This is a genomic window from Collinsella aerofaciens (assembly GCF_039752775.1).
Lineage (GTDB): Bacteria > Actinomycetota > Coriobacteriia > Coriobacteriales > Coriobacteriaceae > Collinsella > Collinsella aerofaciens_R.
On sequence record NZ_JBDMGT010000007.1, the window covers coordinates 1 to 57671 of the forward strand.

The following is a 57671-nucleotide window of genomic DNA, read 5'->3' on the forward strand; positions in this document are numbered from 1 at the left end:
CCTCTGGTGCGCCGAGCAGGGAGGCCGCTGGCGGCGCGCGGCGGCATGCGTCCCGATGCGCGAGCACGAGGCGGCGTGCTCGGCGAACACCAGGCCGCTCGAGGTCACGGCCGAGGTCGAGCGGTACCTGTGCCCGCGCCGGAAGATCTCCTTCGACGGCTTCGTGAGCTTCGAGGGGCACCGCTACGGCGTGCCCTACTGGTACGTCCGCCGCGAGTGCAGGGTGAGCCGGGAGGGGCGCGTGGTGCACATATACAGCGACGACCTCTCCCGCGAGCTCGTCGCCCACGCCGTCGGCACCGGCGCCGACAGCTGGTGCGAGGGGCAGTGGGAGACATCGCCGGCGCAGCCCGAGGAGCTGCCGACCCAGCCGGTGGGGACCGTGGTCGAGCAAATCGCCCCGCCCAGGACGAAACCCGGTTTCGAGAGGTTCGACTTCGGGAGGGCCGAATGATGGCGGGCGCGGGGGCGAGCCCCTACGAGCTCGCGAGCGACGCCGCGTCGAGGCTCGGGATCGCCGTCGGGGCGGAGGAGCTCGCGACCCTCGCCTCGGACCTCGACCTCGGCGACGGGGAGATGGCCGCCGTGGCAGCCACCTTCTCCTACCTTGCGGAGAAGAGGAGGCTCGCCTCCATCGAGACGCTGCTGAGGCTGAGCAGGCTGCCCAGGCGCGAGCCCAAGACCTTCGAGGGCTTCGACTTCTCCAGGATCCAGGGCCGGGACGCGGCCGCGCTGGGCAAGCTCCCGTCGCTGGCCGACCTCTACGCGCACCGCAACGTCGCCTTCGTCGGGCCCGGCGGCATAGGGAAGACGCACCTCGCGCAGGCCTACGGGCGCGAGTGCTGCATGCGGGGGCTCAAGACCTACTACATAAAGGCGACCGAGCTCAGGGACAGGTTCCAGAAGGCCGTCCAGCGGGGAAACACCTCGCGGGTCGTCTCCTCGCTCGTCAAGCCGTCGTGCCTCATCGTTGACGAGGTGGGGAGATGCGTCTACGACAGGCCGTGCACCGACCTGTTCTTCGATGTCGTCGACAGGCGCTACGAGAAGGAGGGGCCGAACGCGATGGTCCTCACGAGCAACATCGCCCCGAGCGGGTGGGATGAGTTCTTCACGGGCGACGACACGCTCCTCTGCGCCCTCGGCAGGCTGTTCGACAAGGCGTCGGTGTTCGTGATGCGGGGCCCGAGCTACCGCGGCAGGGAGCTTGACACCTACTCGGTGGAGGCCGTCCCCCAGGCGGTGAAGGTGAGGGGGGTCCAGCCCGAGGGGATGTAGGAATGCGATAGGAAAGTCATAGATGCGGGCGTGTTGGCTAAAATGGGTCGGCCGGGATTGGTCAATCTCGGCCGACTATATTTGGCTAAATTATTCCGGCGCTAACACTTAAAAATTAAACGGGTTAAAGGACTAGCAAAAACCGATATATCATCTGCATTATGTATTACAAAATGATGCGCAAATACACACCACATTGAGATTAACCAAAAAAGCTCGACAATGGAATTACGTTCTTTTGCCATGGAGTTCTCCGGCTGGCTTAAGTTGACTCTATGCATCGATACAAGCCAATTGGCGTACAGTAGTGGTGAATTATAACGGCTGAGACGATTTAACAATCGGACCAAGGACCTCGTCACCGCTGTCCATCCAGATGACGATTTACAGCGAAACACCCCAGTCAAATTATGCTTCGGAAAGAATATTGCTCAGGCAGTTCGATAATGAAAGGACTTTTGACTCAAGAGCGAGCCCCCACCACCGGGACCACTCGAGCATAACGGTCCCTGGGCTCCGGCGCTAGATTGACAACCACCCTGGGAGACTTAATGAGGAATAGCCGAAGGAACTGAATCAAACCATCGTATTGAGCTCATTCATGATTAGACCATTTCTCAAGTTCCTTTTCGAGTAGGGCAATCCTATGAGTAAGGTTTTTAATCGCCAAAACATGACGACTCACGGCAACGCTAAGAGACAGAGAGATTGCAAGCAACAGCACGATTGCACCCAAAAAAAGGAAATTGGCTGGGTTGACAAACCCAATAGCTGTTGAACAACTATAAATAATTTGAGGACATATATCACAAATCAAGGCCGCCATACACATCAAAATCCACAACAGAGAGTACTTAAGAAGCATCTTTCCGTTGGACACGAGCCGCAAAACATAGACGAGAAAGCCGCCGAAAAAGAGGGCCGCACCAATCCTCAAAATTAGATTCATTATTTATCTCCCCTATGAACCCAGCACACAAGAACAATGGCTAACGTGACCTTGATCATGTAGTAGACGGAAGAGAAGCCCCCGATGGACGAACGTCCGCCTTGGCGTTCATTCATCTTTACAGGCGCCTCCATAACGGGAAGACCAAGCTTCATAGCCAAAGCAATCGACTCTGGCTCCGGGTAGTCATCAGGATAACTCTTGCAGAACAGGTCGATAGCATCTTTATTGCATGCCCTAAAACCAGAAGTGGGATCGGTGACCACCTTACCCGTAAGCAGCTCGAGCAAAAATGAAAGCCACCTGATTCCAACGCGACGCATAAAAGTTGACTGAAAACCATCAGTCTCAACCAGAAATCGAGAGCCTATCGCCAGGCTCGCCCCACCCTCAATCAGCTTTACAAGCTCAGGAACATAAGAAGGATCATGCTGGCCATCGCCGTCAACCTGAATGTCAATATCATAGCCAAATCTCTGAGCATACTTATGGCCCGCTTGGACCGCTCCACCGATACCAAGGTTCTGTGGCAGGTCCAATATGTTGACACCATGCTCTCGACAAAGCTCAAGCGTTCCATCTTGTGACCCGTCGTTGATTACAACATAGTCATATCCCGCAGCTTTTATAGACGCAACGGTATCGAGAATGCACTCCTGTTCGTTATAGGCAGGGATTATTACGAGAACACGCGGATATCCTTTTGAACATGTTGTTGCAGCAAGAGACAATCGAGATTCATCCATTCCAAAAAAGTTGGCTCTTAGCGACGCTTGAAGAAATTGCGACTCTTACAGCCCAACGCACAGTTTAACTCAAACTTAAGTTTACAGTATCCTGACTAGCCATCGCGAAGTTACATCTCAAGCTTAGATATTTAGCTTGCTTAACTGGGGCCCACACGGAGTCCCCACCCATCATAGCAGGGTAAGGGCCCCGTGCACCTCTGTCTCAAATGCGGAACGCATGTCCTGAGTCCTCAACGCCGTCCCATTCGAACCAATCTAATCCAACTATTATCCCCTCTTACTATAGCCATGACTTATAGCGCTAGTTTAGAAAAATCGGATATACAAAAGCTCGAAAAACACAAAATACAGCAGCCCAAATGGAATCCCGAGCATAAAGGCTGTACATTTAGTCTTCTCTTCCTCGTCGCAGTAAATAGGAAACCTGAGCAAAAGACAGGCGAAAGGTATTAACAAAGGTATGAGGTATCGCGCCTGAACACCCGCAACTGTCTGGCTTCCAACTCCTGTAAAGGCGATGTATAGAGCCAAAGCAACTAAATAGCAAGTAGCAAGAACCAGGAATAGAGTCCAAACAATCCCGAAACGGCTAAACTTAAATTTAGTAACTTTTTCATTATCAATAATGCATATAGCCTCAAACAACACGATGGGAAGATATGAAAGCCATGGGAACAGATTGGACACGTCCCCAAGATAAGCCATATTCGTTGATATTGAATTGAGAAACGCCGGGGTCAGCATCGATCCAAAAACGAAATTCGAGATTACAACTATAGTTCCAACTGGATTTGCAAGCACTCCCGTCGTTTGACCAGCCGTAGAGACTTCGGAGCCACCACGTGCATCAGAAATGTTATTTACGACAGAAGAGAAATATGGCGTCAAGAAAGATAAAATCATTATGGCGCAAACGAATAGTGCAGCTCCAATCAAGATACGTCTTTGCTTGCTCGAAGTATATTTATCTGCAGGAATTAAAAGCGCAAGTCCGAATAAGGGAAAATAAATCGCTTTAGCTGCAAATCCGATTGCAAAAGATAATAGAAATCCGAAGAATGTTTTTGCAGAAATATCCTCTTCAGAAACAAGCATCTTCAACAAAAGAGCTGTTCCTAGCAAACTGAACGATATCACACAGGGATCATACGAGTAACTGGCTGCCATTAACACGGCAGACGGGAACAACGCAATACAAGTGAAAAGACATTTTCTGCAAGGGGCTATACGAATTGCGATTCCGCAGATAACTGCATACGCAAGTAAATTAAATAATTTTCCCAATGCAAATTTGATAGAAAATGGGAGATGAAGCAAGCGACCCAAACAAAGGCCGATAGATGAAGGAATATAGGCAATTTTAGAAAGAGCCACACTATCAAAACAATTAACACGTTCGATACCTTCAGCTATATTATTTTTATCGGCCTCTCTGACTAATTGCTCAACAGAGCCACGGTTAAACTCTCTTGTTTCATCTATTGGGTACTTACCCAAAGATGCATCCAAACTAAAGCCGTCCCCCCTATAAAACTGTTCGACTATCATTCGGTCAGAATTTGTTATTTCAGCATTTGTGAGGTAGGAAACACTATTTGCATTTCCATAGTGGACCTCATCATCCCATGTCAGAAAATTTGTAACGGGGAAGCAAATAATTACGGATAGACCGACCGAGACAATGCATGCGAAAGCGAACAGTTCGGGCTTCAGATAAGAAGTGCCCCCATTAATAGCAATCAACCCGATCAAAACAGTAATGGGCAAAGCAGACGCGAACAACACCGTCTTTGACTTATCGAGCGGAATGCCAATAAAAGCGATTAAAACAGCAAAGCCAACAGAAACCGTCAAAAAAAAGAAACACTTCTTAGTATCAGTTTTCTTAACCGAGGCTACAAAGCTCTTCACCAGGCCATAGCAAAGCTCAATGCCTTGAAACGCTAAAACTAAATGAAAGCATATAACAAGACTTGCGATATTCCATGCGTCAAGATCGAAGGGGCCAAACGTCTTCGCACCAGTCAATATGATTAAAACTAGCAGAAAGCTGCTGAGAATGCTGGACGCGACGAGGACGGTTATCTGACGAATAGCGTCACCACCCGACTGTGATTTCGGTTGCAAATATAAGCACGCAACAGCAACGACATCGCAAAAGAGTTCAAGAATGAATAGATTTAAATTCTTATAGTGCAATGATGTCGCAACAGCTAATAAAAGAAGTCCCAGCCAAAAGATGGCAAGCGCGTACTCGCTTTTCTTAATTGCAGGATTATTCAAAACGTGCATCTCCAACTAAAGACAAAATCGAATAGGGTAAGTCGACAATAACAAATTCGTATCTCAAATCCAACTTCACTCAAAAGCTAAGCAAAAGCCAGCCAAGTATCACTTAGCAAATACAAAACGCCTTCTCGACATCCATAGCAGTGGCATCCCAGTTATATCGATTTTCAACAAGCGCCCTAGAGTTTCGAGACTGAAGAGAAAGCAGCTTTCGATCATCAAAAAGCCTGCATAATGCCGAAACCACCTCATCAGATGCCATGGACCGAATTATTGTGCCGAAGCTATCATCTAAGATAAGCTCGCGTGCCCCGCCCACGTCTGTTACCACTGCAGGCGTTCCGCAGGCTGAAGCTTCAAGAAGTACCGTTGAAAAGCCTTCGGAACGAGTTGGAAGACAAAGCACATCTGCTTGCTGAAGTAAGGAGGAAATATCCTCTGTGTTACATCTCCCAAGCCAAAACAAGTTAGACGAACAAGCTTCCTTGACCTCATTAGCCAGCGGACCATCCCCTGCAAGAACAAAACAAATATCACGCTTGGTAATATCTTTTGTGCGAGCCGCCTCAATAATTGAATATATTCCCTTTTCAGGAATAAGCCGCCCGACAAAAGCTACAACCAAAGATGACTGAGGGATACCTAATTCAGATCGGAAATCTCTCCCCGAAGAAATACTCCTATAGAATGAGGCATTGATTGAGTTTGAAATTACGCCTTTTGCAGTGATATTAAAGTGCTGAAGCCATTCAACACTTTTAGAAGAAATCCCATAGAAATCAGGTTCAAACGACTTTACGCGATCAGTAATCCAATCTTCATATCGGCGAACAAAATAATCAAGAAATAGCTGATTGAAAGAGAGATACGCTGAGCCGTGGTCGAGAACAACAGCCTTAGCACTATGATCCGCAGCAAACTTCAGCCCTTCGAGCGAGAGAGGGAAAAGTCTCGTGTTTATCAGAACACCATTCCACTCATAATCATCAAGGGTTTGCAGGAGTCGGTAATAATCACTGGTTTTTTTGGGAAGAGGAAGTCTTCCATCAAGTAACGGAATGCAAGGAAGACGAATTACCTCCAGGCCGTTTTCGACTGAATGACCGACTCCCACGCGCATCGAATCATTAGTAACGATAACCACCCTATCGCCGCGTGCAGTCAAGGCGTGAGCGAGACCATCGACAAAATTACCAATTCCACTAAGTTGCGGGTGATAATGGTGAGTGAAAATACAAATAGAGGAGCTCATCACATAACCTCATCTGATATAGATGTCATATCCTTAATTCTGTGCCGTCCAGACTTCCCCATCTCCAAAGTCGAGCAAGAGCGGAAGATGGGTATGTCGATTATCCGGTGACGGTATTTTTTTCCAATCGCCATACATCGTTGTAAGATATTTATCCGTCATACGAGGAACAGGGAATTCACTGCCTTCGAAAACCGCACTGCTCAGAGGGAAAATCTCTGAAATAGGCACTGGCGCCATATTCGGCCAGCTTAACGTCAGACAGTAATCAGAGACCTCACCCGTATTTGAGTCGGCAATACAGGAATCGAACAAATCCTGGTAAGAGCATGCGCCTCGAGAAACCAGTTGTTCCACCACGTGCATAGCAGAACAACCAATTTGCTCGAGTTGACCAAGGAACCCTTTATGAGGGACAACAATGGAAGAAGAATGATATAAATAGGCTCTTTTCTGCGCAATTGATGCAGTTCGGACTTGCTTTGCACGAAGGCGTTTATCTGTATAGAGCTGGTCATATGGAAAGATGTCGACAAAAATGCCCATCGAACTGGAAGCCTCTCGAGCCTCTTGATTCTCGAAGCGAGTTCCATCGCGATACACCTTAGCAAACATCGCAGCATAGCCAGTAGTATTCCGCGATGTATGGAGCGAATATCCTTCCGGTAACCCACCCTCGGCTAAAGAGCAAAAGCGGTCATAATCTGAACGCATCATTCCGATATCTATATCATCATCCCAAGGGATAAACCCCCTATGACGCATTGCTCCTAAACATGTTCCACCGTCAAGCCACCACCTGATGCCGCGCTTAGAGCAGAATGCGGCGACAACCTGAAGGATATCCAATTCAGTGTTTTGAAGCTTTAATAGCGCGTGAGCTTTAGACATCATCGGCCTATCTCTTTTCCCCGAACCATTGTTGCGTCTGTTTCCCCAAAACAGAAGACTGATAAATAAGGCAAATGGCATTGGATATAAGCGCCGATACAGTAGGGCCATTTAAGCCAAACAGCATTTGCGCAGGAGCCATAACAGCGACAGCACTAATTAAGGACAGCATGCTGCCAACAAATACCCCTCGGTAATTATCAAGAGAAACCAACAAATCGTTGACAAACCAAGCGATGCCAGTCAAAAAGGCACAAGCCAACATAGGCTGAAGGAGATCGGTATGTTTAGCTATTCCAGCGCCATAAAACAGTGACAGCAATAATTTACCGAAAAAGAAAAGGGCAACTGAAGATATGACACCGACAAAAAAGATGCCAGCAAGTATTTTACCTATGAGCGAAAAAAAGGACTTTTCTCTAGAATGGTAACGCTCTACTAGATAACCTAATAAAGGATTATAAATATAGGTCGCACCCATTTGGATAATTGCCACAGGTGCAGCAACTGATGCATAAATACCCAGAGCAGAATCTCCGAATGAATAAGATAAATACTGCCTGGGAATATTCGGCGCCGCAGAAGCAGCAATGCCGCCCAGAACGATGGGCAAACAGCTACATAGGAAGGCTCTGACCTTCGCTCGGCTAATTCCAAGCTTGATTGCAGAAATCCGATTTGATCTTGGATAATCGTAAATAACTCCGATGCCTATTGTCACTACCGTCATAAGCAACAGTGCACCTTCGAGGCTATTAAAAAATCCAAAGACAAGAATGAATGAAAGGAGAGAGCCGATGCCCTGCATTATGAGGGATTTCCCAATATAGTCCATCCTATGACCAACCTGATCATTAGCATGCATGACATCAATGACTAAGCCAGCGGTTTTATAGAGAGCATACAGAAGAATAGCGGGCACCGTACCAATACGACACGTTGCAATGGAATAGACGGCTAACATTGCAAACGCTATAAAAGTAGTAAAGAAACGAAAAGTCAGGTATTCACCAGCAAAGTTTTTCCTTTCAACATCTGCAATTTGCACCGTGTACATCCTGTATTGGGCTAATTGAGAAAACATGTTGAAAATAGACATAGCCAGCGAATAAATGCCTGCAGCACTATATCCATCAGACAGCCGAACGACCAAAATGGTGATAAGCCACTGACAGCCTAAATTAGTCAACGAACCGACGGTATTCCAGAACATATTATGTTTAATCGAAAGAGTCTTCTCTGTGGCCTTCACAAATATAAGCGCCCTTCTAAACCTGTCGAAATGAGGATACGGAGCTATCTCGCAGCTTTAAGTTCTTTTAAAATCAAAATAAACAGCCAATTCGGCATAAGACGTATAATGATATCTGCTTTAGCGATAGACGGGCAAGCTCGTCGGTATTTAAGTAAACCAATTATGGAGCGCCGCTCCCTTGCTTCAGCGAACCCCAATATTTCCTTTAGATGCGGTGAATCGGGAAATCTATCGGCAAATCGCCTAGCAGTATCAACCCTGTTTTTAACTCTTGTCGAATACCAATCATCTTTTGAAGAAACACCTGCAAGGAATCCAGTTTCGTTACCACCATGTCGACGATACTTAACCAAAGGAGTCATAGTAAAGCTGCACTTCCCCAGTTCACTGCAACCCAATGTCAACCACAAGTCATGTGCAGTCGATTCCGGAAAGGGAATCATCGACTTCGCCGCACTCGCATCTAACATGAGAGCCATACCAATGCCGTAACATACGCTTGCGGCCTGTACAGTAATATCCTCTCCAGAGCACCAATTTACTTCCGGCGAATTAGGATGAGCTTTCCTATAACTCTTTACCAGAATATTTCCGTTTTCGTCAATTACCGATCTATCACAAACATCTAGAATTGAGCCTTCTTCTAGCATATGGTTGAGCGAAACTTCAACTCTATTAGGCTCCCAAATATCATCCTGATCGCAAAGTACTACGTAATCCCCTTCCGCCAAGGAGAGCAGCGCCTCGAACGATTTGACATAACCGAGATTATTATCACCGTGATAATACCGATAGGCGTTTTTCGTTATATGCGCTTGGATAAACCGCTCTAATGAATCCGATTCAGGGCAGTCATTTCTAACTAGAAGCGTAAGCGGAAAAGTTTGTTTATCTATCGAATCAAGTTGTTCCGCGAAAAACTTAAGATCGGGTTTATAAGCTGAGAGAAGTACGCATACGCCAATATCATTTCCCATTTCTATTTCCAAAAATCCTCCCAAATTCATTGCTTAAAGATTATCAAAGCACCGTCTGTGGGTCAAAATAATAGCGAGCCCCACCTATCGTTTGCCATGACGAAGCAAGGGCACCCGATGAATAAGCCCAGTACCAATTCCCGTCAACGAGAATCCAGCCGGTTTTCATAGCACCAGTGGCATCTAAATAGTATTTCCCGCTCCCGAGGTCGACAAAACCAACCTGCATTATATGGGTGGCAGGATCCAGGTAATACCATGTGCCGTCTTGATAAAACCAATCAGCAGCTAAATCGCCTCCAGCATTGGCATAAAACCAATTTCCATCTGAGTTACGTAGCCAGCAGTTCTGATATAGCGCGCCAAAAGGCGTTGCGGCATTGCCGTCATTCGCATAAAACGAAGCAGTCGATCCGCCAGCATCGGTCACATTGAAATAACCTGTCTGCATTGCACCATCATTGGCCGGATCAAGCCAATACCAATAGCCCCCGCTTTGCAGCCAGCCAGTTTGGTGTTTACCGTTTTTTCCGTAATACCAAACTCCAGACGACTCGTCTCGTTGCCAGCCATCTTTTATGACGGAAGAATTATCAGGTTGCAAATCATCGGAAACCACAGAAGAAAAATCCGCTTTTGACTCAATACTCTGAGCCTCAACGGAATCCTGTGCAAACGCGACATTCGCACTCAGGGGCAAGCAGCAAGCAGTGATTAATGACGCAGCAGCACAAACAAGCGTGGCCTTCTTTTCGAATCGATACATAAGCGACCCTCCCAGATATCCTATTTAGTTATTTTAATCCACCTTTCGAGATTGATTTTCGCTACTTTCTGTTCAGTCTATGTAGCTAAATACAATTGATTGAACATATCGTTCAATCATTCTATTCTTTTCCTAAGCAATGAACATCTTAATTGGAGGCCTGCAGTGGAACTGACCAAGCGTAACTTTACAGTTCTGTACGAATACCTAAAGAACCCATATGCCAGCCAGCGAGAAGTTGCCGAGCGCACCGGCCTTTCACTTGGATCAGTAAACGCAGCGAATAAAGAGCTCACGAATGAGGGGCTTCTCGAATCGGACAGCCTAACCGACGGCGGTTACGAAGCGCTTCATCCCTATAAGGTTGAAAACGCAGTGATATTGGCTGCGGGGCTTTCGAGCCGCTTTGCTCCCATTTCGTATGAAAAGCCCAAAGGCCTTTTAAAAGTACGTGGTGAGATCCTCATTGAGCGACAGATTAGGCAGCTGCAAGACGCAGGTATCAGCAATATCACCGTCGTTGTCGGCTATAAAAAAGAATATTTCTTCTATCTCGAAAGCAAGTTCGGCGTCTCGATTGTCGTCAACAACGAATATGCATCCAAAAATAACCACGCATCGCTTATGTGCGTAAAAGAGCGGCTTGGCAACACCTATATTTGCTCAAGCGATGATTACCTTCTAAACAATCCGTTCGAAGCATACGTTTGGAAAGCGTTTTATTCTGCTCAATATGCTGAAGGCGCCACCAAAGAATGGTGCATTCAAACCGGAGCAATGGACAGAATTACCAATGTTACGATTGGCGGTTCCGATGCTTGGTATATGCTCGGACATGTCTACTTTGATAAAGCCTTCTCGCTTGCATTTAAGCAGATTCTCGAAACGGAATATAACAAGCCCGAAACAACGGACAAGCTTTGGGAAGATCTATATATCGAGCACATCAAGGAGCTCGATATGGTTATCAAGAAGTATCCTGAGGGCGAGATCAACGAATTCGATTCTCTTGATGAGCTGCGTGCCTTTGATCCGCATTTTATCGAAAACGTTGACTCCGATATTTTCGATAACATCGAGCAAGTGCTCGGCTGCTCCAAATCAGAGATTCACGACGTTTATCCCCTTAAACAAGGTCTTACGAATCTATCGTGCCACTTTAGAACCAATGACGGAGAGTACGTTTACCGCCATCCGGGAGTCGGGACCGAACTGCTTATTAACAGAAATGGAGAAGTAGCCGCACTTAAAAAGGCCAAGGAACTCGGCCTTGACGACACGTTCATTCATGAGGACCCAAAGCGTGGTTGGAAAATTTCGAAGTTTGTACCCAACGCAAAGCAGCCTGATCCGCATGATCCTGCCCAAATGAATCGAATGATGCAGATGTGTCGTTCGCTTCACGAGAGTGGTGCAAATGTCGAAACCGAATTTGACTTCTACCTCGAAGCGAAGCGCTACGAATCACTTCTTCTGGAAAAAGGTCCCATCGACATTCCAGGCTACAGGGAAATGTCCGCCGAAATCGATGAATTGGAGCACTTTGTACAGGCCGATAATGCACCAAAATGCCTTTGCCACAATGACTTCTTTTACCTCAATTTCCTTATCGATGAGAACGACAAGTACTATCTCATTGACTGGGAATATGCTGGCATGAGCGATTACGCAAACGATTTTGGAACATGCAGTGTCTGCTGCGAGCTTTCCGAAGATGAAGTCGACCGCGCGCTTGATGCATATATTGGGCGCAAGGCAACAAACAACGAAATTGCGCATAACTATGCGCACATTGCCCTTGCAGGATGGTGCTGGTACCTCTGGTCTCTTCTGAAAGAAGCCGAAGGCGACTTCGTGGGCGAATGGCTCTATATCTACTTCAATTACGGTGCCAAATACCTCAAAAAGGCACTGGAGATCTATCGGAAAGGTGAGTAACGATGCAATTCGGCTTTTTTAGCGGTCTTCTTTGGGGCCTTGATACAGTAATTCTTGGAATCGGCTTGGCGCTTGCGCCCTATATTGGATCGGCGGAAGCGCTTGCATGCGCCTCCATTGCGGGATCCTTTCTCCATGATGCCTTCTGTGCAATTTGGCTCTTTGGCTACATGGGAGTCCGAGGCAGACTAAAAGACACGCTCGCTGCACTTAAAACTCGTTCGGGCAAGGTCGTCATCGCCGGCGCCCTACTCGGTGGACCTATCGGAATGACCGGCTACGTATTGGCAATTAATAACATCGGAGCTGCCTACACGGCAATCATCTCCGCCTTCTATCCCGCAGTCGGAGCATTCCTTTCCTTCGTACTGCTGAAGGAGAAAATGGGCAAAGGCCAGATTCTTTCCCTTCTCGTTGCTCTTTGCGGTGTAATGACGATGGGCTATCTATCGGCCGGATCGAGCGAGATTGCAAATGCCCCCCTCGGCTTACTCGGCGCAGTGCTTGCCGTTATTGGATGGGGATCCGAAGCGGTGCTGTGCGCATGGGGAATGAAAGATGATGCCGTTGATGACGAAACAGCTTTGCAAATCCGCGAAACTACAAGTGCGCTTGTTTATGGAGCGCTCGTACTCCCCCTCTTCGGAGCATGGCATTTCACGTTGGGCGCTATCCCAAGCATGCCCACATTGATTATTGCACTCGCCGGACTCGCAGGAACTGCATCCTATCTGTTCTATTACAAGGGCATTGCGGCAATCGGAGCAGCGCGTGCGATGGCTCTGAATATCTCCTATTCGGCATGGTCAGTGGTCTTTGGCCTGATCTTGCTTGGAACAATTCCCGACATGGCATCCGTAATCTGCTGCGTTGTAATTGTATGCGGAACAGTTTTGGCAGCCAGTAACTGGGACGAACTATTTGGACGAAATAAGACAGTGTAGCTTGATTAACAATGCGGTAAAAAGGGAGAGCTCGTCGAGCTCTCCCTTTTTTAGCATTATGTCTATTCAATTACCACGGCCTGGCTATCCATCTGTTGCCACGTGCCGAAGAAGACCTGGGCATTTCGCGTAACATTGCCGTTAATCGAATCCGAAAGATAGACAATTCCCCGCTCGTCATCATAGCCTTTAAGGACTACGGCATGATTACCGCCCCACAGACCATAGGAATGCCCGTTATACCAACGAGCAGCATAACGGCCTCCTGGCCAACTTCCCCACTCGGTATTCCACATCTCAACAGGTTGACCACAGGTCAGCTTGTTCTTAATGGAAGAAATTGACGAGAAAGAAACGTCTTTTGCCTGCTTGCCACTTCCAGCAGCACGCAGAAAGTTATTTCCAGCAATAGTAATCGCAGGGGCGACGCATCCCATGAGACCCCCGCTGCTACGCCTTGGGTTGCCATCAAAAGCGGTAACAAAGTTGCCGTTGCTTCCCTTGGGCAAGTAATAATCCGCAATAATCGTCTTACCTAAACCGAAACCATAGTAGTTAAGCAAGTTTGTAAGGGCAACCGACTCACAGCCAGTAGGAAGTTCCGGGTACTGCGAACAGCAAGGGACATCGACCCAAGCGCCAACCATTGCGCCGGATGAGCTGAACTTGTAGTCAGTAGAGCCGATCCAATACCAACCGTTGCTCAGCATTACTCCCCCACGTGCGGCATCAAGGTAATACCATGTGCCCCCAAGGGAAAGCCATCCCGTTTTCATTGTGCCAGAAGCGGAATCTAGCCAGTACCAGTTACCGCCATCGTTAAGCCAGCCGGTCGCCATTCGACCATCCGAGTTAAAGTAATACCAAGACCCAGCAATTTGCTGCCATCCAGTCAGAATTACCCCATTAGCAGAACAATAATATCGAGAACCCTGACTCTCAATCCAGCCCGTTCTGGCATTACCGTCATCGTCAATCAGCTGGATTCCCGAATCGGTCATTATGCCTTTAAGGTCAATTGCGCCGCTGGATGACGAATGATACATCCAAGACCCATCACCGTTTGACCAGCAATTAGCCATCATCTTGCCGGTACTATTAAATATGTATTCACATGATCCGATAGTTTGAACGCCCGTGGTCATGGCATGCGTCGAGGGGTCGAGCCAGTACCATGCACCGCTTAGGCTGAGCCATCCGGAGGCGAGGGCACCGGAGCCCGTCGCGTAGTACCAGGTCCCGCCGTCGAGCACCCATCCGGTCGCCATCGCGCCGGAGGCGCTGAACCAGTACGCTGAGTCGTTGCACGCGTGAAGGCCCGTCACCATGGCGCCGCCCGCGTCGGGGTCGAGCCAGTACCAGGAACCGCCGGTGTAAAGCCAGCCGGTCGAGGCGATGCCGTTCGCAAACCAGTACCAGGAGCCGTCGACGAGGCCCCATCCGTTAAGGGGGCCGCAGCTGCCGAAGTAGCGGCGGACGCCCTGCGCGTCCGTCTGGTAGCCCGTCAGCATGGCCCCCGTCCGGGCGTCGAAGCAGTAGGGCACGCCGCCGACGGATACGGGGCCGCGCGCCAGCGCGCCGGATCCCGTCGCGTAGTACCAGGTACCGCCGTCGAGGAGCCATCCGGTAGCCATCGCGCCGGACGCATTAAACCAGTACAGTGAGCCGTTGCACTCGTGAAAGCCGGTAGCCATGGCGTGCGTCGAGGGGTCAAGCCAGTACCACGTACCGTTTAGGTTGAGCCAGCCGGAGGCGAGGGCGCCGGAGCCCGTCGCGTAGTACCAGGTGCCGCCGTCGAGCACCCACCCGGTCGCCATCGCGCCGGAGGCGTCAAACCAGTACGCGGAGCCATTGCACTCATGGAGCCCGATGGCCATGGCATGCGTCGAGGGGTCGAGCCAGTACCAGGCCCCATTGGTATAGAGCCAGCCAGAATGCAGCGAGACCGGATTAACTGAATCCACATAGAACCAGTTACCGTCAAACGAATTCCAACCCTGATTCCATTTAACGGATTCTTGAGCAGACCCATCATTGATTGAATCGGAAGAATTAAGAGTCGAGGAGACGGATTGCTGCTCAAAATCAGTAGGGATGGAGGAGCTTATGGATTCTGCGTTCGCGATATCAACCACACCGGGCCCAGCGAGCAGTAGAGTTGAAAGAATGATTAGGATTAATGTTATTCGCTTTTTCCTTGCCATGTCAGCCCCCAGTAGTAACCAATTTTTACATAAACATAGTCTACAAATGGATAGCTAAGAGCAATATGTAATTAGAAAAAAGCAATTAAAGAAGAGTTGCTAGCCGAGCCAAGCACCATTACTAGCAAAAGAGTATTGTGCCCCGTCGATCTGCTGAACACCAGTAACCATAGCGTGCGTCGAGGGATCGAGCCAGTACCAGGCGCCGCCGACATATGCCCAGCCGGAGGCCAGCGCGCCGGAGCCCGTCGCGTAGTACCAGGTTCCGCCGTCGAGGACCCATCCGGTCGCCATCGAGCCGGAGCCGTTGAACCAGTACATGGAGCCGTTGCACCCATGGAGCCCGGTGGCCATGACGTGCGTCGAGGGATCGAGCCAGTACCACGTACCGTTTAGGTTGAGCCAGCCGGAGGCGAGGGCACCGGAGCCAGTCGCGTAGTACCAGGTCCCGCCGTCGAGGACCCACCCGGTCGCCATGGCGCCGGAGGAGTTGAACCAGTATGCGGAGCCGTTGCATGCGTGAAGGCCCGTCACCATGGCGCCGCCCGCGTCGGGGTCGAGCCAGTACCAGGAGCCGCCGGTGTAAAGCCAGCCGATCGAGGCGATACCGTCAGCGAACCAGTACCAGGAGCCGTCGACGAAGCCCCAGCCGTTAAGGGGGCCGCAGCTGCCGAAGTAGCGGCGGACGCCCTGCGCGTCCGTCTGGTAGCCCGTCAGCATGGCCCCCGTCCGGGCGTCGAAGCAGTAGGGCACGCCGCCGACGGATACGGGGCCGCGCGCCAGCGCGCCGGAGCCAGTCGCGTAGTACCAGGTCCCGCCGTCGAGGACCCACCCGGTCGCCATGGCGCCGGACGAATTAAACCAGTACAGGGAGCCGTTGCACTCGTGAAGGCCGGTTGCCATGGCACCGCCCGCGTCGGGCTCGAGCCAGTACCACGCGCCACTCTGAAACAACCATCCGGCATACGCCTTGCCGTTGGAGGCTGCATAATACCAGGTGCTGTCAATTAGTTGCCAATGATAAAGGGAGACATCAACATACGCGTAGTTCATATCAACGTTGCCGTTGATTCCAGGGACTTTTCCGTTGCTCTTATACTGCCAAAAACTGTAATTGCCGGTATAGTCACATTGCGAGTTATATTGAGCAATCCAATGATCCCAAGAGCTACTCTTAAATACAGAGTCAGTCAAAATGTTGTTAAACCAATTTAAATTTGCATAAATACCAGGCTCATATCCTGCGGCAGAAATCCTATTACAAAAAACCTGCGCCCTCGATGCAATTCCGGTTTGACGTCCATTTGCAATTATCGAGTTATCCTCAAGATCGTAATACACCGGCAATCTTGGATTATGTCCAGAAAGGCAATTGATCACCATTGATGCCTCATCGGCTGCCTGTTGATTATCAAAAGCATATGAATAGATATAGACGCCGTAGGGAATTCCGAGTCGCTCGCACTCAGAAATATTTCGATTAAATTGATAGTCAACTCGACCGCCGAAAGACGGAGCGCCAAACCCAACGCGCAGAATAGCGAAATCGATGCCAGAAGCTTTAACTGCGTCCCAATCAATACGCCCTTGGTGCTCGCTGACGTCAATGCCCTGAGCTGTAACCCCATCGGGAAGAGCGTCCATAGACAATAAAGCTATTCCGTCTTCTTCGGAAGAAGCATCATCTGAAACTAATTGTCCACCCTCATAACGCCAAGAATTCTCAACCAGAGTCTGAGCAGCCTCTGCATCCGCAGGGCATACAAACATAGAAACGGGCGCAAAGAGCATCAGCACCAACAATGCCGAAAACAACTTAAGATGTTTGTTCATGTAAACCTCGTCATTCGCTCTTGATTGCGTCTAGCTTACAGCATAGCTATGAAAGATTCCCGAACATCTAACAGGACAAGATGCCATCTAGGACAATAAATAGTTGGGCGCAATGCTGCAAAGAAAAGAAGAACTTACCGGCAGGGTTGAACCCGCAGGCTCATTGCCCCCTCCTCTTGCCCCCAAGAATACCGACTTCAAATAAACTTTCAAACCAGATGTCAAAAAGGTAGGGGGCCCAGAGAGTCCCCTACAACTCGGAATTCTAACGAATCAGTATTACTTTCGATGGGCCCAAAGCGGTCAAACCGGAGATGCGATTTCCATAACCATCACTATGCCAGAACAAATTTTCGCTCGGCGAATTGCCCCAGAAAAAGCCAATGTGGCTATCGTCCGCATATGGGTTGTAAGGATTGAAGAACACAATGTCCCCCTTACGAGCCAAACCACTACGTAACAACTCATCAATAGAGTTGAAATAAGTCACGTTCGCACACGTATCGATAGCGTAGCCGTACCAACGATAAGCGTTTACGCAGCCGCCCCTTCCGGGACCTCCACTCCAAGGGGAATGGCTCTGCTCGGCGGCAATGGGAGCTAAATTCCCGCCCGCCTTCATATATGCATGCGATACAAATCCACCACAATTCATGCCCGTATAACCGTCCCAACGCGGATCACCCTTTGGGTACATGCACGTTTCCTGGCTGAGATGCGTGTCGTAGCGTGTTCCACGGTAATAGCCGTCGTTTTCGTGGCTCATAAGCCAATTGACCAAGCTGGACCTATTGACCCCCAAAACAGAACCAGACGTATTCAACCATGCACCACTTGCATTGAAGTAATAGTCAACGCCATCGATTTTCAGCCACCCGTTAGCAAACATGGCACCCGAAGGCTGGAGCCAGTACCACGTACCGCCGTCATTAAGCCATCCAGTTTTCATCTTGAATGTGGAAGGGTCCATCCAATACCACGCACCGTTGACATATTGCCAACCAGACTTAAGGACACCATTGGAAGATGCGTAGTACCAAGTATTGCCACTTTCGTCAGAAGCGTCTTTCGACATAATCCAACCAGACGCCACGTTAACGACACCATTCGCATCCGCATAGAAAACCGCATCTCCAATATGAATCACACCTGGCAATGAAGACGAGTCAGTACGATCAGCGACTACAGGAGATCCATCAGATGAAGTAGGCAACGGCTCGCTCAGTGCTCCAGACGAATTCGCCCATACCATACCATCGTTCAAGTTGATCCAGCACGAAGATGCCATTGCACCGGAATCATAAGAAAAATAGCGCTTGCTTCCTACCGCAAATTCACCAGTACGCATTGCGCCGGATACATCATCAAGGTAATACCAGGCGCTTCCGGACTTTATCCATCGCCCTCGTTGAATAGCTCCGTTTGATGCGGCGTAATACCAAGTACCATCAGCAAGTGCCCAGCCTGTTGCCATGGCACCTGAGCTCGTAAGGAAATAGGTGGACGAGCCCACTTGCACAAAGCCCGTGAGCATAATATGGCTTCCTGGATCCAGGTAATACCAAGAATTCCCTAGAAGTAACCAACCTCCATGCAGTAAGCCGTTGGAGTCAGCGTAATACCAGTTGTTGTCAATAAGTGCCCACTGGGAGGATAGCATGGCCCCTGAACTGTTAAAGATATAAGAGGTGCCATTGCATTCATTCAGCCCGGTGGCCATAGAACCGTCTGCAGGATCAAGCCAGTACCAACGACCCCCATCCGAGAGCCAGCCCTTTACCAGAGCGCCAGAGCCGGAAAAATAATGCCAGACAGAAGCATCAAGATGCCATCCGATAAGCATTGCACCAGAAGAAGAGAATCCATACGTGGCTCCCCCAATCTGCAGCATCGCATCGTGGACCATCTTGCCCTCATCATCCAGCCAATACCAGTTGCTGCCGTCTGAAAGCCAGCCTTTTACCATGGCGCCAGAACCGGAGAAATAACGCCAAGCAGAAGTGGAGCCCGTAGAATCTAGGTACCAGCCGACACGCATTGCGCCCGAAGAGGAGAAGGCATACGTCGCACCCCCGACTTGAACCAACCCATCCTGAGCCATTCGACCTTCGTCGTCGAACCAGTACCAGCTACCGTCTATATGTCTCCAAGAAGAAACAGCGATTGTTCCGTCGGACAAGCCCCAACGCCAAAAACCAGCCCCTTCTTCGGGTGATATCCACCCCTGATGCCAAATAATTTGATTCGAAACCTCGGAAGGGGTCTCATTATCCACCTGAGAGTTCTGCTCGACAGCGAAGGTCGATTCGCGCTGAGCATCAACGCCTGACTCGACAGAAGCAATAGCAACGTTAGATGCGGGACCTTCGTCAGTGTTATTCGAATCAAGGGCGTATAACATCGAGGGCGAACCCAAAAGGAGCCCAAAAGAAATGAGGCCCGAAAAAGCCAGCACTCCGAATGACCATTTCTTCATAACAGCACGGTATCCAATCACGCAGCGGCCCCGTCGCTTCAGGGCAACGGGGCCTCAATCAAAACTAGCTCAGTAATGTGCTAGCCAATTTGCTGGCAGTTTTTGCACTCTCGTGAAGCGCCACGCCTCTGGGCCTCCTGAATAGAGATCTGCGAATAGCCCTTTGCGTCCTTACCAACGGTACGGCACTTATGCGTATGGTAAACATCGCTACCGTTCTTATACCAAACTAAACCGTAGCCCGGAATCCACTTGCCGTCCTCGCCGACATAGTAGGAGCCAACCCAGGCATTCGTAGCCATGGCACCGGAAGACTGGAGGTAGTAGTCGCCGACCCAGGCGTCGTGAGCCATAGCGCCGGAACCGCTAAAGTAGTACCAGGCGCCGCCGACCTGACGCCAGCCGGTGGCCATCGCGCCGGAATCGTCGAACCAGTACCAAACTCCACCAACGTTAGCCCAAGAGTTAGAGGCCATAGCGCCCGAACCTCCGAGCCAATACCACGTGCCGCCATTGCTGAGCCAGCCGGTTGCCATGGCGCCCGAACCGCTCGCATAGTACCAAGAGCCGCCTGCCAAGAACCAGCCAGTGGCCATTGCACCGGAGTCGCCGAACCAGTACCAGGAGCCGCCGAGGCTGCGCCAGCTGTTAGCGACCATGGCGCCCGAGCCGTCGAGGTAGAACCACGTACCGCCGATGTTGAGCCAGCCAGTGACCATCGCACCGGAGGCATTAGTGTAGTACCAGGTACCCGAATCGTTGATCCAGCCAGTCAGCATGACCCCAGATTCGTTGAAATAGTACCAAGCCCCGCCGAGATTATGCCAACCGGTCAATAGCTCACCGTCGGAGGTCGCATAGGACCACTTTCCGTAGATGGAGTCGTAGAACCAGCCACTATGCTGCATGCGGCCATCGGCGTTGGCACCAGGGGTGTTCAGGAAGTAGTTCTTGCCGTCAATCTGAACTCGGCCGTATGCCATATCATGGTTTTCGGGATAGAAGTAATACTTGTCCCCACCGATAGACTGCCAGCCCGACACCGCGGTCCCGTCAGCGCCAAAATAGTACCAGACAGCTTCGTATTCGTTATGCCACTGGTTCGTGACCATGGCGCCAGTTTCGGGATCGAAATAGCGAAGGTTGCCGTCCTCGCACCGAACGAGTCCAGTCTTCGGACGACCGTCGGAACACCATTCCGTAATCGGTCCACCGCCTCCGCCACCGCCAGCAATATCAGCAAATGAGGGCGCCGGGGCAACCGTCATGCAGGCAGCAGCAAATGCAACAACTCCCAGCACTGTTAGTCCGTGCCATCTTTCTCGAAGGTTTTTCATACGACATCCTTTTTCCGAGATTTAAGGCTCTCTTAAGTTATTTTTAAACTATCAATTCAGTATTTCAACGGGAAATCGATAAAAGGTGTCTTTGTGACTGCAATTTAAATATGAGTCGCCACACCTCAACCGTTACGCTAAATAGCTTCTAAGGCAAACTTAGCGCATGAGCGAACTGATTAAACGAGTGAACTGAATAATAAAGCAACAAAATACAAACCTTGGTCATCAATCACATCTACCGCGGGCCGATAACGCCCGCCTCATGTGCTGCGATATAATCAATCTCACTAGATGCCAAATCAGCAAGCCGAAGGAGCTGACGTGCTAACAATTCACTATGGTGATATGGAAAACGTTATCTACAACACGTCCGTTTACTTCGATAACGTATATTCGCCCCAGTGGTTTCAAGACTCCTTTGCCCAAAGGGTCATAAAATCCATCGACAAAGGCACCGTGGTAGGCCCCAATGCAATCGATACCAAGATTCTAGGCATCATTCCTCCCGAGAAACTATCCAGCGGCACCAAAACGCTACTGCTTATGTACTTTATGCCGCAGAATATATATAACGCCTCAAATTGCGGTGATAATTGCGCCTACTGGATTCTGAGGATCGCCGCGCAAAAGGATCTAACAATCAATCTCTACCACATAATGGATTTTGGAAACGGCAAATTCACGGTAACCATTGCAAATACGGGCGATATAGTCCACACAATGTTTGACCTTGTCCCCATAGCTGGAAAATGCCTAAGGGAGAACTCCTGATGCGCGGATCATACAAGGTAATTATTCAAAATAACCGGGTTCAGTTTAAACTGACCATCAATAGAAATCTGACCATCATCCAAGGTAACAGTGCTACAGGCAAGACAACTCTGCTTGATATGGTGGCAGCTCACGAAGAGCTTGGGGCACAAAGCGGCGTAACAGTAAGTTGCAAAGTGCCCTGTAAAACAATATCTGGAAAATATTGGCGTAGAGATCTCCAAGAGATTTCCAGCAGTATTGTTTTTATTGATGAGGGCAATACTTTTGTTCGATCAAGAGAATTTGCCCATGAAGCAAAGCGTAGCTCAAACTACTACGTAATTGTCGCCAGAGAGTCACTGCGCCAACTGCCCTATAGCGTTGATGAAATCTACGGTCTTAAGAACACCAACCGAACCACAACGAAGTATCCCGTTTACTCTCGTGTCTACACCTCTACATATCGTATTTACGGTGATACTGATTTTAGAGGCGAGAGGCCCGAGCTTGTCATTGTCGAGGACACAAATTCGGGCTACGAATTCTTCAGTTTGCTATGCAAAAAGAGCAGCATTAAATGCATCAGCGCGGGAGGCAAATCAAATATTTGCAACTGCATTATGGACGCACCGGAAAACGACATCCTCGTGATTGCCGACGGTGCCGCCTTTGGACCAGAAATTGCGGAAGCAGCTGCTCTATTGCGCCGAAAGAACATCAAGCTATTCCTACCGGAATCGTTTGAATGGCTCGTGTTGAAGTCGGGATTATTCAACAGCAAACACATTAAGGACATGCTGCTTAACCCCGCTGAACATATCGAAAGCTCAAAGTTCTTTAGCTGGGAGAAGTTCTTTACTGCAGAACTCATCGAATGCTCACGAGACACACGTTTTCGATATGACAAGAGCTGCTTGAACGAGGAGTACCTGAACCCCACCGCTCTTGCAGCTCTGGAGGATACTTTGCCGGACCTTGGCATTACTTCGCACTAAAACGAGAAGTACTCACTGTCGGAGGATAGGTTTGGTCCGAGCCACGGGTCGCCATCGAGGAAGAACTCAGGCCAGTGCTGCATGAACAGCGCCTGCTCACGCTTCCAGCGGCGCAGCTTTTCCTCGTTGGCCTCTTCCCTGCCGCGCGAGGTGAACTCGTAGTGGTACAGCTCGGCATAGGGCGTAAAGATGGTGCGGTAACCCGCCTCCCACACGCGCAGGCAAAAGTCTGCGTCGTTAAAACCGACGGCGAATTCCTCGTTGTAGCCGCCGACGCGCTCAAATACGTCGCGTCGCACCATCTGGCAGGCACCCGTCACGGCGCTAAAGTTGCCCGGGCGCACGGCACGGGCAAGATAGCCCTCGCGCTTTGCCGAGAAGTCCTGGTTGGCATGGGCAAGTGCGCCACGCACGCCAATCAAAATGCCGGCATGCTGCACCAGATGATCGGCAAAGTAGAGTTTGGCGCCCACCACGCCCGCATCGGGACGCTGCAGATAGCCCATCATCTCTTCGATAAAGTCCGGGCTTATGACCTCGGTATCGTTGTTCAGCAGCAGCAGGTAGTCACCCTTGGCGTGCTTCACACCAAAATTGATGATCTGAGAGTAATTGAACTCGCCCGGCCAGTACACAACGCGCGCGATGCCCTTGCCTTCGGATGCTGCAGCCACGCGCTCTGGCAGGGTTTCGTAATACGCAAACGTCTCCGGGGCTTCACTGTTGTTCTCCACCAAGACGATCTCGTAATTGGTATACGTGGCCTTCTGGGCGATCGACATCACACAGGCATCGAGCGTCTCAATGTGATCCTTGGTGGGGATCACAATGCTCACCAGCGGCGCAGGCTCCGGCAGCGCATGGCGCATGCGGTAGACAAACGGCGTCTCGGTCTCCTCGACCGTTCCGTGAACGCCCAGCGCGTTAAAGTGGCGCTGCAGCGCAAGACGACCCGCTTCAATGGCATACGGCTTGCTATCGGCAGAGCCATCGGCGGTCGATCCCGGATGCACGCGCCAGTGATACAGCACATGCGCAACGTGCTCAAAGCGCGCGCCGGCTGCAAGGCAGCGAAGCGTCAAGTCGTAGTCCTGGGCGCCCGCAACGTCTTCTGGGGACATACCAATGTGATCGATGAGCGCCTTCTCCACCATCAGGAAATGCGTCACGCAGTTATGGCTATAGAGCAGGTCGACGTTGAGTACGGTCTTAAAGACCGGCTGGCCCCACTCCCCCGTTTTCTGGAACATGTCCTCATCACAGAACAGGACCTGGGGACGCTCGCCCTCGGCCGCCTTGTTCAGCGCGGAAACATACTGGAATAACGCGTCCGGTTCCAGAATGTCATCGTGGTCCAAGAAAGCGATGTAGTCGCCTGTCGCTTGCTCGATACCTGCGTTGGTGTTGACCACAATGCCGCCGTTGCCGGGAAGCTCGATGCGACGGATGCGCTCGTCGTTGGCACCTGCCGCAAGGGTGGCCACCGCGTCCCATTCGGGCGAGGCGTCCATAAGCAGCAATTCCCAGTTGTCATAGCTCTGGGCTTGCACCGATTCCAGCAGCTCGCGCAGGTAGACCCGATCAGTCTTGTAGCACGGCACCACAATGCTCACGAGCGGTCTATAGGCAAAGGCCGCCGAAGCGACACGCTGGCACGCCAAATCGCCCGGCTTTGCGCGATGCTGCTCAAGCCAACGTCGATAAGCTGCGTCGTCTGCACGCGCGTCCTTCATACGGTTCCAGCTGTCGTCGACCATGCCGTTGTACAGGCGACCATCCATGGCGCAAAACCCGCTTTGGATCCGCTCTGTGGGATCGCTCACGATCGCGACAAAATCTCGTATATCCTGAGGCATCTCAACGCTCAGAAACGTTTTATTGACGCGGCATCCGTCCTGCTGCGGCACATCGACCTGCGACTCAAACACATGCACGGTGACATCGATGGCATTCATATGCGTATCGGAGATCTGGAACTCGGGTGCGCACTGGGGGTCTCCCGCCCAGGTAACCTCATAGCGCCACACCGCGCCGGAGTCTGCCGGCAAATAGCGAATGGCATCGATCTCGTAGCGACCGCAGCATTCGCCACGCTGCGCATCGCGGATAAGCGCGCACAGCGCAGGCTTTGCTTTGTAGTTAATCTTGGATTCCAGCTTGGCCACGCGGCTATCGAGGCGAATAGAGCCCAACCTTTGACCACCGGATGCAAAAACGACATCCATCGACGAGCCATCCAAAAACGGAAGTACCATGACGGCGAGCTCGCGCTCGTAACCGGAAACGGAAGGGCAAAGCGCCAGCACACGGCCATGATCGACCGGGAGCACCAGCGACGGCACACGAGAACCGCTCGTCGTCGCATGGACAAACGCTTGAGAACCCTCCCGCTCAATAAGCGCGGCGACATCCTGACCGGCAAAACGAAGCAGCACAAACAGACGGCCCTGGCTGCGGCAAAGTGCCAAACGTTTGATACTCATCTACACTTCTCGCTTTCCCAGGGCGTTCGCTGCCATGCGTTTGCAGGCACCCAGGCGCCCAAACCTCAAGACGTCGTAATCGAACATGAGCTTTTTGCACAAACGAGCAGCAGGGGCCTTACCGATAAGTGCCGCGCGCACCATGGCGGCAACCGAAGGAGCACATTGTGCGAGCGCAGCATCGTTGTCCACGGCAGAACCGTTAAGCGCCGCGGCAACGGCAGCAAACACTTTGCCGCAGTCCGAACCCAGCAACCTCAGCGCATCGTACAGCACCAGATCACACAGGAAGTACGCCAGGTCATCAGCATGCTGTGCGTCGAGACCGTCGCGCTGCCAGTCAGCCAGCATAGCGGAGTAAATCTTCACGTGCTCCAGCAGACGTGTCTCGTCGTCGTAGCGCATGGTGTCCATGAGCGAACCCTTGCGAGCCACGCGATAGTCGTACAACTTGTTCGAGATAAGCGCGGTCTTGTGCGAACGACCGTACACGGCAAAGTCGAAGACCTGGTCCTCGCCATACTTAACGGTTTCGTCGAACACGATCCCGTTGCCCAGCAAGAAGTCGCGCTTGCAGGCGGTGCGCCATGCAAAGGGACGAGACGCTTCCTTAAACAGCAGGTCGGAGCTATAGCCCTCAAACGACACATCGCGCGGGCTAAGCACATAGTTAAGCCACGGATACCCCGCCTCCAGCGGATACGGGTTCGCGCCAAAGGTCAACACGTCGCAGTCCTCGCGCTCAAAGGCATCGACGATCACGCGGCATGCATCGGGCGTAAAGCGGTCGTCGGAATCCAAGAACGCGACAATAGGCGCCGTGGACGCGGCGATGCCTGCATTGCGCGCGCTCGACAGGCCCCCGTTCTCTTTATCGACCAACGTAAAGCGCGCGTCCTTTTCGCAATAGGCAGCCGCAATATCGCGCGAACCGTCCGGCGAGCCATCGTTGACCAGCACGCCTTCCCAATCGGGCATGTCCTGCGCAAGCAGGGAGTCCAGGCACCAGGCCAGGCACTCCTCCACCTTATAGATGGGAACGACAACGGAAATCTTGGGGGTAGTCATAGCCAAGTGCTCCTACTGTGCGGCCGGCACGTCATCGGGATGCGGATTATCGCCGTAGGTGCGCTGATACGTCAGCACGCGCCAGACCAGCGGCAGGCCGCCAATCTTAAAGTAGTGCTTAAACGTATTGAGCTTGCCGGGCTTCTTAAAGTCAAAGCGCGAATCGATATAAGCACGGGGCGACTTGACCATCAGGCGCAAGTCGGTCTCGCCGCGCGGATCGAACAGCGACAGATCAAAGCGACCGGCATCCCAATCGGACTTGAGCTCGGGAGAGGCCTTCTCCCAAAACTGCTCGCGCAACTCATCGACCAGACGCTCGTCATTCCAGCGATACGTATCGACCTTCATGCGCATTAAAATGCCCTGGAGCTGAACCTTGAGCTCGGGACGTTCATCCAAAAAACGTTGCATCTCGGCATATTCGTCGCACACGCAAAACACCTTGTTGGGCGAATTAACAGAGCTCTTCTCATTGTCCTGGCGATAGCACAGGATGGGGTCCGCAATAAACGCGGCACGCTCGGCGCACGCCCAGACCTTAAAGTTAAAGCCTGCGTCCTGATACGAGGCGCCCGGCGTGGGAAGGAACCGAATCTGATTGTCGTTGAGGAACTCGCGCCGATAGATGGCAGACCAAATGGAAGGTTTGCGGTAGAAGATGCCAGGGCGATCGACGGGGCGATACGCGGCGCCCGTCATATGCTCATCGATAATCCCAAACAGCTCACGGCGCTCACTGGGCGCGGACCAATACAGGTAAAAGTCGCCCTTTACCACATCGGCATGCTCAGCATCGGCCTTGGCAACCAGCTTTTGGAGCGAATCCTCAAACATAAAGTCGTCGGACTCAAGGATGCCCACGTACTCGCCGCGCGCCATCTCCAGGCCGCGGTTCATCGAGTCACCGTAGCCGCTGTTGGCCTTGTCGATCATCTTCACACGGGGGTCGCGCTCCATGTACTCGCGGATGATATCCGGCGAGCTATCGGTGGAACCGTCATTGATACAGATGATCTCGATGTCCTTAAGCGTCTGCGCCACGGCGGAATCGAGGCACTCGCACAGGTAGCGTTCGACATTGCAAATGGGGACAAGCAGCGAAACTTTAGGGGTATCAGAGTTCTGCAAGAGAACCTCCTGTTGAGTAGCGTGTAACAGGGTTATTTTAACAGCCGAGTTGCGGCGAGCGGCAGCGCTTGGAATTAGATAAAGCGCTCCAGGCAGGCTTTGAGACCGCGAGTCGAAAGATAGAACAGCGTGGCGTCTGCCATCGAAACGCCCGAGGTCGCCGCAACGAGCTTGTGGGCAACACGGCGAACGGCGCCCTTAGCAGGCATATCTGCCCAGTCCGTTCCCAAAAACGTCGCGAGGTCCATGTTGACGCGAGCCGCCACGCGATGGAAGTCATCGGCATCCAAGCGCGCCAGGTCGAACACAGTTAGGTCCAAAAACCAAGTTATCAGCTCGCCGGGGCACAGGTCTAAAAGACCGTAGGCCGCCCAGTCCTCCAAGACCTCCTCGAGCATCCTCATGTGGGCGTCAAGCTTTTTGGCGCGAGCCTCGGCACTGTTGAACTCGTGCGTCGCCGATTCACTCTCCATCACGTAGTGGTAGAACTTGTCCGGCATGACGACGGTCTTGCGGGCAAGCGCATAAGCCGCAAATTGGAAGACGACGTCCTCGCCCAAAGCCAAACCGGGGGCGAAGCGAATGCCTTCGCGATTGAGCAGCTCGCGCGAAAAAGCCGCACGGCAGGCATAGGGCTGCGCATTCGAATGGAACAGTAGTTGGGGATCACGGGCGCCGAAGGTACCAGCTTTGGGGCTCATGAGTTGCTGGACGCGTTTGGGGGCAGCATCGGCAGGTTCACAGACGCCGCCAAAAACGGCGACCTCGGCATCTGAAGACTCCATGGCATGCAGCACGCGCTCGACCGTCTGGGCGTCGATGTAATCGTCGGCGTCTACAAAGAAAACCACCTCGCCCTTGGCGGCATCGATTCCGGCATTTCGGGCGAACGAGACGCCCGCGTTTTCCTGGTCAATCACCAGTACGTGATCGTCGGCCTGCGCGATCTGGCGCAACACGTTCAACGAATCATCAGTCGAACCGTCGTTGACGCAGACAACCTGAATCGAGCGCTCGGACTGGGCCAACAGCGAATCGAGACATCGCTGAATGGAGCGCGCAGAGTTGTAAACGGGGACGACAATGGTAGCTTTAGGACACGAGGCCTCTCCCATGCCGACCTACCCCCTCAGCGATTCGATGAGGAAGGCAGCAACCACGCCTGGGCCTCCAACCGAGGCGTAATACTTAGCACGCCCCAAGGCACCATCCGTCGCAAAACTCGGGTGCTCGTCAACCCAGCCCTCAGGATCTTTGAGGATGGCAGCGAGATTTGCGCGCTTCCACGGCTTGAGGTCGTCAAGCGAAAAGTCCCCGGCGTCCAAGGCCGCCTGAAATTCCTTGGCCATCTGCACCAGGAACTCCTTATAGAACTTAGGCGCCAGGCGCACGTAGTTCCACATGTACGAATCGTACTTAATGAGCTGATTGAACTTGAGCATGCGCGCGACATCGACGCTTGCGTGGTCGCGGGCATAATCCTCTCGAATCCAACGCTCAATCTCGGCATACTCGGTATTGACGCAAAACACCTTAGCCGAAGAATTGACCGAGGAATTCTCGTTGTCCTGGCGATACGACAACACGGCATCATGCAGGTAAACAGCCTTATCGGCGCACGCGATCACCTTAAAGGCAAATGACGTGTCCTGAAAGGATGCCCCCGGAGTCGGCAGGAACTTAATGCCGTTGCGCTCAAGAAAATCGCGACGGTACACGGCCGACCAAATCGACGGCTTTTGCTTAAAGAACTGCGTCGTATCGCTCGGGTGCACCGGCTTACCGCAATCCCGAGGTCTAAACATCTCGTGCAGCGAACGGCGCTCCTCGGGCTTAGACCAGTAGAAATCAAAGTTCGCCTTCGCAAAGTCGGCATTATTGCTATCGGCGGCCGAGACAAGATTTTCGAGTGCGTCGGGCGCTATAAAGTCATCGGACTCTAAGATGCCGACGTACTTGCCACGCGCCATCTCCAGGCCATGGTTCATCGAGTCGCCGTAGCCGCTGTTGGCCTTGTCGATCATCTTGACGCGCCCATCGCGATCCATATACTCGCGGATAATCGCGGGCGAGTTGTCGGTCGACCCGTCGTTAATGCAGATGATCTCGATGTCCTTGAGCGTCTGCGCCAGGGCGGAATCGAGGCACTCGCGCAGGTAGCGCTGAACATTGTAAATGGGAATAAGCAGCGACAGAACAGGGCTGCCAGAGGCGTTAGTAGACAAATGTGCTCCTTAGGAAATACCTGTCGTTTCATGGTATCAAAGGGTCAGCGCGCCAGCGGGCGTTTATATAATCTATGGAGCTCGCAGAGGCAAACCGATAAGAAAGGACGTCATGCAGCCCAAAGCCGCACGCAACATACCCATCGAAGCCTTGCGCTTGATCGCGGTCGCCGGCATCGCGGTATTCCACACGTTTCAGTGGACCTTCCAGGGGACCTGCGTCGGCTTGCAGGAATACACGCCGCTCGCCGCCTTCCCCTACTCCGGCGCACTCGGCTTTATCAACTTGCTGGGCCGCTGGGCCAACGAGGTCTTCTTTATGACCTCGGGCTATTTTCTCATCGCTTCGGCCGCGCGTGCTTGGGACGGTGGAGCAGCGTGGAAGTCACAAATGCAGCGGATGGCGCAGCGTCTGGGCAAGGTTGTTATGCCCACCGCGTTTTATTGCCTCGTGGCGCTGACGTGGTCCACGGTCGTCTCCCCCATTCCCGATGTTACCCTCAATACGCACTACTGGTACACACTAGGCCTTGAGTTTATCTGGGTCTATGCCGCCACGGTCTTCATGGCGCCATGGTTTGGACTGGCCAAGATCCGACTCTCCCAGAAGAGCTACACGACGACGGTCATCGCCGTTGGCATCCTCGCATTTGTTGTTAACGGGTATTTAGCCGCCATGAGCGCGACAAACGGCGGTGAGTTTTCTTGGCTCCAAAAGCTCATGAGCGCCGTCACGTACGTTATCGCGTTTTTGATCGGTGGGCTGCTCCGCGACGTTACCGATGTCATGGATTCGAACAGGGCGGGCGCCTTGGGCATGCGCTCGCTCGTAACGGTTTTGGTACTCACCATCATCCTGGAAGGAGCACTCTCCTTCACCGACAACCTCACGGCGATGGCAGTCCTCTCCTACAAATCAACCTCGCTGATCTCGTTTGCCCTCGCTGCCGCCTCCTTGCTCTTTGCGGCAACCCGACGCAGTGCCTCAGGCAATCCGCGGACTGCAGGTGTCATCGTCACCTTATCGACCGCCACGCTCGGTTTCTATGTGACGCAGTCGCTCACCAGTAGCCTGTGGCGTCCCGTCTTCAATACGTTGCTCGCAAACATACTGGTCAGCCAAAACAGCCCGGCAGCTATATGTATCGTCACGGGTACCGTCATTAGCATCGTCTTTGCCTTAGCGCTCCTCATCATCGACGCAGCTAGAAGCCTTATCGCTCGCAAGCCCAAGCGGCAATAGAGACGCTGCCGTCAGACGCTAAAGCCGCTACAGCCGTGGCAGGTTCCTGCGTTTTATTCAAAGCTTGCCGCCAAGGTGCGCCGAGCCTTTACAATAGGACAGTCCCAAGGACGTATTCGATAGCTTCCGCGCAGCACTCGCCCGCCGCGCGTGAAAGGATATATTGCCCCATGCCTTCAACCCTCCCCGCTCCCATCGACAAACTCGCCATCGTTGTCGTCACCTATAAGCGCCAGGAACTCCTGGCCAACTTGTTCGACTCTATGACCAAGCTCACTGCCGCGCCCTGGCGCATCGTGATTGTCGATAACGAGAATTCGCGCGAGACCAAGGCCATGTGCGCCGCATTCAACGAGCGCCTCGCCACCCTGTGGGGCATCGACACCAACCAGCCCGATGCAAAGGGTGGCACCAACCGCGTTATCTACGCGCCGCAGCTCAAAAACGGCGGCGGCGCAGGTGGCTTCTCCGCCGGCACCAAGTGCGCCTACGACCTGGGCGCTCAGTGGTTCTGGGTGATGGACGACGACGTGCTCGTCATCCCCGAAGGCATCGAGCGTCTTGCCAAGTGGACCGATCGCTACGATGTCATCCAGGGTTCGCGCCTGGACTTTGACGGCGGCGCCTTCTTTTGGCAATACCAACTCATCCTTTCACTCGGCATTCCCAACCCTGTCGCCAAGTGGGACCTGGGACCCGAGGGCTACCGCGCCATGAACCAGCTATGCTTTGAGGGCGGCATGTTCTCGCGCCGCGTGGTCGATAAGATCGGCCTGCCCGATGCGCGATTCTTTATCTACGGCGACGATGCCTGCTACGGCTACGTAGCCAGCCAACACTTCCCCGCCGTCGTTGTTGCCGACGTGGTTCTCAAGCGCGCCCGCGCCGTCTCTAACTGGGATATCGCCGGCAAACGCCAGCTCAACTCTACGAGCGACACCAACCGCTACTACATCATGCGCAACCGAGGCTTCCTCGCTCGCTATATGCAGATCTACGGTGACTACCACCCCATGCTGTTCCGCCTGGGCAATGCCGCGACCTTCTGCAAGGAATTCATTCGCCTGGCTGCGGTCGATAAGTGCTTTAAGACCGGCATTCCGGCGCTGCGCCGCGGCATGAAGGACGCCCGCAAGATCATCAAGGACCCCGACTGGAAGCCCATGCCGCCCATGAAGGACACCGAGTAACGGAAGCCGGAAACACCTCGGCGCTTAAAGCCGCTGGCACACCGTAGCCACATGCTGCCCATCAAAACCGAACCCCCAGCGCATGCGACCCACGCCGGGGCGCGGCACACGAATTTCGTCGATGCCATCGCGCTCTATGTCGAGTAGCGACTGCACGGCCAGCAATTCCAACCCCAGCGCATCCACATCGGGGTCATACATCATATTGATCGTTATAAGCGGGCGCTCGTCCAGCATGCCGATCGTGTCAGCTACGTCGAACACAGCGCCCGTAGGAAAAACCTGGATGTCCCAGCGACCCGCGCCACACTTTCGCCTCGAAGCAGGATTGGCATAGCCCGGCAAGCCAAAGCAGAGCCCCTGCAAGAACAGATGATATGGCAGCGGCTTATCTGGGTCGGTCTCACCGATTCCCGCATCCCCCAGGATGCGGCTTAGCGCCCGCCTCACGGTATCCTCGTTCCCACGGCACAGCCCGTCGCGAAACGCATCGACGTCTCGAATGTCTTCGGCAGCGCACTCAAACCACTCAACAATCACTAGACGCAAGGCTTGGCGAAGCTCTTTATTGGGCAATCGCAAAGCACGGAGCCGATCGCCATGCTCTGGCTCCTCAGTCATATCCGTCGTGAGAAAACCGGACAGATACAGCGCTGTCCACATGCCATCGTCAGGCGAGACATCTGGCTCTGCAGCGCCCAAACAAAGCGGGACCTCAGCACACCTATGGGCCTCGAGCAAATCAAACAAGACCGAAAGGCGGTCGAGATTCCACCCGGCAACTACCCTACTCAGGCAATCCGCATACCCATACAGATCGGCGCGCACAGGCGCCGTGCAGCCTCGATCCAGAAAACCGATCACACGCGCTGGACTCGAGCAATAGGCCCTACCAAACCGATATCCCTCGAGCCATTCACGCGCATCATCAAGATATTCCTCACGCCCAGCATGATTCAACAGAGCCTGGACCTCGGCATCCGAAAAGCCGAACCAACGGTCACACCACGTCGAAAGCGGCGTCGACAGACAATACGAGCAACTGCGCGAAGAAAGCGCCGCTTCGGCAGGACTGGGACGCTCCCCCATCAGACAAGCAAAGCGTAGCGAATGACCCGCGGCAGCAATGGCGTCAAACAGCACACGGTCAAGTAGTTCTGCCGGATCGGCGTCAGAAGCGTCCCTCGCGCTCGCACGGCGAGACCACGCCGCATCGTACCCATCAACGAGCAATACAACCTGCTCATCACAGGCAATCTCCAGCAGCTCTATGAGCACACCGAGCACCGAGTCAACCTCGTCCGCGCTCGCCACGTTACGCGCGACGCGTTCGATGTGACGCACCTTATCTCGAGCTAAATCCGGAGCCTCCAAGAGCGCCAACAAGCGAGCGCACTCGCCCGAAAGGGCATCGCGCACGACGCCGGCAACAGCGGGGCCACGCCTCGCAGCGCCAGAAAAGTCCAGCGATATCACCGGATAGCAAGCGTACTCATCCCGATAGCGCCCGCCGTCTGCATCCCAAATCTGAGCATCGGCAAACAAACGCTGACCAGCGCGACCGACCGCTGGACGCTCCAGAAAAGCCCTGAGCATCGACAAGTTCATGCTCTTGCCAAAACCCTCGGGTCGACAGCACACCACAACGGACGCGTCGCAGTCCAACACATCTGCAATAAACATGGTCTTGTCGACCAGCGTGCAGCAACCAAGAGCCTCCGCATAGTCATGCATGCCAATGGGTAAAGCCGCATCGTCGGCACAGCCGATCAAACGCACGCCAAAGTCGGCAGCACAACCATTATTTACCTGTTCAGACACCAAAACGTTCCCCCTAAATCGCAACACGATGCCAATTGTAATGACCGCCTCGCGCGTACCGATGTCGCCGCGCGATCATATCGGGCAACGGTAGGAACAAAGGCCTTGAGGGGGCATAACAAATCGTTGTGCAACAAAATGGGGCCCGATGCATTCGCACCGGACCCCGTCCTAACTCTTTAGTTATCTAGTAACCGAGAGGCTACTCCTCCGAGCCGTCCTCCCCAGAAGCTTTCTTCTGCTGATCGAGCTTATGCTTACCACTTACGATAGACGTAGCGCCCAGTGTGGCCAAGCTCGCGCTGGCAAGGCTCGCCATCACAATCAGATCGCCCGTCTTGGGCATGTTGCCGCCCGAGGACTTGGTCGTTGTAGTCGTCGTGGTGGTCACCGTTTTGGAGTCATTTTGCTCCTGGTTCTGGTTGTCGGTGTTGCCCTTGCCGCCGTCCTCGCCCTGCTGCTTTCCGTCCTCGGTCTTGCCCGTATTCTCGTCCTTATCCTCAGATTCAGACTTCTTACCATCGTCCTTCTTCTGAGCGGACTTGTCGTCCTTCTCCTCAGAGCTAGAACCCTTATCGGATTCGGTCTTCTCGGAAGCCTTGTCCTTAGAGTCGCCCTTTGCGGCCTCGGTCTTTTCCGTGGAAACCTGATCAGAGTTGTCCTTGTTCTGGGCCGAGCCGTTATTGACGCCAGCCATCAGCGAAGAGCCCAACGTAGAACCAAGCTGCACGGAGAAAGAAGGCTTCTTGTCCGGCGAAGCAACGGGGGCGTCCGGCGCCTTATTCGAGTCGTCCTTGGAAGCATCGGAATCAGGGGTTGCGTCAGAGCCGGAGCCGTTGTTAGAGCCGGTGTCAACGGACGAATCGCTCGAGCCGGTGGAAGAGTCAGAGGAACCTGCGTCGGTCGAACCAGAGGCGGCGCTGTCCGTATTGCCGGCAGAGCTTGAAGACGAATCGCCCGCAGCAGAGCCGTTCGAATCGGAGCCGTTCGAGGTAGAGCCGTCGTTGGTAGTGCCACCAGCAGAGCCATTACCGTCAGCATCGGTCGAGGGCGCATCCATCCTGTCATCGTTGGCATCGTCACTCGAGTCGTCATTCGAATCAGGTGTCGGCGAGGGCGCCGGCGCAGGCTCGGGCTGCACGGGCGTCGCAGCGGCCGCCTCGTCCTCGGCGATATAAACCAAGCAGTCCTTCAGCTCATTCTTATAACGATTCTTCCAGCCCTCATGATACTGGGGCTGGCTCGAATACTTGGTGGCGACATTGTTGACCACGCTATTGGAAAGCGCCGTCACAAACTCGCGGTCGGACATATCGTTGGAAAGATTCGCCCAGCGGAAAAAGTCCCTGCAGCCACCGGTGCCGCACATGTTGGTGATGCTCCACACCATGCCCTTAACACAGTCGGCGCGGCCGGAGATATCAATGCCCAGGCCGCTCTTGAGCCACGCCTCGGTCACTGCATAGTACGAGTTGTACGCATAGGCATCTTGAAGTGCAGAGAACTCAACAGGATCGGTGTTGTAAGCAACCTGGAAAGCCTCCTGCGCGATACGGCCCAGCTCGGTGAGCTGACCGTTCTCGGACATGGGATTGTTCGCGTTGGAAATCTCGCTGCCGCGATCAATCGCATCCTTGAGCATGCTGTATTTTTCGGGGTTGTAGTTGTAGGCCTGCTTCATAAACGGAATGAACGACCAACGACGGTCGAACTGGTAATAACCCAGCGCGTTATAGCCGTCACCGTACGAAAAGCCCTGGTTGTAGTTGCCATGGCTCTCGTACTTGGTAAAGTACTTCATCTCGGGAGTCACGTTGACAAACGAGACACCCTGGACCGACCTCAGCACGCCCGAGAAGGACTGCTGGGTGTAGAGACCCTTATCGATATCGGTGGCATCCGAGGCAACGCCCGGCGTGGGCTCCTCGGCAGCGGCGGGTGCCGGCGCGGAAACGGCGCCAAACGAAAGCGCCAGCGTCAGGCCCGCGACAATAGCAGAATGCTTGGGCTGCATAAGATCCTCCCTGCATTGGTGTAGTTAAAGTGCAGTTTGCAAAGATAGAATTAAGTATTGCAGCTCGCCCGTTGTTGCACAACAACCACTCGGTAAACGGCAACAACCCTCCGCGAAATCTTAAGGAATTGCGCTCAACCTACAGCTTAATGTCAAAGTTGATCTCGGGGACGGCGGCTAGGTCGGCCAACGTCACACCGTCGACGTACTTTTCGATCACGTCGTCCAGACCACGCCAGAACTTGACGGTCGAGCAAAGATCGCTGCGAGTGCAGCTGTTGTCGATGCCATCGCACGCCACCGGAGCCGTGCTGCCTTCAACGGCACGCAGGATGTCGCCGGCACGCACCTCAGCGGGGTCCTTGGCCATCATGTAGCCGCCGCCCTTGCCGCGCACGCTCTTAAGCAGGCCCGCCTTCATGAGCGGACGGACCAGCTGCTCCAAATACTTTTGCGAGATATGCTCGCGGTCGGCGACCTCGCGCAGGGCGATTTTGCCCTCGACGTCACCAAGCGCTGCGATATAGATCATCAGACGGAGGGCATAGCGGCCCTTAGAAGAAATGAGCATACCTACCCTCTCGTCGTAACCGGGACAAAATACCAGGCTTGTTTGTCCCAAATCTTATGCACGCGGGGCAAACAAACCTGATTATTATGTCCCACATCTAAAAAGTCGAGTGGATTAGTCGGGTTTTCCCTTGACTAACGCCGAACCCATAGTAACTTTATTCCGAGAAGATTCCTAGGGTTTAGTACACCTATGAGTACACCATATACAGAGAGGGACAGCATGAGCGCAAATCCGCTGCTTTCCATCGAAGGTCTGACCGCCTCCGTGGACGAGAAGACCATCCTCCACAACGTCAACCTCAACGTCGCCGCCGGCGAGACCCACGTGCTGATGGGACCCAACGGCGCCGGCAAGTCCACCCTCGGCCACCTGGTCATGGGCGACCCCGTCTACACGGTCAACGACGGCCGCATCGTCTTTGACGGCCAGGACATCACCGAGCTCACCACCGACAAGCGTTCGCGCGCCGGCCTGTTCCTGAGCTTCCAGGCCCCGGTCGAGATTCCGGGCGTGCCACTGTCGAGCTTTTTGCGCGCCAGCATCGCCGGCCGCCCCGGCCTGGAGATGAAGGGCAAGGAGTTCCGCCGTCGCGTCAAGGAGCTCGCGGCCGAGCTCAACATGGATACCGCCTACCTCAACCGCGAGCTGGGCGTGGGCTTCTCGGGCGGCGAGAAAAAGAAGGTCGAAATGCTCCAGCTTCTGCTGCTGCAGCCCAAGCTCGCCATCCTGGACGAGACTGACTCCGGCCTGGACGTCGACGCCCTTTCCACCGTCAGTCATGGCATGGACGCCTACCGCAAGAGCTGCGACGGCTCCATGCTCATCATCACGCACAACACGCGCATCCTGGAGCACCTGGATGTCGACCGCGTCCACGTTATGGTCAAGGGCCACATCGTGCGCGAGGACGACGCCTCGCTGATCCCCTGGATCGACAAGAACGGCTTTGAGACCTTCGAGCGCGAGGCCGCCGAGCAGCGCGCCCAGGCCGAGGCCGCCGCTGCCGAGCAGCAGGCGTAAAGGGGCGACGCAATGACCAAGAACCGCACCGAGGTCGCGGACATCGACCGCAGCCTCTACGACTTCACCTATGGCGAGGAGGGATTTGAGCGCCTCGACGCCGGCATCACGCCCGACATCGTGCGCGAGATCAGCGCCAAGAAGGACGAGCCGCAGTGGATGCTCGACCTGCGCTTAAAGTCCCTCGAGATCTTTAATCGTTTTCCCGACCCGACGTGGGGCCCCTCCATCGAGGGCCTGGACATGGATAACATCGTCACCTATGTCAAGCCCAACACCGACCAAAAGCACGACTGGGAGTCGGTGCCCGACGACATCAAGAGCACCTTTGAGCGCCTGGGCATCCCCGAGGCCGAGCGCAGCTATCTGGCAGGCGTCGGCGCGCAGTACGACTCCGAGCTCGTCTACCACAACATGCAGGACACGGCGTCTAAGATGGGCATCGTCTACTCCGGCATCGAGGAGGCCCTGCACGACCCGCAGTGGGAACCGCTCATCCACGAGAAGTTTATGACGCTCATCCCGCCCACCGACCACAAGTTTGCGGCCCTGCACGGCGCCGTATGGTCGGGCGGCTCGTTTGTCTACGTGCCCAAGGGCACCAAGCTCGACTTCCCGCTGCAGAGTTACTTCCGTCTTAACGCCAAGGGCGCCGGCCAGTTTGAGCACACGCTCATCATCGTCGAGGACGATGCCGACCTGCACTTCATTGAGGGTTGCTCCGCGCCCAAGTACAACGTGGCCAACCTCCACGCCGGCGCCGTCGAGCTCTTTGTGGGCAAGCGTGCGCACCTGCGCTACTCTACCATCGAGAATTGGTCCAAGAACATGTACAACCTCAACACCAAGCGTGCGCGCGTGGACGAGGACGGCGACATCGAGTGGATCAGCGGCTCCTTCGGTAGCCACGTGGGCTACCTCTACCCCATGAGCGTGCTCAGCGGACGCCGCGCCCGCTCGAGCTTTACCGGCATTACCTTTGCCGGCGCCGGCCAGAACCTGGATACCGGCTGCAAGGTCGTGCTCAACGCGCCCGATACTTCGGCAACCGTCGAGACCAAGGGCATCTCCAAGAGCGGCGGCATCCAGACCTTCCGCAGCTCCATCGTGGCCACGCCCAAGGCCGAGGGTTCCAAGGCAACCGTGAGCTGCCAGTCGCTCATGCTCGACGACCAGAGCCGCTCCGACACCATCCCCGCCATGGACATCCGCGCCAAGAATGTCGACATCGGCCACGAGGCCACCATCGGCCGTATCGGCGACGATAAGGTGTTCTACCTGATGAGCCGCGGTATCTCGGAGGAAGAAGCCCGTACCATGATCGTCAACGGCTTTGCCAACCCGGTCTCCAAGGAGCTACCGCTGGAGTACGCCGTCGAGATGAACAACCTGATCAAGCTCGAGATGGAAGGAGCGATCGGATAATGAAACAGACCACGAACACCGCTGCTACCACCCTTGAGCAGGTCAATGCGATGCCGGCTGCCACATGGGGCTGGCTGAAGATGAACCAGACCAAGCTCGAGCTCTCTGACGAGCTTGCCGCCGCTCCCGCCGAGACCGTTAAGGTTGAGGGCTTGGACGAGCAATTTGCTGGCGTGGCAGACGCGTTCGACGCCGCCATGGACGCCATGGCCGAGCGCTTCCCCGAGCGCCGCGCCTCCGCGCCCGGCGATGCCGCCGACCGCGCCCGCATCACGCCCGAGACCGAGCTCGACGTGCCCGCCACCTCCGTCTACCAGGCCGGTGCCATTAAGCTGGAGGAGGAGCTCTCCCCCGCTGAGGCCTTCGAGACTGGCATGGGCGAGGCTGCCTACACCTACCTGGCCGACCACGCCACCAAGCGCGTCGTCATCGATGTGCCCGCATACAAGCACGCCACGGTTACCGTGCGTGTGAGCGGTGTCGATGCCGCCGCGGCCATCGCCGCCATCGACGTCGTCGTCCGTCCCCAGTCGACGCTCGACCTGCAGATCGCCCTGGACTCCCCCGTTGCCGGCGAGGGCGTCGTGGGATCCGTGCTGCGCGTGTGCGCCCACGAGTACGCCACCGTCAACGTGACCTGCACGCAGACGCTCGACGATAGCTGGATCGCGCTCGACGACACCGGCCTGTTCCTGGACGAGGGCGCGCGCGTCAACGTGCAGCACACCGTCCTGGGTGCCGGCGCCAGCGCCACCGGCCTTGCCGGCGACCTGCTGGGCGATACCGCCAAGGTCACCATCGATACTGACTACCTGGGCGCCCGAGAGCAGGTGCGCGACTTTAACTACGAGCTGCGCCACCGCGGTCGCAAGACCGAGTGCGAGATCGACGCCAACGGCGTGCTGACCGGCACGTCCAAGAAGGTCTACCGCGGCACCATCGACCTCGTGCACGGTTGCAAGGGTGCAACCGGCACCGAGCGCGAGACGGTGCTTTTGGCCAACAAGGGCGTCGACAACAAGACCGTTCCCGTCATTCTCTGCGACGAGGACGACGTCGCCGGCAACCACGGAGCCACCATCGGCCACGTCCGCGACGAGCAACTGTTCTACCTCGCCTGCCGCGGCCTTGACCAAAACGCCGCCGAGGACCTGTTCGTCCGCGCCAAGCTGGAGGACGCCGCACTATCCGCCACCGACGAGCGCACCCGCGCCGCCGTCGTCCGCCTGGGCAACAACCTGATCGACAACTTTGAAGAGGAGCTCGCATGATCGACACCGAGCACGTTAAATGCGACACCTGTACCGCACCGGAGCCTATGGAGCTCGACGCCAGCGACGAGGCCTCGCGCGGCTGGCCTACCGTCGACATCGAGACTAATCCCTACAAGGCGCAGTTCCCGCTGTTCCAGCAGCACCCCGAGATCGCCTTCCTCGATAGTGCCGCTACCGCGCAGCGTCCTGCCTGTGTGCTCGACGCCGAGCGCGACTTCTACCAGCGCATGAACGCCAACCCTCTGCGCGGCCTGTACTCGCTGTCCGTCGAGGCCACTGAGGCTATCGCGAAGGTGCGCCAGCAGATCGCCGACCTCATCGGCGCTGCCCAGGCCAACGAGGTCGTCTTCACCCGCAACACGAGCGAGTCGCTCAACCTGGTCGCCAAGAGCTTTGCACCCACAGTCCTCGAGCCGGGCGACGAGGTCGTCATCACCATCATGGAGCACCACTCCAACCTGATTCCGTGGCAGCAGGTCTGCCGCGAGACCGGCGCCAAGCTCGTCTACCTCTACCCCACCAAGACCGGTCAGCTCACCACCGAGGAGGTTCTTGCCAAGGTTGGTCCCAAGACCAAGATTCTGGCCGTGGGTCAGGTCTCCAACGTGTTGGGAGTCGAGAACCCAGTCAAGAACCTCGGCAAGCTCGTGCACAAGTATGGCGGCTACCTGGTCGTCGACGGTGCGCAGTCGCTGCCGCACATGCCGGTCGATGTGGCCGACCTGGGCGCCGACTTCTTTGCCTTTAGCGCACACAAGGCTATGGGCCCCATGGGCATCGGCGTGCTGTGGGGCAAGATGGACCTGCTCAACGCCATGCCGCCCATGCTCACCGGCGGCGAGATGATCGACTCTGTTACCGAGCAGGACGCCGTCTGGGCGCCCGTTCCCGAGAAATTCGAGGCCGGCACACAGGACGCCGCCGGCATCTTCGCCACGGGTGCGGCACTCGACTACCTGGTCAACACGGTGGGTTACGAGAACATCCAGGCACGCGAGCAGGCACTCGTCCACTACCTGATGGGCGAGCTCATGCAGCTCGACTTTGTCCAGATCATCGGCTCCATCTATTGGGACAACCACCACGGCGTTGTGAGCTTTAACGTCCGCGGCATCCACCCGCACGACGTCGCGAGCATCATGGACATGGACGGCGTCTGCATCCGCGCCGGTCACCACTGTGCACAGCCGCTGCTCACCTGGCTGGGCGTCGAGAACCTTGCCTGCTGCCGCGCCAGCGTGGCCTTCTACAACGACAAGGCCGACATTGACAAGTTCATCGCCGGCCTGCATCACGTTTGGAGCACGTTCAATGGGTAATCTGTACACCTCCACCACATTTATGGAGCACAACTCGCACCCCGACTACAAGTACGAGATGGATGCTCCCACGCACGAGCACGACGGCATCAACCCCAGCTGCGGAGACGAGCTCACTCTGCAGCTGCGTGTCGAGAACAACGTGATCGAGGAGGCCTCCTTTACCGGCCACGGCTGCGCCATCAGCCAGGCCAGTGCCGACATCATGGCCGATCTCATCACCGGCGAGACCGTCGAGGAAGCTCGCCGCCTGGCAGAGCTCTTCCTCGCCATGATCCGCGGCGAGAAGCTCTCCGAGGAGGACCTGGAAGACCTGGACGAAGCCGCCCAGCTCCAGGACATCTCGCACATGCCCGCCCGCGTCAAATGCGCCGAGCTCGCCTGGCGCACCCTCGACGGCATGCTCGAGGGGCGAAATAATCAGTAGTACTTGTCCCAAATCTTAAGATTTTTGTTGGCCGAATCGCTTGACAAGAGTGGTTCGGCCATTTTCTATTCCGAGAGCTCAGTCTGTGCCTTCACCCGCGCATAAGCGCGCACGATACGAGAGACGGTACTTTTGCCAATCCCGGTATACCGCTCAATCTGGCGCACCGTAAAACCGGCATCGTGCAATCCAAAAATAACGGTATCGCGCTGCGCAGGCGGTGCGTCTTTAACCCCATGGAGCGGAGCCCCGAGGCTCTTCGCCAACTTGTCGGCAAAGGCGTGGCGTTCCCACTCTGTCTCTTTCATATCGCGCAGCGCCGGTTCGCCGCCGTCGGGCGTCGAAAGCGAATAGGCAATAAAGCCCTCGGCAGAACCAAAAAGCTCAAGCACGCAAGAAGGATCAGAAAATCCCCTCGCGACATCGGCCGCGTCACCGTCGTAAGCGCACAAATGCTCCGGAAAGCTGCTCCAGGGATAACGCTCAATGAGACTGATGCCCGCCTCCTGCGGATCGGCGTGAACGGAGCGAATAGCCTCCATCACTTGCCAGTCGGTATCGAGCGAGCGCCGGTCAAAACGGTTCTGGAACAGATGCCCTGTGCGCCCCGTGCGTTTATTGAACCGCCGCGCGTACGCCAAAAGCAGCCGGTGCATCGCCGCGCTCATCGCGTCCTCGTAATCTGCAAGCACCAGACGCACGTGATTGCCCATAAGGCACCAGGCGATAACCGTCACGCCCGCCTTGCGGCAGCACTCACGCATCAGCTCCAAGAACTCCCACCGGTCTTCATCGCCCTCAAAGATGAGCTGCTTGCCCGTACCGCGGGCACAGACATGGTAAAAGCCGGTAACCGTTCTCCAAACGCGCTGCATGGCGCTCCCTTCGCCGGGATCTGCTTGCCATCCAATACAGCACGATTGAAGCGTGCCATCAAAACATTCACGCAAAACAATTCGCTCGCGCGGCCAAAGGCAGTAAACAGGCGGCGAACGGCACCGTTGCAACAGGTCAACCCCTGCAACGCTTACAAAAGCTGACCAAAAGCTTGCCCAAGACGGACCCCCTCTACGGAAGTGCACGACCACAGAATATAGAGTTAAACCGTTTCAATTGAAAGTTCCGCGCATCTCGCTACGAAAACTGAGCCGTTCGCCGAATATTCCGTGCATTTCGCGGTATTATAGGGGCTGCATGTCATGTCCCTTTCGAAGGGTCGCCCGGCAATCGCCAGCCACGGCCCCCAGACGGGACGCCAACACGATAGAGAGGAGAGGCATGCAGTACTCACAGGAAGTGGAGAACATGTGCCCCGTTGCCAAGGGTGCATACCACGGCCCCGCACCCATCCCCGAGGAGGGCAAGTGGGTCCAGGCTAAGGAGATTTCCGACATCTCCGGTCTTACGCACGGTGTGGGTTGGTGCGCACCTCAGCAGGGCGCCTGCAAGCTCACGCTGAACGTCAAGGACGGCATCATCGAGGAGGCCCTCGTTGAGACCATCGGCTGCTCGGGTATGACCCACTCTGCCGCCATGGCTTCCGAGATCCTTCCCGGTAAGACCATCCTCGAGGCCCTCAACACCGACCTCGTCTGCGACGCCATCAACGTTGCTATGCGCGAGATCTTCCTGCAGATCGTTTACGGCCGCAGCCAGACCGCGTTCTCCGAGGGCGGCCTGCCCGTGGGCGCCTCCCTCGACGACCTCGGCAAGGGCCTTCGCTCTCAGGTCGGCACCATGTTCGGCACCAAGGCCAAGGGCGCTCGTTACCTCGAGCTCGCTCAGGGCTACGTCACCCGCATGGCTCTCAACGACAAGAACGAGATCATCGCATTCGAGTTCCTGAACCTCGGCAAGTTCACCGACGCCGTCAAGGCCGGCAAGACCCCCGAGGAGGCCATCGCTGGCGCTATGGGCCACTATGGTCAGTGGGAGAACGCTGCCAAGTACATCGACCCGCGCACCGACGAGGAGACTCACTCCGTCGCCAGCGTGTTCCCGGTTCACGAGTAGAAAGGGAGGGAAATAACTATGACTGTTACGTTCGAAGGTTACGAGCGCCGCGCTGACAAGATCAACAAGTGCCTCGCCGACAACGGCATCGCCTCCCTCGAGGAAGCTCTGCAGATCTGCACCGACAAGGGCTTCAACCCGCGTGAGATCGTCAACAACACCCAGTCCATCGCCTTCCAGAACGCCGAGTGGGCCTACACCCTCGGTTGCGCTCTCGCTGTCAAGCGTGGCGCCAAGTCCGCTTCTGAGGCTGCCGCCATCATCGGCGAGGGCATCCAGGCCTTCACCGTTCCCGGCTCCGTCGCCGAGGACCGCAAGGTCGGTCTGGGCCACGGCAACCTGGGCGCTATGCTGCTCTCCGACGACACCGAGTGCTTCGCCTTCCTGGCCGGTCACGAGTCCTTCGCTGCCGCTGAGGGTGCTATCGGCCTGGCTCTAAACGCCAACAAGGCTCGCAAGAAGCCGCTGCGCGTCATCCTCAACGGTCTGGGCAAGGACGCTGCTCAGATCATCGCCCGCATCAACGGCTTCACCTACGTGAAGACCCAGTTCGACTACTTCACGGGCGAGCTCAAGGTCGTCGAGACCATCCCCTACTCCGATGGTCCCCGCGCCGCCGTCAACTGCTACGGCGCCGACGACGTCCGCGAGGGCGTTGCCATCATGTGGCACGAGAACGTCGACATCTCGATCACCGGTAACTCCACCAACCCCACGCGCTTCCAGCACCCCGTCGCTGGCACCTACAAGAAGGAGCGCCTCGAGGCTGGCAAGAAGTACTTCTCCGTCGCTTCTGGTGGCGGCACTGGTCGTACCCTGCACCCGGACAACATGGGCGCCGGCCCTGCCTCTTACGGCATGACCGACACCATGGGCCGTATGCACTCCGACGCCCAGTTCGCCGGTTCTTCCTCCGTGCCTGCGCACGTTGACATGATGGGTCTCATCGGCATGGGCAACAACCCCATGGTCGGTGCCACCGTCGCCTGCGCTGTCGCCGTCGAGGAGGCCCTCAAGGCCTAATCGCGCCCGCGCGATGCTCATATAGTTGAGCTTTGGAGCCGCTACCCACCCAGGTAGCGGCTCTTTTTGTTTGCGCTGTCGCAGGGTAGCTAATGCCGATATATCAGTTGGGGCGAAATACAAGATGTGATGAGATGGAGCGTCAGAGCGTCCATGACGCCCACCTGCCATATTTGCCCTTTACCGATTTGCCGAGTCTTTGCGGCCCCATTGCCGATCACCCGTGCGACAATGCGCCGGACGAGAAAGGAATCCGATGGAATCGACTGATGTACTGGTAATTGGATCTGGCATTGCGGGCCTTTGCGCCGCCATCGAAGCGGCACGCACGGGTGCAACCGTCACTGTGGCAAGCGCCGGCAAGACTATGAGTGGATCGAGCTTCTTCCCCGGAACCTGGGGCCTAGGGCTTATCGGACCCGTTAACGAAGACGACGAGCAGGACCTCATCGACACCATCCTGGCCGTCGGCGGCGGCGTTGCCGACCCCGAACTCGTCCAAGCGTTCGTCCACGGCATTCCCCAAGCGATTGACTGGCTCGAGCAAGACCTGGGCGTTGAGCTCCAGCGTCCGCAAAGCGCCAAGAGTGCTCAACAAAAGCAATTTATCCCCTGCTTTGACCACAAGACGCGCATGTGGCGCGGCCTCACCCGCAAGCCCCTTGAGGACGCTCTGACGACCTGGATCGAGTCGCTCGGCATTCGCCTGCTCCCCCGCCATGAGCTTATCGACCTTGTTGAGGACACGAACGGCAGAATAACCGGAACCGTACTCTACGACCTTACCGAAAATCGAATCGTGCCCTTTGCTGCCGAGGCCACGGTCATCGCAGCCGGTGGCACAGGCGGCCTGTTCGAGCGCAGCCTTACGTCGGCTGATGTGCTCAGTTCCTCGCAGGCCATCGCGCTGGCGCACGGCGCAACACTTACTAATATAGAGTTCATGCAGATGATGCCCGGCTTCATCGAGCCCAGGCGTAACTTGGTCTTCAATGAGAAAACCTGGCGCTACGTGCACGTAGACCAGCCGGTAGATATTGCCGACGACAAGCTGGACGACCTGCTCGAGCAGCGCTCTGGATATGGTCCCTTCACGTCACGCTTGGCCTCCCGCGCTATCGATCTCGTCATCGATCAGGCAGGTGTCGAAGGCCTGGCACTCCACTACGACTTCCCCCGCGAGGATGTCCCAGAGTTTGTGCAGACCTTTGCCACCTGGCTGCAAGACGAGCACGGCATCGCGCCGACCGACGAGATGCGCGTTGCGATGTATGCCCACGCCGCTAACGGCGGCATCAAGATCGATAAGACCGCGCACACGGGCGTTGAGGGCCTCTACGCTTGCGGCGAGGCGACAGGCGGCATGCACGGCGCCGACCGCATTGGTGGCTTGTCAAGCGCCAACGGCATCGTATTCGGACGTATCGCGGGCGCATCGGCAGCCCTTGCAGCGCAGAAAGAGCCTGAGGCGGCCCTGAAGGCGGATATCACCCTCCCCCAGTACGGCATTGCCGCAACAGATGCCGAACGCCTGACACACAGCCTTAGGCACACGATGAGCACCTTTTGCATGATCAACAGGACCGAAACAGGCCTATCCGAGGCCCTGCAACAGCTTGAAAGCCTGCAAGACGAAGCCACGGCTCTAAATAAGCCACATGCCAACGACAGCGAAATCGCTGCCCTCGCCCGCCTGCAATCGCAGATTCAACTAGCACAGGAAATGGTCAAAGCCATGCGCAAGCGGACCGAAAGCCTGGGTTCGCACTATCGAGCGGACTAAGCCGAGCACCCCTCCAGAGCAGAACACAACTTCTCGATATTAATGGGTCCCGTGAACTCAAAGCGACACAGGGCCCATTCGTGTCCGCGCGGGCAAATATACTCATTCTGAATACGGAGTCGACATAGTCCACGTAGACAAACGAACAGAAAGGAAGAGATATGGACAGCAGGGATATCGAGAAATGGCGTGTCGAACTTGACAGCTACGCCCATGTAGAAGACGGCGTTGAGTATTGGCTCGCACGCGATTTAATGGAACCCCTCGGATACACCCAATGGCGTAATTTTGAGACTGCAGTTAAGAGATCCATGGCATCGTGTGACACCAATAAAATGCCTGTTGCCGCCCATTTTGCTGAGGCCAGCAAAATGGTAGATGCCGGCATCGCCAAACGAGCCGTAAAAGACTACAAGCTGACGCGCTACGCATGCTATTTAATCGCCCAAAACGGAGACCCAAACAAGCCCGAAATCGCACTCGCACAGGCGTACTTCGCCGTGCAGACACGCCGTCAGGAGCTCATAGAGCAGCGCTTCGCAGAGATTCAGCGCTTGCAGGCGTGCCACTCGCTATCCGATTCAGAGAAACAGCTCTCGGGCATTGCGTTCAAACGAGGCGTGGACTCCAAAGGATTCGCGATCATCAAGTCGAAGGGCGATGAGGCGTTATTCGGCGGCAGAAGCACGGCGGACATGAAGCGGCAGCTTGGTGTGTCCAAGAGTGCTGCATTGGCGGACAAGCTAGCCGATGTTCTCATCAAAGCAAAGGACCTCACGAACTCGATGACGGCCTTCAACGCCGAGGAACACGACTTGTACGGTCTGGACCAGATCAAACAAGAACACGTCGAGAACAACACGAGCGTGCGTGGCAGCCTCATCGACCGCGGAATTGTTCCCGAGAACCTACCGCCTGCCGAGGATACAAAAAAGCTCGAGCGTCGCGTGAAGGCAGACGAGAAGAAACTCAAGGAGGGTACTGACGGTTTCACCGATCCCCAGGGTAGACTCAATCTGTGAAAGCGGCCGCGCCCTTTCGGGTTCGACCCCATGCGAGGTTAACAAAAAAACGACCAGCCTAAGCCAGTCGCTTTAACGATCTTTGGGTGGGCCGTCAGGGGGTCAGCCTGCTGCGCAGGCGGCCGCTGCGGCGCCAAGGCGCCTTGCGCGCTGCGCTGGTAAATGCTTACGCATTTCCTCAGCTCCGCGCCCTTTCGGGTTCGACCCCATGAAAGGTCAACAAAAAAAGACGGCCAACTTTCGTTGACCGTCTTAACTTGCTTTGGTGGGCCGTCAGGGGGTCGAACCCTGGACCTTGGGATTAAGAGTCCCCTGCTCTACCAACTGAGCTAACGACCCAAAGCTAAAGTCCGTTGTGGCGGACTTTAGAGGAGATATCGTGTGGTGGGCCGTCAGGGGGTCGAACCCTGGACCTTGGGATTAAGAGTCCCCTGCTCTACCAACTGAGCTAACGACCCGATATCAACACGAAGCAAGAACTGGGGTGGGTAAAGGGACTCGAACCCTCGACCTACGGGACCACAACCCGTCGCTCTAGCCAACTGAGCTACACCCACCGTGTCCTGTGCGCTTCGCACTCGACTATTATTGCAAGGAACGCCACGCGATGCAAGCCCCAATTTTCAAGAATTTTGAAAAGAGTTTTTCGAGACCATTTCGAGCAAATCCCACCGGTTTCATAGGAGTAAACTTGCCCCACTGCAAATGCTCGAAAGGACCGGCATGAAAGAACTCTCCAACCGCACGGCAACGTTTACCGATTCGGTCATCCGCCGCATGACACGCATCTCCAATAAGTACGATGCCGTCAATCTCTCGCAGGGCTTCCCCGACTTCGATCCTCCGGCGCAGCTGCTCGATAGCCTGAGCACCATCGCCACCGACCCCAAGCCGCTTTACCACCAGTACTCCATCACCTGGGGCTCCCAGGCCATGCGTGAGGCGCTTGCCGCCAAGCAGGAGCATTTTATGGGCATGCCGGTGAACCCCAACGAGAATATCGTAGTCACCTGCGGCTCCACCGAGGCCATGATGGCCGCCATGATGACGGTCACGAACCCTGGCGACAAGGTCGTCATTTTCTCGCCGTTCTACGAGAACTACGGCGCTGACACCATTCTCTCGGGGGCCGAGCCCATCTACGTGCCGCTCAACCCGCCCACATTCGACTTTGATCGCGAGGTCCTCGAGGCGGCCTTCCGCGACAACGACCCCAAGGCCATCGTCCTGTGCAACCCATCCAACCCCTGCGGCAAGGTCTTTACGCGCGAGGAGCTCACTTTTATCGCCGACCTCTGCAAAAAGTACGACGCCTACTGCATCACCGACGAGGTATACGAGCACATCGTCTACGCACCCCACGAGCACGTCTATATGGCCACGCTGCCCGGCATGTTTGAGCGCACTATCAGCTGCAGCTCGCTGTCCAAGACCTACTCCATCACCGGCTGGCGTCTGGGCTACACTATCGCCCCTGCCGAAATCACCGAGCGCATCAAAAAGGTCCACGACTTCCTCACCGTGGGCGCCGCCGCTCCCCTGCAGGAAGCCGTCGTCACCGCCCTCAATTTCGACGACAGCTATTACGATGAGGTCCTCGACCTCTATACCGCCAAACGCGACCTGTTCTGCCAAGGGCTCGATAGTATCGGACTTAAGCACAACGTACCGCAGGGCGCCTACTACGTCATGATGGACATCTCTGAGTTTGGCTATGACAGCGACCTCGAGTTCTGCGAGGACCTGGCCTCAAAGGTGGGCGTGGGCGCAGTGCCCGGCTCGAGCTTCTTCCGCGAGCCCGTCAACCATCTGATTCGTTTCCACTTTGCCAAGCGAGACGAGACGCTTAACGCGGCACTGGAGAACCTCAAGTCTCTACGTGATAAAATCAAGCCGCGCGGGTAAGGACGGCCCGGCAGCTAAAGTAGCCAAAGAAGCCTCGCACCGCCCGCCGCGTTGCGAGGCTTCTTTTTATAACGCTTTCTTAAATAGTTTAGAGCCCTATACTCTAGTCACGGAGCAACTCGTCCCAGAGAGAGGAATACTATGGCAGATCAGCAGCTTATCGGAGCGCTCGAGGCCGGCGGCACCAAGATGGTCTGCGCCACGGGCTATGCAGACGGTACGGTCCTGGAGCGTGAGCAGATCGCGACCACGACCCCGCAGGAGACCGTTGAGGCCGTCAATGCATGGTTTGCCGACAAGGGCATCACCGCGCTGGGCATCGGCGCCTTTGGCCCCACCGCAGTCAACCCCGCGTCGCCCCAATACGGCAAGATCCTGGAGACGCCCAAAACGGCATGGCGCTACTTTGATCTGCTGGGCACCATCCAAAACGAGCTCAATATTCCCTGTGGCTACGACACCGACGTCAACGTTGCCTGCTTGGGCGAGGTCACCTTTGGTTGCGCCAAGGGCCTCACTGACGTTGTGTATCTGACCATCGGCACCGGCGTGGGCGCCGGCGTGCTCTCGGGCGGCCAGCTCGTGCACGGCATGATGCATCCCGAGGCCGGCCACATCCTGGTCACGCGCGACCCGCGCGACACCATCGGCGAGCATAGCGCCTGCCCCTTCCATGACAACTGCCTCGAGGGCCTCATCGCCGGCCCTGGCGTTAAAAAGCGCTGGGATGGCAAGAGCGCCGGAGACATGGCCGATGACCCGGAGGCCATGGACCTGCTCGCAGGCTATCTGGCACAGGCGCTCATGACCTACACGCTGTGCTACGCACCGCAAAAGATCATCATCGGCGGCGGCGTGGCCGACCACACCCCCATCGTGCCGCTCGCACGCAAAAAGTGCGCCGAGATGCTCAACGGCTATATCGTCACGCCCGAGGTCAACGACATCGATTCCTATATTGTCAACAACAGCCTCGAGGGCAAGCAGGGCATCATGGGCTGCCTGGCCCTGGGCGCACAGGCGCTTCAGTAGCAGACGCACCCACAGGGCGTGGCGCGCTCGGCAAATCCAACCTACGGAACGACGCCACCACGCCTCATATAACCCCTCAAATAAAAAAGGCCGCCTAGGACCAAACAATACGTCCTAGGCGGCTTTTTTGGCGCACATCAGCCACCGTAAGAGATATCGAAGCACAACGCCCGTTGCCGCTCCACAGCAGTCGATCATCACATCGGTGATCATGCCGGCGCGTCCCGGCACAAAGAGCTGAATCGTCTCGTCGATCGAGGGAATCAGCAGCAGGAACACCGCCGTGGGCAGCAGCACGTCAAAGGTGCGCCGGCCCTCAAAATCAAAGGCGTGCGTTGCCAGGATGCCGAGCACCATATACTCGGTAAAATGCGCGCACTTGCGAACAACAAAGTTGGTCACCCATTCATATGGAAGTCCCACGCCGTGCAGGAAACCGCGGATAGCTTCCATGACCGTTAGGCTCAGCGAGCCCGACCCCGAGCCGGGAACCAGCGAATTGCCCCAGATCAAGAGCGCCATCAGGCAGGTAACAACCGCCCATTTTCGATTGATCTTAACCATGCAGAAGTTATGCCTCCGCGCGGAGCGGCGCGAAGCTGGCGGTACCGCCCTCGATAACGCTCAGATAGGCACGGCCCGTACGCTTGGCGGTAGAGGACTGCAGGCGCTCGATCTCTTCCTCGAGGATCTGATTGACGCGCTCGTGACGACGGTTTTCCATAATGCCGGCGGCAATAGCCTCGGCCCGCTCGATGCTCTCGCGCGAGATACGGGCGGTATCCTCGGGGAACACAGCGCTGTGACGGCCGACATAGGCGGGGGCAGCAGGCTGAGGGGCAGCGACGGGAGCGGGCGCTGCAACAGGAGCGGGCTCGTCAATCTCATCCAGAATCGCGGTGGCGGCGGCCCACATGTCCTCGTGGCCCGAGTAATCGGCCATGGGAACATCAACCTCGAGCGAGGCGTCCGGAAGGTCGCCGGTGTCGATGCGATCTTGGGCATCAATCGATGCGGTGATGGCTGCAGGCTCATCGAGGTCATCGAGATCGATGTCCGCGGCACCGGAGATGATAGGCATGCTGGCGAGGTTTGCATTGTACGGCACAGCCTCAGCCGCCTGCTGCTGGGCAGGAGCGCCCCACAATGAGCTTTCGGCGGCACGGCGGGCGGCAACGGCCTCCTCGTCCGCAGTCATGGCTTCATCAACGTACGAATTGTCGGCAGAAGCGTTCGCGTCCGCCGAGGTAGCGTTGTAGGCGTTATTGGCTGCCGCGTTGGCAACGAGTGCCACGAAAGCCGCCGTGCTGCCCGCAGGGGCGGCCTGGGAACCAGACACGGCGCGTGCCGCGGCGGCGATGTCGTCGCGATTGAAGGAGCCGGTCTGCCCGCCGTTGGTGAGCTCGTCGATGGCGACTTGATAGACGTCGCGCGAGTGTGCAGGGTCGCAGCTCACCGGCGAATCGTCGTCGAGCATGCTGTCGATCATAGACCAAGCCTCGTCTTCGTCCATAGCATCTGCGGCTCGAGCGATGGTAGGGACACCATCATCGGCATGACGGCGCTGGAACGCACCAGTCAGGCCGGAAAGGAATGCCGAGGTAGACTGCTCCGCCTGAGCCTGAGAAGCAGAAGCCGCAGCGTAAGGAGTCGCATCCTGCTGCTGAGCTGGAATCGAGGCGGTCTTGAACTCGCTTTGATGCTGATTGAGATTGGCGGCACCGCCCATGGCATCGGGCTGGAACAGACGCTCTTCACGTTGCGCACGATACTCGGAGATACCCAGCGAGGCGGCATAGATACCCACGCCCGCCACCGCGCCCACGGCGAAGGGAACCGCACCCGCCACGACCGTCTCGTTCACAGACGAAAACGGCAGCGTCGCGGCATACATAACCACGGGAGCGGCAAGGCCGATCCCGCACGAAAGTCCGGCAAGGACTGCTCGTTGTGTTGCATCAGAAGAAGCCATGAGCTCTCCCCATCTTCCAGCACCCAAATCGCATCATTCAGTTGGCTGCGCGAGAGAAGATGAAGCGGGGCTATGCCCCAAAGCAACGGTATATGGTTCGTTTCATCTGCGTTTTCCGTCGCGAAGCTTAAAAGCTATTATGCGAAACCGCCCCGTCGATTGCAAGCGACGATGTCGGATTGAAACGGGAAACCTGCTGCTCGTCGGTCTTATGGTTAAAAATAAGCGCGGAGCGGCGATATGGAAAAGGGCCGAGGCTCAAAGCCCCGACCCTTTATCGCATTGATGGCTATCGCTGCGTGTGGATGACAACCTAGAACGTCTGCTCGTAGTCGCTGTGCTTTTTGGCCGAACACACCAGGAACTCCTGGTTGGTGTTGGTGCCCTTAAGACCCTTGATAAACGATGCGGCTGCGCGCTCGGTGTTGTTCATGCCGGCAAGAATGCGACGCAGACCAAAGACAAACGGACGCATCTGCTCGTCGACCAACAGGTCCTCGTTACGCGTACCGGAGGCAACGGGGTCGATAGCCGGGAAGATGCGGCGGTCGGCCAGTTCGCGGTCGAGCTTAAGCTCCATGTTGCCGGTGCCCTTGAACTCCTCAAAGATGACCTCGTCCATCTTGGAACCAGTGTCGATGAGGGCAGAGGCCAGGATGGTAAGCGAACCACCGTTCTCGATATTACGGGCTGCGCCCAGGAAGCGCTTGGGCGGATACAGGGCCGCCGAATCGACGCCGCCCGAAAGGATGCGGCCTGAGGCGGGCGCCGCCAAGTTGTAGGCGCGGGCAAGACGCGTGATGGAGTCGAGCACCACCACGACATCGCCACCCAGCTCCACGATGCGCTTGGCGCGCTCGATAACGAGCTCTGCCACGCGAGTGTGGTTGTCGGCGGGCATATCGAAGGTCGACGCCACAACCTCGCCCTTGATGGAACGCTGCATATCGGTGACCTCTTCGGGGCGCTCGTCGACGAGCAGGCAGATGAGGTGCACCTCGGGGTTGTTAATCGAGATAGACTGGCAGATCTTCTTGAGGATCGTGGTCTTGCCGGCCTTGGGCGGGGACACGATCAGGCCACGCTGACCCTTGCCGATCGGCGACACGATGTCGATGGCGCGACCGGTAATGGAGTCCTTGCCGTGCTCCATGCGCAGCGGCTCGTTGGGATAGACCGGGGTGAGGTCGCCGAACTTGGGGCGGTTGCGAATCTGCTCGGGGTCCAGACCGTTGACGGTCGTGATTTTGGCGAGGCCGGCGCGCTTGTCGCCGCCGCGCGAAGGACGCAGCGAGCCCTCGATGACGTCGCCCGTGCGCAGGCGCGCGGAGCGAATGAGGTAGGCAGGGACGAAGGCGTCGTCGTTGGACTTCATGTAACCGTGGGCGTGGATGATGCCGGAACTGTCCGGGCGAATCTGCAGGATACCCTTGATATCACGGAAGCCCTCGGCCTTTGCGGCAGTGGTGTAGATCTCCTCGACAAGCTCGGCTTTCTTCTTGCCGGTCGTCTCGATCTCGAACTCCTTGGCCTTCTCGCGCAGCTCGGCGACCTTCATGGCAGCGAGTTCCTCGCGCGAAAGCGTGGGTTCGGTGGGGGCGGCATTACGCTCCTTGTTGCGCTGCTTGCGATCGCGCTGGCGGTTGCGACGGTCGTTGTTGCGGTCGTCCTTGCGCTCGTTGCGGTCATTACGCTCGTCGTTGCGCTTGTGCTGACGGCGGTTGGGGCGAGCGCTCTCTTCGGTCTCGACGGGGGCGGTGCCATCGGTTGCGGAGGCGTCTTCGTTAGCCGAAGCATCATCGCTGGCCTCGGCATTGGAATCGCCCTGCGGCTCGGCCTCGGCATGCTGCTCGACGGCCTTGGCCTTAGCGGACTTCTTGCGACCGCGCTTGGGCTTCTCGGACGCAGACTGTTCGACGTCTTGGGGCTCGGCGGCATCAGTCGATGCATCGGCGGTCGTCTCGGCGGAAACCTCGGACGCACCCTTCTTGGCAGCCTTGGCCTTGGACGTGCGCTTAGCAGCAGTACGATGGCTGCGACCAGGACGGACGTCGGCGGGCTCGACATCGGCAGAAACGGCCTCGGAAGTCGTAGCATCCTGGACGGGCGCGTCGGCAGCGGTTGCAGGCTCGGCGGTCGCCGCAGCATCCCGAGCGGCGGCGGCTGCGGCTGCGGCCTTCTCGGCCTCGACGAAAGCCTTGGGCTTGCGACCGCGACGGTGCGGGCGCAAAGCCGGATCGACAACGGGAACTTCGCTGGCCTCGACAGGCGCAGCGGGCTCAACAGGCGATGTGCCCTCCCCTGCCGCGGAACGGACCGAAGCCTCAGCGAGCTCGGGGGTTACCTGATCGGCAACCTGCTCGGCCTTAGCAGCCGTGCGACGGCGTGTGCGCGGTACCGGCTTCTCGGTTGGCTGGTCGGCGACAGGGGTCTCGGTGGCGGCAGGCGTCTCGGGCACAAACGGAGCTGCAAGCTCGGTCAGAGCCGCGGCCTCACGCTCGGCAGCACGACGGCGGGCGCGCACCACCTGAGCCTCGCTAATCTGCGCCAACGCACGTGCCTGCGCGACCTCATCGGAAATCGGCGCCGAGGAGTCAGCTGCAGCGGTACGCTTGGCGCGCGTCGTGCGCGTGGTACGGCGCTTGGGCTTGGTGACCTCCTCGCCGTCATCGGCAGGCTTGGCCGCGCGGCGCGTACGCTTGGGCTTTGCCGGAGCAGCCTCCTCACCAGTTGCAGACACGGCCTTCTCAGCCGCTACAGGCGTAGGCGTCGAAGCAGCCTTAGGCGTCTCAGGAGCCGAGGCTTGCGCGGGCGCCGCGACCTGGTCCGACGCAACCGGTGCAGCGGGAGCGGCTTGCGTCGTCGTTATTTCGTTTTCTTGCTGTTGATCAGACACAGTGTTTGCTCAACTTTCTTTTCAAGCCCTGTGATCACATGCTCCCTGCATAAACCTTCAGGGCGGCTAAACAGTCTAGCTCCGTCAAATACCGACGGACATCATTGATCTGTATCGAGATATTTGCGTCATATACGCAGCTTTAGTGTAACACAACCGCCGCCACCTGCAACTTAGTCATTGGACGTTCTTAAACGCCCAGTCATCAGGGACACTCCTCCTCAAAAGCGCCTTGAAATGTCGCGCCAGAGGAGTGAAGCCGTGGCACCTGGAATAGCCGCGCCACGAATCGCGCCCATCTGCTACGTTTGCCCCGAGCCCCTGACCATACCCTTGTTTTTTCAAAAAAACGAGTCTGCTACCTGCGGTTTTAATATCGTACTTTTCGGCATGGTTCGGGATATGCGTCCAAACGTAGGAGATGAGCCCAATTCGTGACGGACGGTATCCCGCCACCCCTCTTCGAGACAAAAATGATCCGTTTTCCTCCGTCCCCAAGGGACAATTTTCAAAACTACGCCGGATTACGGGGCCAGGATGCTGCAAGCCAACCATACCCTGCATTATCAAGAAACAATAAGCCATCTACCTGCGGGTTTAATTTCACTATTGGCACCATGGTCGCCAGTTGGCGATTCAGCCCCGTAAACCGGTATAGTTGCAATTTGATAGCATTTCCCAGCAAACCAAATAGTCTCACCAAACGCAAAAAACCCGACCTCCGCATGGAGATCGGGCTTATAGGGCTCAGCAAAGCCGAACCTACACGGTCAAATGATCCGTAGCTTACATCTGCTCGGGCGCGGAAACGCCAACGAGGGTGAGCACCAGGGCGAGCGTCACGCGAACGGCGTCGCAAGCGGCCAGACGGGCGCGCGAAAGCTCGGGGTCGACGGGACGGCCCTCGCTCGGCAGAACCTGGCAGGCAGCGTAGAAGCTGTGGAAGTCGCCGGCGAGTTCCTCAGCAAAGTGCGTCAGACGGAACGGGGCGCGGTCGCGAGCGCAGCTGGCGATGAGGTCGGTGAGCTCGTTGAGCTTACGCGAAAGGGCGAGCTCGGTCGGGTCGGTCAGCAGCGAGTAATCGACGTTCTCACCGATGGCCTTGGCGGCGACGGCCTTCATGCCCATCTCGTCAGCCTGCTCGGGCGTAACGTCGGCGGCACGGCGCAGGATGGAGCACACGCGGGCGTGAGCATACTGCACGTAATAGACCGGGTTGGAGTTATCGCGCTTCTTAACGGCCTCAATATCGAAGTCGACCATCTGGTTGGAGCTCTTGGAGATGAGCGTGTAGCGAGCGGCATCGGAGCCGACCTCGTCGACAAGCTCCTGCAGGGTCACCATGGTGCCCTTGCGCTTGGACATACGGACGGGCTTGCCGTTACGCAGCAGGTTGACGAGCTGGCCCAGCAGAACCTCAAACTTGCCGGGATAGCCAAGAGCGTCGCAGACGCAGCGGACGCGCTCGATGTAGCCGTGGTGGTCGGCGCCCCAGATGTCGATGACGTGGTCGACGCGCTGGAACTTATCCCAGTGATAGGCGACGTCGGAGGCGAAGTAGGTGTACTCGCCGTCGGACTTGATCAGAACGCGGTCCTTGTCATCGCCCAGGTCGGTGGAGCGGAACCACAGGGCGCCGTCCTTGGTGTAGAGATAGCCCATCTTGTCGAGCTTCTCAAAAGCGCGGTCGACGGCGGAGGTGCCGGCGGTCTCGCCCTCGGTGTCCTTCACATACAGCGAGCGCTCGGAGAACCAACGATCGAAGTCGCAGTTAACGGCATGGCAAAGGTCGCGCATGTTGTCGACCATCTTTACATAGCCGCGCTCGCGGAAGCTCTCCATGCGCTCCTGCGGATCGGCGTTGACCCACTTATCGCCGTCGGTGCGCCAGAACTCGGCGGCCTCGTCGATGATGTAGTCGC

The 57671-nt window shown here is 55.8% G+C and carries 44 protein-coding genes, 3 tRNA genes and 1 pseudogene (1 of these 48 running past the window's edge); 19 read left to right on the plus strand and 29 right to left on the minus strand.

All coding sequences use genetic code 11. The annotated features are described in order from the left end of the window. Window positions 1-454, plus strand: a 454-nt coding sequence (locus ABHR63_RS02985; protein WP_430392749.1) for a Mu transposase domain-containing protein, incomplete at its 5' end; no start/stop codon positions are given. Continuing rightward, on the plus strand, window positions 451-1278 hold the full coding sequence (locus ABHR63_RS02990; protein WP_346965866.1) for an ATP-binding protein: 828 nt from the start codon (window positions 451-453) through the stop codon (window positions 1276-1278). The genes ABHR63_RS02985 and ABHR63_RS02990, both read left to right, overlap by 4 nt. Before the next feature lie 595 nt (window positions 1279-1873). Here the strand turns inward: ABHR63_RS02990 and ABHR63_RS02995 are convergent. The 8 genes from ABHR63_RS02995 to ABHR63_RS03030 form a co-directional block, all read right to left on the minus strand. Beyond that, window positions 1874-2227, minus strand: a complete 354-nt coding sequence (locus tag ABHR63_RS02995) for a DUF2304 domain-containing protein (RefSeq protein ID WP_035138621.1) — start codon at window positions 2225-2227, stop codon at window positions 1874-1876. Next, the gene (locus ABHR63_RS03000; RefSeq protein ID WP_229042286.1) at window positions 2227-2958 is read right to left on the minus strand and encodes a glycosyltransferase family 2 protein; all 732 of its coding nucleotides are present in this window, start codon (window positions 2956-2958) and stop codon (window positions 2227-2229) included. Before ABHR63_RS03000 ends, ABHR63_RS02995 begins: the two co-directional genes overlap by 1 nt. Before the next feature lie 324 nt (window positions 2959-3282). Beyond that, window positions 3283-5259, minus strand: a complete 1977-nt coding sequence (locus tag ABHR63_RS03005) for a DUF2142 domain-containing protein (protein ID WP_346964853.1) — start codon at window positions 5257-5259, stop codon at window positions 3283-3285. Window positions 5260-5371: 112 nt separating this feature from the next. Then, window positions 5372-6517, minus strand: a complete 1146-nt coding sequence (locus ABHR63_RS03010; RefSeq protein ID WP_346964852.1) for a glycosyltransferase family 4 protein — start codon at window positions 6515-6517, stop codon at window positions 5372-5374. A gap of 33 nt (window positions 6518-6550) precedes the next feature. Further along, window positions 6551-7411, minus strand: coding sequence for a LicD family protein (locus tag ABHR63_RS03015; protein WP_175406050.1), 861 nt, complete (start codon window positions 7409-7411; stop codon window positions 6551-6553). A 4-nt stretch (window positions 7412-7415) separates the two neighbouring features. After that, on the minus strand, window positions 7416-8660 hold the full coding sequence (locus ABHR63_RS03020; RefSeq protein WP_346964850.1) for an MATE family efflux transporter: 1245 nt from the start codon (window positions 8658-8660) through the stop codon (window positions 7416-7418). Between the two features lie 44 nt (window positions 8661-8704). After that, on the minus strand, window positions 8705-9652 hold the full coding sequence (locus ABHR63_RS03025; RefSeq protein WP_158554631.1) for a glycosyltransferase: 948 nt from the start codon (window positions 9650-9652) through the stop codon (window positions 8705-8707). A gap of 31 nt (window positions 9653-9683) precedes the next feature. Continuing rightward, window positions 9684-10406, minus strand: coding sequence for a PspC-like choline-binding domain-containing protein (locus ABHR63_RS03030; protein WP_346965867.1), 723 nt, complete (start codon window positions 10404-10406; stop codon window positions 9684-9686). A gap of 165 nt (window positions 10407-10571) precedes the next feature. Between ABHR63_RS03030 and ABHR63_RS03035 the strand changes: the two genes are divergently transcribed. Both ABHR63_RS03035 and ABHR63_RS03040 read left to right on the plus strand, forming a co-directional pair. After that, entirely contained in the window at window positions 10572-12344 is a 1773-nt protein-coding gene (locus ABHR63_RS03035) for an NTP transferase domain-containing protein (protein ID WP_346965868.1), read from the plus strand. A 2-nt stretch (window positions 12345-12346) separates the two neighbouring features. Beyond that, on the plus strand, window positions 12347-13288 hold the full coding sequence (locus tag ABHR63_RS03040) for a DMT family transporter (protein WP_346964847.1): 942 nt from the start codon (window positions 12347-12349) through the stop codon (window positions 13286-13288). 62 nt (window positions 13289-13350) lie between these two features. Here the strand turns inward: ABHR63_RS03040 and ABHR63_RS03045 are convergent, their stop codons facing one another. From ABHR63_RS03045 to ABHR63_RS03060, 5 genes and pseudogenes are all read right to left on the minus strand, one after another. Beyond that, window positions 13351-15492 carry a C39 family peptidase gene (locus ABHR63_RS03045; RefSeq protein ID WP_346964846.1) on the minus strand — a complete coding sequence of 714 codons (2142 nt, stop codon included), beginning with the start codon at window positions 15490-15492 and terminating at the stop codon, window positions 13351-13353. 99 nt (window positions 15493-15591) lie between these two features. Then, window positions 15592-16446, minus strand: coding sequence for a PspC-like choline-binding domain-containing protein (locus ABHR63_RS03050; RefSeq protein ID WP_346964845.1), 855 nt, complete (start codon window positions 16444-16446; stop codon window positions 15592-15594). A 15-nt stretch (window positions 16447-16461) separates the two neighbouring features. Beyond that, window positions 16462-17325, minus strand: a pseudogene (locus tag ABHR63_RS10020) (glycoside hydrolase family 25 protein); the annotation flags it as partial. 265 nt (window positions 17326-17590) lie between these two features. After that, window positions 17591-19822, minus strand: a complete 2232-nt coding sequence (locus ABHR63_RS03055; protein ID WP_138112759.1) for an N-acetylmuramoyl-L-alanine amidase family protein — start codon at window positions 19820-19822, stop codon at window positions 17591-17593. Between the two features lie 59 nt (window positions 19823-19881). Next, window positions 19882-21102 carry a PspC-like choline-binding domain-containing protein gene (locus ABHR63_RS03060; RefSeq protein ID WP_158554609.1) on the minus strand — a complete coding sequence of 407 codons (1221 nt, stop codon included), beginning with the start codon at window positions 21100-21102 and terminating at the stop codon, window positions 19882-19884. A 360-nt stretch (window positions 21103-21462) separates the two neighbouring features. Here ABHR63_RS03060 and ABHR63_RS03065 point away from each other — a divergent pair, with 360 nt between their 5' ends. Then, complete coding sequence (locus ABHR63_RS03065; RefSeq protein WP_138112761.1) at window positions 21463-21912, plus strand: DUF4869 domain-containing protein; 450 nt, start codon at window positions 21463-21465, stop codon at window positions 21910-21912. Beyond that, window positions 21912-22889 (plus strand): translation initiation factor 2, encoded by a 978-nt coding sequence (locus ABHR63_RS03070; protein ID WP_117746656.1) that lies wholly within the window; start codon window positions 21912-21914, stop codon window positions 22887-22889. The genes ABHR63_RS03065 and ABHR63_RS03070 overlap by 1 nt, the downstream gene beginning before the upstream one ends. Here the strand turns inward: ABHR63_RS03070 and ABHR63_RS03075 are convergent. From ABHR63_RS03075 to ABHR63_RS03095, 5 genes are all read right to left on the minus strand, one after another. Then, a complete protein-coding gene (locus ABHR63_RS03075) occupies window positions 22886-25372 on the minus strand; it encodes a glycosyltransferase family 2 protein (protein WP_346964844.1) in 2487 nt (828 codons plus the stop codon). The genes ABHR63_RS03070 and ABHR63_RS03075 overlap by 4 nt on opposite strands. Next, the gene (locus ABHR63_RS03080) at window positions 25373-26440 is read right to left on the minus strand and encodes a glycosyltransferase (RefSeq protein ID WP_055286573.1); all 1068 of its coding nucleotides are present in this window, start codon (window positions 26438-26440) and stop codon (window positions 25373-25375) included. It lies immediately after the preceding gene. Window positions 26441-26452: 12 nt separating this feature from the next. Continuing rightward, window positions 26453-27571, minus strand: a complete 1119-nt coding sequence (locus tag ABHR63_RS03085; protein WP_346964843.1) for a glycosyltransferase family 2 protein — start codon at window positions 27569-27571, stop codon at window positions 26453-26455. Window positions 27572-27645: 74 nt separating this feature from the next. Beyond that, entirely contained in the window at window positions 27646-28686 is a 1041-nt protein-coding gene (locus ABHR63_RS03090; protein ID WP_138112767.1) for a glycosyltransferase family 2 protein, read from the minus strand. A gap of 6 nt (window positions 28687-28692) precedes the next feature. After that, window positions 28693-29796 (minus strand): glycosyltransferase family 2 protein, encoded by a 1104-nt coding sequence (locus tag ABHR63_RS03095; protein WP_138112769.1) that lies wholly within the window; start codon window positions 29794-29796, stop codon window positions 28693-28695. 112 nt (window positions 29797-29908) lie between these two features. Between ABHR63_RS03095 and ABHR63_RS03100 the strand changes: the two genes are divergently transcribed. Then, the gene (locus ABHR63_RS03100; protein ID WP_346964842.1) at window positions 29909-31039 is read left to right on the plus strand and encodes an acyltransferase family protein; all 1131 of its coding nucleotides are present in this window, start codon (window positions 29909-29911) and stop codon (window positions 31037-31039) included. 170 nt (window positions 31040-31209) lie between these two features. Then, a complete protein-coding gene (locus ABHR63_RS03105; protein ID WP_138112773.1) occupies window positions 31210-32229 on the plus strand; it encodes a glycosyltransferase in 1020 nt (339 codons plus the stop codon). 24 nt (window positions 32230-32253) lie between these two features. On the opposite strand, the gene ABHR63_RS03110 is transcribed toward ABHR63_RS03105, so the two are convergent. The 3 genes from ABHR63_RS03110 to ABHR63_RS03120 form a co-directional block, all read right to left on the minus strand. Beyond that, window positions 32254-34050, minus strand: a complete 1797-nt coding sequence (locus ABHR63_RS03110; protein WP_346964841.1) for an AAA family ATPase — start codon at window positions 34048-34050, stop codon at window positions 32254-32256. Between the two features lie 202 nt (window positions 34051-34252). Continuing rightward, a complete protein-coding gene (locus tag ABHR63_RS03115; protein WP_138112777.1) occupies window positions 34253-36064 on the minus strand; it encodes a VgrG-related protein in 1812 nt (603 codons plus the stop codon). Window positions 36065-36203: 139 nt separating this feature from the next. Next, window positions 36204-36635 (minus strand): RrF2 family transcriptional regulator, encoded by a 432-nt coding sequence (locus ABHR63_RS03120; protein WP_138112779.1) that lies wholly within the window; start codon window positions 36633-36635, stop codon window positions 36204-36206. 222 nt (window positions 36636-36857) lie between these two features. Between ABHR63_RS03120 and sufC the strand changes: the two genes are divergently transcribed. The 5 genes from sufC to sufU are packed head-to-tail and all read left to right on the plus strand — an operon-like array spanning window position 36858 to window position 42103. After that, a complete protein-coding gene (gene sufC / locus ABHR63_RS03125; RefSeq protein ID WP_006235561.1) occupies window positions 36858-37658 on the plus strand; it encodes a Fe-S cluster assembly ATPase SufC in 801 nt (266 codons plus the stop codon). A 12-nt stretch (window positions 37659-37670) separates the two neighbouring features. Then, entirely contained in the window at window positions 37671-39083 is a 1413-nt protein-coding gene (sufB, locus tag ABHR63_RS03130) for a Fe-S cluster assembly protein SufB (protein ID WP_138112781.1), read from the plus strand. Beyond that, a complete protein-coding gene (locus ABHR63_RS03135; protein ID WP_138112783.1) occupies window positions 39083-40354 on the plus strand; it encodes a SufB/SufD family protein in 1272 nt (423 codons plus the stop codon). The genes sufB and ABHR63_RS03135 overlap by 1 nt, the downstream gene beginning before the upstream one ends. Then, window positions 40351-41676, plus strand: a complete 1326-nt coding sequence (locus ABHR63_RS03140; RefSeq protein ID WP_217495623.1) for an aminotransferase class V-fold PLP-dependent enzyme — start codon at window positions 40351-40353, stop codon at window positions 41674-41676. The genes ABHR63_RS03135 and ABHR63_RS03140 overlap by 4 nt, the downstream gene beginning before the upstream one ends. Continuing rightward, a complete protein-coding gene (gene sufU / locus ABHR63_RS03145; RefSeq protein WP_138112785.1) occupies window positions 41669-42103 on the plus strand; it encodes a Fe-S cluster assembly sulfur transfer protein SufU in 435 nt (144 codons plus the stop codon). The genes ABHR63_RS03140 and sufU overlap by 8 nt, the downstream gene beginning before the upstream one ends. 65 nt (window positions 42104-42168) lie before the next feature. Here sufU and ABHR63_RS03150 read toward each other — a convergent pair whose 3' ends face one another. Then, on the minus strand, window positions 42169-42978 hold the full coding sequence (locus ABHR63_RS03150; RefSeq protein WP_175406054.1) for a transposase: 810 nt from the start codon (window positions 42976-42978) through the stop codon (window positions 42169-42171). Window positions 42979-43381: 403 nt separating this feature from the next. Here ABHR63_RS03150 and ABHR63_RS03155 point away from each other — a divergent pair, with 403 nt between their 5' ends. The 4 genes from ABHR63_RS03155 to dinD all read left to right on the plus strand — a co-directional run bounded on the left by ABHR63_RS03155 (window position 43382) and on the right by dinD (window position 47944). After that, window positions 43382-44116, plus strand: coding sequence for an iron-sulfur cluster assembly scaffold protein (locus ABHR63_RS03155; protein ID WP_006235554.1), 735 nt, complete (start codon window positions 43382-43384; stop codon window positions 44114-44116). A gap of 18 nt (window positions 44117-44134) precedes the next feature. Next, entirely contained in the window at window positions 44135-45139 is a 1005-nt protein-coding gene (locus tag ABHR63_RS03160) for a GGGtGRT protein (protein ID WP_006235553.1), read from the plus strand. Between the two features lie 256 nt (window positions 45140-45395). Continuing rightward, the gene (locus ABHR63_RS03165) at window positions 45396-46922 is read left to right on the plus strand and encodes an FAD-dependent oxidoreductase (protein WP_138112791.1); all 1527 of its coding nucleotides are present in this window, start codon (window positions 45396-45398) and stop codon (window positions 46920-46922) included. A gap of 161 nt (window positions 46923-47083) precedes the next feature. After that, window positions 47084-47944, plus strand: a complete 861-nt coding sequence (gene dinD / locus ABHR63_RS03170; protein ID WP_138112793.1) for a DNA damage-inducible protein D — start codon at window positions 47084-47086, stop codon at window positions 47942-47944. Between the two features lie 263 nt (window positions 47945-48207). Here the strand turns inward: dinD and ABHR63_RS03175 are convergent. From ABHR63_RS03175 to ABHR63_RS03185, 3 genes are all read right to left on the minus strand, one after another. Then, window positions 48208-48283, minus strand: a tRNA-Lys gene (locus tag ABHR63_RS03175). A gap of 43 nt (window positions 48284-48326) precedes the next feature. After that, window positions 48327-48402, minus strand: a tRNA-Lys gene (locus ABHR63_RS03180). Window positions 48403-48424: 22 nt separating this feature from the next. Beyond that, window positions 48425-48501: transfer RNA gene (locus ABHR63_RS03185), tRNA-His, on the minus strand. A gap of 166 nt (window positions 48502-48667) precedes the next feature. Between ABHR63_RS03185 and ABHR63_RS03190 the strand changes: the two genes are divergently transcribed. Together ABHR63_RS03190 and ABHR63_RS03195 are read left to right on the plus strand one after the other, a co-directional pair. Beyond that, window positions 48668-49849, plus strand: a complete 1182-nt coding sequence (locus ABHR63_RS03190; RefSeq protein ID WP_346964840.1) for a pyridoxal phosphate-dependent aminotransferase — start codon at window positions 48668-48670, stop codon at window positions 49847-49849. A gap of 141 nt (window positions 49850-49990) precedes the next feature. Beyond that, complete coding sequence (locus ABHR63_RS03195) at window positions 49991-50881, plus strand: ROK family protein (RefSeq protein ID WP_195234499.1); 891 nt, start codon at window positions 49991-49993, stop codon at window positions 50879-50881. 114 nt (window positions 50882-50995) lie between these two features. Here the strand turns inward: ABHR63_RS03195 and ABHR63_RS03200 are convergent, their stop codons facing one another. The 4 genes from ABHR63_RS03200 to argS form a co-directional block, all read right to left on the minus strand. After that, window positions 50996-51445: a VanZ family protein gene (locus ABHR63_RS03200; protein ID WP_148332258.1), complete on the minus strand. Its 450-nt coding sequence runs from the start codon at window positions 51443-51445 to the stop codon at window positions 50996-50998. A gap of 7 nt (window positions 51446-51452) precedes the next feature. Further along, entirely contained in the window at window positions 51453-52853 is a 1401-nt protein-coding gene (locus ABHR63_RS03205) for a hypothetical protein (protein ID WP_346964839.1), read from the minus strand. Window positions 52854-53166: 313 nt separating this feature from the next. Then, window positions 53167-55749, minus strand: coding sequence for a transcription termination factor Rho (rho, locus tag ABHR63_RS03210; RefSeq protein ID WP_346964838.1), 2583 nt, complete (start codon window positions 55747-55749; stop codon window positions 53167-53169). 786 nt (window positions 55750-56535) lie between these two features. Then, window positions 56536-57671: the 3' portion of an arginine--tRNA ligase gene (gene argS / locus ABHR63_RS03215; protein WP_346964837.1), read on the minus strand. 718 nt of this gene lie beyond the right edge of the window; the window shows 1136 of its 1854 coding nt (coding positions 719-1854); its start codon lies off the right edge, out of view — the gene reads right to left on this strand; the stop codon is at window positions 56536-56538.

Bases quoted from the DNA above. Each gene is read 5' to 3' on its own strand.
- ABHR63_RS03135 (WP_138112783.1), top strand. From the start codon at position 39,083: ATGAAACAGACCACGAACACCGCTGCTACCACCCTTGAGCAGGTCAAT.
- ABHR63_RS03120 (WP_138112779.1), bottom strand. From the start codon at position 36,635: ATGCTCATTTCTTCTAAGGGCCGCTATGCCCTCCGTCTGATGATCTAT.
- ABHR63_RS02995 (WP_035138621.1), bottom strand. From the start codon at position 2,227: ATGAATCTAATTTTGAGGATTGGTGCGGCCCTCTTTTTCGGCGGCTTT.
- ABHR63_RS03150 (WP_175406054.1), bottom strand. From the start codon at position 42,978: ATGCAGCGCGTTTGGAGAACGGTTACCGGCTTTTACCATGTCTGTGCC.
- ABHR63_RS03045 (WP_346964846.1), bottom strand. From the start codon at position 15,492: ATGGCAAGGAAAAAGCGAATAACATTAATCCTAATCATTCTTTCAACT.
- ABHR63_RS03155 (WP_006235554.1), top strand. From the start codon at position 43,382: ATGCAGTACTCACAGGAAGTGGAGAACATGTGCCCCGTTGCCAAGGGT.
- ABHR63_RS03160 (WP_006235553.1), top strand. From the start codon at position 44,135: ATGACTGTTACGTTCGAAGGTTACGAGCGCCGCGCTGACAAGATCAAC.
- sufU (WP_138112785.1), top strand. From the start codon at position 41,669: ATGGGTAATCTGTACACCTCCACCACATTTATGGAGCACAACTCGCAC.
- ABHR63_RS03040 (WP_346964847.1), top strand. From the start codon at position 12,347: ATGCAATTCGGCTTTTTTAGCGGTCTTCTTTGGGGCCTTGATACAGTA.
- ABHR63_RS03200 (WP_148332258.1), bottom strand. From the start codon at position 51,445: ATGGTTAAGATCAATCGAAAATGGGCGGTTGTTACCTGCCTGATGGCG.
- ABHR63_RS03010 (WP_346964852.1), bottom strand. From the start codon at position 6,517: ATGAGCTCCTCTATTTGTATTTTCACTCACCATTATCACCCGCAACTT.
- ABHR63_RS03115 (WP_138112777.1), bottom strand. From the start codon at position 36,064: ATGCAGCCCAAGCATTCTGCTATTGTCGCGGGCCTGACGCTGGCGCTT.
- ABHR63_RS03090 (WP_138112767.1), bottom strand. From the start codon at position 28,686: ATGGGAGAGGCCTCGTGTCCTAAAGCTACCATTGTCGTCCCCGTTTAC.
- dinD (WP_138112793.1), top strand. From the start codon at position 47,084: ATGGACAGCAGGGATATCGAGAAATGGCGTGTCGAACTTGACAGCTAC.
- ABHR63_RS02990 (WP_346965866.1), top strand. From the start codon at position 451: ATGATGGCGGGCGCGGGGGCGAGCCCCTACGAGCTCGCGAGCGACGCC.
- ABHR63_RS03105 (WP_138112773.1), top strand. From the start codon at position 31,210: ATGCCTTCAACCCTCCCCGCTCCCATCGACAAACTCGCCATCGTTGTC.
- ABHR63_RS03205 (WP_346964839.1), bottom strand. From the start codon at position 52,853: ATGGCTTCTTCTGATGCAACACAACGAGCAGTCCTTGCCGGACTTTCG.
- ABHR63_RS03140 (WP_217495623.1), top strand. From the start codon at position 40,351: ATGATCGACACCGAGCACGTTAAATGCGACACCTGTACCGCACCGGAG.
- sufC (WP_006235561.1), top strand. From the start codon at position 36,858: ATGAGCGCAAATCCGCTGCTTTCCATCGAAGGTCTGACCGCCTCCGTG.
- ABHR63_RS03015 (WP_175406050.1), bottom strand. From the start codon at position 7,411: ATGATGTCTAAAGCTCACGCGCTATTAAAGCTTCAAAACACTGAATTG.
- ABHR63_RS03080 (WP_055286573.1), bottom strand. From the start codon at position 26,440: ATGACTACCCCCAAGATTTCCGTTGTCGTTCCCATCTATAAGGTGGAG.
- ABHR63_RS03165 (WP_138112791.1), top strand. From the start codon at position 45,396: ATGGAATCGACTGATGTACTGGTAATTGGATCTGGCATTGCGGGCCTT.
- ABHR63_RS03195 (WP_195234499.1), top strand. From the start codon at position 49,991: ATGGCAGATCAGCAGCTTATCGGAGCGCTCGAGGCCGGCGGCACCAAG.
- ABHR63_RS03030 (WP_346965867.1), bottom strand. From the start codon at position 10,406: ATGTATCGATTCGAAAAGAAGGCCACGCTTGTTTGTGCTGCTGCGTCA.
- sufB (WP_138112781.1), top strand. From the start codon at position 37,671: ATGACCAAGAACCGCACCGAGGTCGCGGACATCGACCGCAGCCTCTAC.
- ABHR63_RS03100 (WP_346964842.1), top strand. From the start codon at position 29,909: ATGCAGCCCAAAGCCGCACGCAACATACCCATCGAAGCCTTGCGCTTG.
- ABHR63_RS03070 (WP_117746656.1), top strand. From the start codon at position 21,912: ATGCGCGGATCATACAAGGTAATTATTCAAAATAACCGGGTTCAGTTT.
- ABHR63_RS03190 (WP_346964840.1), top strand. From the start codon at position 48,668: ATGAAAGAACTCTCCAACCGCACGGCAACGTTTACCGATTCGGTCATC.
- ABHR63_RS03075 (WP_346964844.1), bottom strand. From the start codon at position 25,372: ATGAGTATCAAACGTTTGGCACTTTGCCGCAGCCAGGGCCGTCTGTTT.